The organism is Rubrivirga sp. S365 (genome assembly GCF_032248475.1).
Taxonomy (GTDB): domain Bacteria; phylum Bacteroidota; class Rhodothermia; order Rhodothermales; family Rubricoccaceae; genus Rubrivirga; species Rubrivirga litoralis.
In genome coordinates this window covers 908,904-965,115 of sequence record NZ_JAVTTN010000001.1, presented here as the reverse complement: position 1 = coordinate 965,115, position 56,212 = coordinate 908,904, and the positions used below count along the sequence as shown (strand labels likewise).

Annotated in this window: 50 protein-coding genes and 1 tRNA gene (2 of these 51 only partly in view); 27 read left to right on the top strand and 24 right to left on the bottom strand. The window is 74.3% G+C overall.

What is annotated here, in order from left to right:
- Both mnmG and RQM47_RS04230 read left to right on the top strand, forming a co-directional pair.
- Positions 1-1,646, top strand: partial view of a tRNA uridine-5-carboxymethylaminomethyl(34) synthesis enzyme MnmG gene (gene mnmG, locus RQM47_RS04235; RefSeq protein ID WP_314007532.1) — the 3' portion only. The gene continues 358 nt to the left of window position 1, outside the view; the window shows 1,646 of its 2,004 coding nt (coding positions 359-2,004); the start codon falls outside the window, past its left edge; its stop codon occupies positions 1,644-1,646.
- Between the two features lie 126 nt (positions 1,647-1,772).
- Positions 1,773-2,390, top strand: coding sequence for a 16S rRNA (guanine(527)-N(7))-methyltransferase RsmG (locus RQM47_RS04230; protein ID WP_311661358.1), 618 nt, complete (start codon positions 1,773-1,775; stop codon positions 2,388-2,390).
- Between the two features lie 84 nt (positions 2,391-2,474).
- Here RQM47_RS04230 and RQM47_RS04225 read toward each other — a convergent pair whose 3' ends face one another.
- Together RQM47_RS04225 and RQM47_RS04220 are read right to left on the bottom strand one after the other, a co-directional pair.
- Positions 2,475-3,140: a porin family protein gene (locus RQM47_RS04225; protein WP_311661357.1), complete on the bottom strand. Its 666-nt coding sequence runs from the start codon at positions 3,138-3,140 to the stop codon at positions 2,475-2,477.
- 152 nt (positions 3,141-3,292) lie between these two features.
- Complete coding sequence (locus RQM47_RS04220; RefSeq protein WP_314007529.1) at positions 3,293-3,916, bottom strand: porin family protein; 624 nt, start codon at positions 3,914-3,916, stop codon at positions 3,293-3,295.
- A 201-nt stretch (positions 3,917-4,117) separates the two neighbouring features.
- Between RQM47_RS04220 and RQM47_RS04215 the strand changes: the two genes are divergently transcribed.
- Together RQM47_RS04215 and RQM47_RS04210 are read left to right on the top strand one after the other, a co-directional pair.
- The gene (locus RQM47_RS04215; RefSeq protein WP_314007527.1) at positions 4,118-5,110 is read left to right on the top strand and encodes a YafY family protein; all 993 of its coding nucleotides are present in this window, start codon (positions 4,118-4,120) and stop codon (positions 5,108-5,110) included.
- Positions 5,111-5,163: 53 nt separating this feature from the next.
- Positions 5,164-6,411: a hypothetical protein gene (locus tag RQM47_RS04210; protein ID WP_311661353.1), complete on the top strand. Its 1,248-nt coding sequence runs from the start codon at positions 5,164-5,166 to the stop codon at positions 6,409-6,411.
- Positions 6,412-6,579: 168 nt separating this feature from the next.
- Here RQM47_RS04210 and RQM47_RS04205 read toward each other — a convergent pair whose 3' ends face one another.
- From RQM47_RS04205 to RQM47_RS04195, 3 genes are all read right to left on the bottom strand, one after another.
- Positions 6,580-6,846: a hypothetical protein gene (locus RQM47_RS04205; RefSeq protein WP_311661351.1), complete on the bottom strand. Its 267-nt coding sequence runs from the start codon at positions 6,844-6,846 to the stop codon at positions 6,580-6,582.
- 132 nt (positions 6,847-6,978) lie between these two features.
- The gene (locus RQM47_RS04200; RefSeq protein WP_311661349.1) at positions 6,979-7,455 is read right to left on the bottom strand and encodes an FKBP-type peptidyl-prolyl cis-trans isomerase; all 477 of its coding nucleotides are present in this window, start codon (positions 7,453-7,455) and stop codon (positions 6,979-6,981) included.
- Positions 7,456-7,613: 158 nt separating this feature from the next.
- The gene (locus tag RQM47_RS04195; RefSeq protein ID WP_314007525.1) at positions 7,614-8,324 is read right to left on the bottom strand and encodes an NUDIX hydrolase; all 711 of its coding nucleotides are present in this window, start codon (positions 8,322-8,324) and stop codon (positions 7,614-7,616) included.
- A gap of 218 nt (positions 8,325-8,542) precedes the next feature.
- Between RQM47_RS04195 and RQM47_RS04190 the strand changes: the two genes are divergently transcribed.
- The 3 genes from RQM47_RS04190 (at position 8,543) to RQM47_RS04180 (ending at position 12,599) form a co-directional block, all read left to right on the top strand.
- Positions 8,543-10,036, top strand: coding sequence for a dihydrolipoyl dehydrogenase family protein (locus RQM47_RS04190; RefSeq protein ID WP_314007522.1), 1,494 nt, complete (start codon positions 8,543-8,545; stop codon positions 10,034-10,036).
- Between the two features lie 309 nt (positions 10,037-10,345).
- Positions 10,346-11,620 (top strand): putative DNA modification/repair radical SAM protein, encoded by a 1,275-nt coding sequence (locus RQM47_RS04185; protein WP_311661342.1) that lies wholly within the window; start codon positions 10,346-10,348, stop codon positions 11,618-11,620.
- Between the two features lie 187 nt (positions 11,621-11,807).
- Positions 11,808-12,599 (top strand): TIGR03915 family putative DNA repair protein, encoded by a 792-nt coding sequence (locus RQM47_RS04180; protein ID WP_311661341.1) that lies wholly within the window; start codon positions 11,808-11,810, stop codon positions 12,597-12,599.
- 231 nt (positions 12,600-12,830) lie between these two features.
- Here RQM47_RS04180 and RQM47_RS04175 read toward each other — a convergent pair whose 3' ends face one another.
- Together RQM47_RS04175 and acnA are read right to left on the bottom strand one after the other, a co-directional pair.
- Positions 12,831-13,931 (bottom strand): AI-2E family transporter, encoded by a 1,101-nt coding sequence (locus RQM47_RS04175; protein ID WP_311661340.1) that lies wholly within the window; start codon positions 13,929-13,931, stop codon positions 12,831-12,833.
- A gap of 314 nt (positions 13,932-14,245) precedes the next feature.
- Positions 14,246-16,969 (bottom strand): aconitate hydratase AcnA, encoded by a 2,724-nt coding sequence (acnA, locus tag RQM47_RS04170; RefSeq protein ID WP_314007520.1) that lies wholly within the window; start codon positions 16,967-16,969, stop codon positions 14,246-14,248.
- A 235-nt stretch (positions 16,970-17,204) separates the two neighbouring features.
- Here acnA and RQM47_RS04165 point away from each other — a divergent pair.
- A tRNA-Ala gene (locus RQM47_RS04165) sits at positions 17,205-17,277 on the top strand.
- Between the two features lie 93 nt (positions 17,278-17,370).
- Here the strand turns inward: RQM47_RS04165 and RQM47_RS04160 are convergent.
- The 4 genes from RQM47_RS04160 to RQM47_RS04145 all read right to left on the bottom strand — a co-directional run bounded on the left by RQM47_RS04160 (position 17,371) and on the right by RQM47_RS04145 (position 21,662).
- Positions 17,371-19,284, bottom strand: a complete 1,914-nt coding sequence (locus tag RQM47_RS04160) for a hypothetical protein (RefSeq protein WP_311661338.1) — start codon at positions 19,282-19,284, stop codon at positions 17,371-17,373.
- A 109-nt stretch (positions 19,285-19,393) separates the two neighbouring features.
- Positions 19,394-20,101, bottom strand: coding sequence for a DUF305 domain-containing protein (locus RQM47_RS04155; protein ID WP_311661337.1), 708 nt, complete (start codon positions 20,099-20,101; stop codon positions 19,394-19,396).
- A 358-nt stretch (positions 20,102-20,459) separates the two neighbouring features.
- Positions 20,460-21,074 carry an RNA polymerase sigma factor gene (locus RQM47_RS04150; RefSeq protein ID WP_311661336.1) on the bottom strand — a complete coding sequence of 205 codons (615 nt, stop codon included), beginning with the start codon at positions 21,072-21,074 and terminating at the stop codon, positions 20,460-20,462.
- 114 nt (positions 21,075-21,188) lie between these two features.
- Positions 21,189-21,662 carry a sterol desaturase family protein gene (locus RQM47_RS04145; RefSeq protein WP_311661335.1) on the bottom strand — a complete coding sequence of 158 codons (474 nt, stop codon included), beginning with the start codon at positions 21,660-21,662 and terminating at the stop codon, positions 21,189-21,191.
- A gap of 73 nt (positions 21,663-21,735) precedes the next feature.
- On the opposite strand from RQM47_RS04145, the gene RQM47_RS04140 reads away from it, so the two are divergent.
- The 5 genes from RQM47_RS04140 (at position 21,736) to RQM47_RS04120 (ending at position 26,225) form a co-directional block, all read left to right on the top strand.
- Positions 21,736-22,191, top strand: a complete 456-nt coding sequence (locus RQM47_RS04140; RefSeq protein ID WP_311661333.1) for an MgtC/SapB family protein — start codon at positions 21,736-21,738, stop codon at positions 22,189-22,191.
- Positions 22,184-22,531, top strand: a complete 348-nt coding sequence (locus RQM47_RS04135; protein ID WP_311661331.1) for a peptide chain release factor-like protein — start codon at positions 22,184-22,186, stop codon at positions 22,529-22,531. The genes RQM47_RS04140 and RQM47_RS04135 overlap by 8 nt, the downstream gene beginning before the upstream one ends.
- A gap of 181 nt (positions 22,532-22,712) precedes the next feature.
- On the top strand, positions 22,713-25,127 hold the full coding sequence (locus RQM47_RS04130; protein ID WP_311661329.1) for a T9SS type A sorting domain-containing protein: 2,415 nt from the start codon (positions 22,713-22,715) through the stop codon (positions 25,125-25,127).
- A gap of 161 nt (positions 25,128-25,288) precedes the next feature.
- The gene (locus RQM47_RS04125) at positions 25,289-25,549 is read left to right on the top strand and encodes a Rho termination factor N-terminal domain-containing protein (protein ID WP_311661328.1); all 261 of its coding nucleotides are present in this window, start codon (positions 25,289-25,291) and stop codon (positions 25,547-25,549) included.
- A 4-nt stretch (positions 25,550-25,553) separates the two neighbouring features.
- Positions 25,554-26,225 carry a hypothetical protein gene (locus tag RQM47_RS04120; protein ID WP_314007517.1) on the top strand — a complete coding sequence of 224 codons (672 nt, stop codon included), beginning with the start codon at positions 25,554-25,556 and terminating at the stop codon, positions 26,223-26,225.
- Positions 26,226-26,378: 153 nt separating this feature from the next.
- On the opposite strand, the gene RQM47_RS04115 is transcribed toward RQM47_RS04120, so the two are convergent.
- The 6 genes from RQM47_RS04115 to RQM47_RS04090 all read right to left on the bottom strand — a co-directional run bounded on the left by RQM47_RS04115 (position 26,379) and on the right by RQM47_RS04090 (position 32,737).
- A complete protein-coding gene (locus RQM47_RS04115; RefSeq protein WP_311661324.1) occupies positions 26,379-26,879 on the bottom strand; it encodes a GNAT family N-acetyltransferase in 501 nt (166 codons plus the stop codon).
- Positions 26,880-26,930: 51 nt separating this feature from the next.
- Positions 26,931-27,986 (bottom strand): ion channel, encoded by a 1,056-nt coding sequence (locus RQM47_RS04110; protein ID WP_314007514.1) that lies wholly within the window; start codon positions 27,984-27,986, stop codon positions 26,931-26,933.
- A gap of 150 nt (positions 27,987-28,136) precedes the next feature.
- Positions 28,137-29,684, bottom strand: a complete 1,548-nt coding sequence (locus RQM47_RS04105) for a sigma 54-interacting transcriptional regulator (RefSeq protein ID WP_314007511.1) — start codon at positions 29,682-29,684, stop codon at positions 28,137-28,139.
- 169 nt (positions 29,685-29,853) lie between these two features.
- Positions 29,854-30,513: a hypothetical protein gene (locus tag RQM47_RS04100; RefSeq protein ID WP_314007508.1), complete on the bottom strand. Its 660-nt coding sequence runs from the start codon at positions 30,511-30,513 to the stop codon at positions 29,854-29,856.
- A complete protein-coding gene (locus RQM47_RS04095) occupies positions 30,510-31,619 on the bottom strand; it encodes a hypothetical protein (RefSeq protein WP_314007505.1) in 1,110 nt (369 codons plus the stop codon). The genes RQM47_RS04100 and RQM47_RS04095 overlap by 4 nt, the downstream gene beginning before the upstream one ends.
- Positions 31,616-32,737 carry a S1C family serine protease gene (locus RQM47_RS04090; RefSeq protein WP_311661316.1) on the bottom strand — a complete coding sequence of 374 codons (1,122 nt, stop codon included), beginning with the start codon at positions 32,735-32,737 and terminating at the stop codon, positions 31,616-31,618. The genes RQM47_RS04095 and RQM47_RS04090 overlap by 4 nt, the downstream gene beginning before the upstream one ends.
- A gap of 188 nt (positions 32,738-32,925) precedes the next feature.
- Between RQM47_RS04090 and RQM47_RS04085 the strand changes: the two genes are divergently transcribed.
- From RQM47_RS04085 to RQM47_RS04065, 5 genes are all read left to right on the top strand, one after another.
- Positions 32,926-33,942, top strand: a complete 1,017-nt coding sequence (locus RQM47_RS04085; RefSeq protein ID WP_311661314.1) for a YndJ family transporter — start codon at positions 32,926-32,928, stop codon at positions 33,940-33,942.
- Between the two features lie 96 nt (positions 33,943-34,038).
- Positions 34,039-34,740, top strand: a complete 702-nt coding sequence (locus tag RQM47_RS04080) for a glycosyltransferase family 2 protein (protein WP_311661313.1) — start codon at positions 34,039-34,041, stop codon at positions 34,738-34,740.
- Between the two features lie 217 nt (positions 34,741-34,957).
- A complete protein-coding gene (locus tag RQM47_RS04075; protein ID WP_311661312.1) occupies positions 34,958-35,938 on the top strand; it encodes a branched-chain amino acid transaminase in 981 nt (326 codons plus the stop codon).
- A gap of 127 nt (positions 35,939-36,065) precedes the next feature.
- Complete coding sequence (locus RQM47_RS04070) at positions 36,066-37,814, top strand: hypothetical protein (RefSeq protein WP_314007502.1); 1,749 nt, start codon at positions 36,066-36,068, stop codon at positions 37,812-37,814.
- Positions 37,815-37,934: 120 nt separating this feature from the next.
- Complete coding sequence (locus RQM47_RS04065; protein WP_311661308.1) at positions 37,935-38,393, top strand: hypothetical protein; 459 nt, start codon at positions 37,935-37,937, stop codon at positions 38,391-38,393.
- Positions 38,394-38,450: 57 nt separating this feature from the next.
- Here RQM47_RS04065 and RQM47_RS04060 read toward each other — a convergent pair whose 3' ends face one another.
- The 3 genes from RQM47_RS04060 to RQM47_RS04050 form a co-directional block, all read right to left on the bottom strand.
- A complete protein-coding gene (locus RQM47_RS04060) occupies positions 38,451-38,912 on the bottom strand; it encodes a MarR family winged helix-turn-helix transcriptional regulator (protein WP_311661306.1) in 462 nt (153 codons plus the stop codon).
- A 37-nt stretch (positions 38,913-38,949) separates the two neighbouring features.
- The gene (locus tag RQM47_RS04055) at positions 38,950-40,083 is read right to left on the bottom strand and encodes a sensor histidine kinase (protein WP_311661304.1); all 1,134 of its coding nucleotides are present in this window, start codon (positions 40,081-40,083) and stop codon (positions 38,950-38,952) included.
- 190 nt (positions 40,084-40,273) lie between these two features.
- Positions 40,274-40,972, bottom strand: coding sequence for a response regulator transcription factor (locus tag RQM47_RS04050; protein ID WP_311661302.1), 699 nt, complete (start codon positions 40,970-40,972; stop codon positions 40,274-40,276).
- A gap of 226 nt (positions 40,973-41,198) precedes the next feature.
- On the opposite strand from RQM47_RS04050, the gene RQM47_RS04045 reads away from it, so the two are divergent.
- From RQM47_RS04045 to RQM47_RS04025, 5 genes are read left to right on the top strand one after another with little or no spacing between them, the layout of a single operon-like run.
- The gene (locus RQM47_RS04045; protein WP_314007498.1) at positions 41,199-41,822 is read left to right on the top strand and encodes a hypothetical protein; all 624 of its coding nucleotides are present in this window, start codon (positions 41,199-41,201) and stop codon (positions 41,820-41,822) included.
- 4 nt (positions 41,823-41,826) lie between these two features.
- Positions 41,827-42,288: a LytR C-terminal domain-containing protein gene (locus tag RQM47_RS04040; protein WP_311661298.1), complete on the top strand. Its 462-nt coding sequence runs from the start codon at positions 41,827-41,829 to the stop codon at positions 42,286-42,288.
- Between the two features lie 11 nt (positions 42,289-42,299).
- A complete protein-coding gene (rsfS, locus tag RQM47_RS04035; protein ID WP_314007495.1) occupies positions 42,300-42,830 on the top strand; it encodes a ribosome silencing factor in 531 nt (176 codons plus the stop codon).
- Complete coding sequence (locus RQM47_RS04030; RefSeq protein ID WP_314007492.1) at positions 42,827-43,318, top strand: hypothetical protein; 492 nt, start codon at positions 42,827-42,829, stop codon at positions 43,316-43,318. Before rsfS ends, RQM47_RS04030 begins: the two co-directional genes overlap by 4 nt.
- Positions 43,315-43,707, top strand: coding sequence for a DUF423 domain-containing protein (locus RQM47_RS04025; protein ID WP_314007489.1), 393 nt, complete (start codon positions 43,315-43,317; stop codon positions 43,705-43,707). Before RQM47_RS04030 ends, RQM47_RS04025 begins: the two co-directional genes overlap by 4 nt.
- Positions 43,708-43,780: 73 nt before the next feature.
- Here the strand turns inward: RQM47_RS04025 and RQM47_RS04020 are convergent, their stop codons facing one another.
- The 3 genes from RQM47_RS04020 to sprA form a co-directional block, all read right to left on the bottom strand.
- A complete protein-coding gene (locus tag RQM47_RS04020; RefSeq protein ID WP_311661291.1) occupies positions 43,781-44,140 on the bottom strand; it encodes a hypothetical protein in 360 nt (119 codons plus the stop codon).
- Positions 44,141-44,240: 100 nt separating this feature from the next.
- Complete coding sequence (gene lipB / locus RQM47_RS04015) at positions 44,241-44,990, bottom strand: lipoyl(octanoyl) transferase LipB (RefSeq protein WP_311661290.1); 750 nt, start codon at positions 44,988-44,990, stop codon at positions 44,241-44,243.
- A gap of 158 nt (positions 44,991-45,148) precedes the next feature.
- On the bottom strand, positions 45,149-52,993 hold the full coding sequence (sprA, locus tag RQM47_RS04010) for a cell surface protein SprA (RefSeq protein ID WP_314007486.1): 7,845 nt from the start codon (positions 52,991-52,993) through the stop codon (positions 45,149-45,151).
- A 307-nt stretch (positions 52,994-53,300) separates the two neighbouring features.
- Here sprA and RQM47_RS04005 point away from each other — a divergent pair, with 307 nt between their 5' ends.
- Both RQM47_RS04005 and RQM47_RS04000 read left to right on the top strand, forming a co-directional pair.
- On the top strand, positions 53,301-53,801 hold the full coding sequence (locus RQM47_RS04005) for a nuclear transport factor 2 family protein (protein WP_314007483.1): 501 nt from the start codon (positions 53,301-53,303) through the stop codon (positions 53,799-53,801).
- 11 nt (positions 53,802-53,812) lie between these two features.
- Positions 53,813-54,493: an SDR family NAD(P)-dependent oxidoreductase gene (locus RQM47_RS04000; RefSeq protein ID WP_311661285.1), complete on the top strand. Its 681-nt coding sequence runs from the start codon at positions 53,813-53,815 to the stop codon at positions 54,491-54,493.
- Between the two features lie 110 nt (positions 54,494-54,603).
- Here the strand turns inward: RQM47_RS04000 and RQM47_RS03995 are convergent, their stop codons facing one another.
- Positions 54,604-55,134: a helix-hairpin-helix domain-containing protein gene (locus tag RQM47_RS03995; protein WP_311661284.1), complete on the bottom strand. Its 531-nt coding sequence runs from the start codon at positions 55,132-55,134 to the stop codon at positions 54,604-54,606.
- A 132-nt stretch (positions 55,135-55,266) separates the two neighbouring features.
- Here RQM47_RS03995 and recO point away from each other — a divergent pair, with 132 nt between their 5' ends.
- A complete protein-coding gene (recO, locus tag RQM47_RS03990) occupies positions 55,267-56,097 on the top strand; it encodes a DNA repair protein RecO (RefSeq protein ID WP_311661282.1) in 831 nt (276 codons plus the stop codon).
- A 57-nt stretch (positions 56,098-56,154) separates the two neighbouring features.
- On the top strand, positions 56,155-56,212 hold the start of the coding sequence (locus RQM47_RS03985; RefSeq protein WP_311661281.1) for a YceI family protein. Its footprint extends 614 nt past the window's final position; 58 of the gene's 672 nt are visible here — the first part of the coding sequence; it begins with the start codon at positions 56,155-56,157; its stop codon lies off the right edge, out of view.

Below are 56,212 nucleotides of genomic sequence, written 5' to 3'. Positions count from 1 at the left end.
GCCAGGACATGGTGGTCGACCTCCTGACCACCCCGCTCCCAGGCGCGGGCGGGGCGGCCTCGGCGGGCGAGGCGCAACCCGCCGGGGCGGGGCGGCGCGTGACCGGCGTCGTCACGCAGACGGGGCTCGAGGTCGTGGCCGGCGCCGTGATCCTGACCAGCGGGACGTTCCTGAACGGGACCATCTGGATCGGCGAGCAGACGTTCGGGGGCGGGCGGGCCGGCGCGCGCGCGGCCGTCGGCCTGAGCGCGGCGCTGGAGGGGCTCGGGTTCGAGCTCGGCCGCCTCAAGACGGGCACCCCGCCCCGCATCGACGGGCGGACCGTCGACACGGCCGCGTGCGAGGAGCAGCCGGGCGACGCCGAGCCGCGCCCGTTCTCGCACCTGACGGACGCGCTTCCCACCGAGCAGCGGTCGTGCTGGCTGACCTGGACCTCGCCGGCCGTCCACGACGTGCTCCGCACCGGCTTCGACCGCTCGCCCATGTTCGCCGGGCGCATCGAGGGCCAGGGGCCGCGCTACTGCCCGTCGATCGAGGACAAGATCGACCGCTTCGCGGACAAGGGCCGGCACCAGCTGTTCCTGGAGCCCGAGGGCCGGGACACGCACGAGGTTTACGTCAACGGGTTCTCGACGTCGCTCCCCGAAGACGTCCAGACGGAGGCGCTTCGGCTCGTGCCCGGGCTGGAGCGCGCGCACGTCCTGCGCCCGGGCTACGCCATCGAGTACGACTACGCCCCGCCCTACCAGCTCCGCTACACGCTGGAGACGAAGCGGACGGCCGGCCTCTACTTCGCCGGCCAGATCAACGGGACGACGGGCTACGAGGAGGCGGCGGCGCAGGGGCTCCTCGCCGGCATCAACGCCGCGCGCGCCGTGGGCGGGGCGGAGGGCATCGTCCTCGGCCGCGACCAGGCCTACATCGGCGTGCTCGTCGACGACCTCGTGGCGAAGGGGACCGACGAGCCGTACCGCATGTTCACGAGCCGCGCCGAGCACCGGCTCCTGCTCCGCCAGGACACGGCCGACCGCCGGCTGACGCGGCTGGGCTACGAGCTCGGGCTGGCCTCGGCCGAGCGCGTGCGGCGGCTCGACCAGAAGGAGGACGCGCTCGCCCGGACCCTCGACGCGCTGGGCGCCACGAACGCCTCGCCCGACGCCGTCAACGGCTATCTCGCGCGCGTCGGCACGACGCCCATCGACCGCCCCGCACGGCTGGCGAAGCTCGCCCTCCGCCCCGAGGTCGACCTCGCCGACCTCCTCGCGGCGACCGGCCAGGGCGACCTTGTGGTGCCCGGCCCGGGCCTGGAGCGGACGGCGGAGCTCGCGCACATCGAGCTCCGCTACGCCGGCTACGTCGAGCGCGAGCGGGCGCTGGTCGAGGAGATGCGGGGCCTGGAGCGCTGGCGCGTGCCGCCGGGCTTCGACTACGACGGCGTCCGCGCGATCACGCTCGAAGCCCGCGAAAAGCTGGGCCGCATCCGCCCCGACACGCTGGGCCAGGCGTCGCGCATCTCGGGCGTGAGCCCGGCCGACGTGCAGGCGCTCATGGTGCTCCTCAAGCGCCACCGCGCGCCCGCGGCCGCCCCGCTCGCGAGCGGGGCGGGGGGCGACGGCGCCGAGGCCGCCCCGCCCGTGGAGGCGTGACCGCCCCGCCCTGCCCACAGCGCGCGGGCGGGGCGGTCGATCTCTGCTAGCGGCGTGCTTCCTACGAGGTCTGCCGACAGACCGCCCCGCCCGTAGCGCTCGGGCGGGGTGGGGCGATCTTCCGCCATGCCCGACCCGACCGCCGCCCTCTCCCCCGCCCAGCGCGCCACGCTCGACGCCTACGTCGGCGAGCTCGCGCGCGTCAACCGGCGCGTGAACCTCGTCGCGCGCGGCGCCACGCCGGGCGACCTCGCGCGCCACGTCCGCCACTGCCTCGAGATCGCCGCGCGGCCGTTCCCGGGCGGGGCGGTCGTCGTCGACTGGGGGACCGGCGGCGGCCTCCCCGCCCTCCCGCTCGCGGTCGCGTTCCCCGACGTGCGGTTCGTGGCCGTCGACGCCGTCGGCAAGAAGACCGAGGCCGTGCGGCTGTTCGCGCGGCGGCTCGGGGTGGAGAACGTCGAGGTCTGGAACGGCCGCGCCGAGGCCTATGACGGCCCCGCCCCGCACTACGCCGTGAGCCGGGCCACTGCCCCGCTCGCCGACCTGTGGGCGTGGTTCGACCGCGTGCGCGCGCCGCTCTCCGCCCCGCCCGAGGCGTGGGCGCCGGGCCTCGTGTGCCTCAAAGGCGGCGACCTGACGGCCGAGATCAACGGTCTCCAGGACGCATTCCCCAGCACGTCCGTCGACGTCCAGGAGGTGGAAGGGGCGGGGTGGGACGACAAGGCGCTCGTCCACGTGGTCTGACCGCCCCGCCCGCGCCGCTCCAAAACGAAACACCCCGCCCGCCGAACAGATCGGCGGGCGGGGTGGAGAGTCGAGCGGGAGGCGCTACCGGCCGAACTTGAACGTGCCCGTGACGGAGAACACGCTGTTGCGGAGCGTCGGCGCCAAATCGCTGTCGTTCCGGTTGGCGTTGAGGAGGCTCGGCGTGTAGCGGAGGTCGACGTAGAACGGCCCGGACCCAACCTCAGCTCCGACCGCGAGCCCGAAGTCGAACGTCTCGAACGCGTCCTCGCCGTCCTCGGTGATCAGGTCGTCGAGGTCGAAGTCCACCCCGCCCACGCTGCCGTTCGCGTCGAAAGACTCGCTGACCTTGAACGCGAACGTGGGGCCGACGAGGAGGCCGGCGTCGAGGAACTGGCCCAGCGGCACACCGACGCGCGCCAGGACGGGGACCTCGATGTAGCCCAGGCTGATGCCAGAGTCGAAGTCGACGATGTCGTCCACGAAGTCGTCGCTGGGATCAAACGAGACCCCCTTCCGCGAGTACAGAACCTCGGGGCGGATGGAGAATCGCGGCGAGACGGGGACCTCGGCGAACACGCCGCCGACGAACCCGAGCGACGGCGTCTTGTCGATCCCGACGGCGATGTCGTTGTCGTCGAACCCGACGACGTCGGACACGTTGAGACCGGCGCGGACGCCGTACGTCGTCTGCGCGGCGGTGGGGAGGGCGAGCCCGAGGGCGAGGAGGGAGAGGAGTGCGTAACGCATGGCCAAGAAGAGAGAGTGGGGGACGTGCGGCGGCCTGAGCCGGGGCCACCTGCGGCCCTAGACGCGGCCGGCCGGCGGGAAGTACCGCCGCCCCGCCCCTTTCTCCCGCAGTTCGCAGACCGCAGGCGGGGCGGGGCGGCGCGGCCGCGGGTTTACCGGCCGTAGCGCGAGCGCCCGCCGCCGAAGCGGTAGCCGATCGTGAACGAGACGACCTGGTTGCGGAGCGACGGCGTCACGTCGAGGTCCGGGTCGAAGTCGATGGCGTCGGTGAGCCCGACCGTGTACCGGCCTTCGAGGAACACCGGCCCCGACCCGATGTCGACGCCGACGAGCGCGCCGTAGTCGGTCGCCGCGTCGAGCTCGGTTTCGAGCGTGCCGTCGACGACGATCTCGGAGCGCACGGGGAAGCCCACGTAGCCGCCCACGACCACGCCGGCGTCGAGGAGCGGGCTGAGCGGGACGCCCAGGCGCAGCATCGCTGGAATCTCGATGTAGTCGAGCCGGGTGTCTTCGGTAAAGCCTAGGTCGTTGTCGAAGCGGTCGCCCTTCTGCGAGTAGAGGGCCTCGGCCTGCACGGCGAGCGACGGCGAAACAGCGTATCGGGCCGTGAGGCCGCCCACGAACCCGAGGCGCGGGTCCGAGTCGACGGCGTCGTCGCCGGAGAAGAACGAGGTGTTGAGGCCGGCCTTGGCGCCGAACGACGCCTGCGCGCTGGCCGGGAGCGCAAGAAAGAAAACGAGCGGGAGGAGGAGCAGGCGCCCCGAGAGCGTGGTCATGGGTCGGACGGTGGGTGGGGGGACATGAGCCGAGCGGGCACCGAGCAAGACGCCGGCCACCCCGCCCGGGCATCGCCTCCACCGCCTTTTCCTGCGCGCTGGGGAGAACGGGGGCGGGGCGGGCGCGTTGACATTTCTGTGTCACCCGTCCACGCGCGGGGACGCCCGTGCCCGCCCCGCCCGTCACCCCGCCCCGCCCGGATGGCCCGCTCTGACCGATCGCTGAACAAGACCGAGCGCCTGTTCGCGCTCGTCCTCCTCCTCCAGAACCGGCCGAACCTGTCGAGCCGCGACCTCGCCGAGCACTTCGGCGTGAGCCGCCGCACGATCTTCCGCGACTTGAGGACGCTCGGCGAGAGCGGCGTCCCGCTGACGTACGCCGAGGACGGCGGCTACGAGATCCTGGAGGGCTACCAGCTCCCGCCGCTCATGCTCTCGGCCCGCGAGGCCGCCACGCTCCTCGTCGGGACCGCCTTCACGACGCTCCAGCCCGACGCCTCGCTCCGCGCCGACGCCGACGCGGTCGCCATGAAGATCCGGTCGGTCCTCCCCGAGCCCGTCCGCGAGTACATCGAGCAGCTCCAGGAGCGGACCGTGCTCGCCCCGTTCAACGAGACGCAGGACCGGGGCGGGGCGGCCGACGAGGAGCAGGGCCTGTGGTTCGAGCTCTCGGAAGCCACCGCCCGCCAGCGCAAGGTGAAGATGACGTACTACGTGGCCAGCCGCGACGAGGAGACCGTCCGCGAGGTGGACCCGCTCGGGCTCGTCTACTACTCGGACCACTGGAACCTCATCGGCTACGACCACCTCCGCGACGACATCCGCAACTTCCGGCTGGACCAGATCCGCAAGCTCCGCACGCGGTTCGACCGCTTCGAGCCGCCGGCCGGGTTCGACCTCAAGGAGCACCTCCGCGAGCGGGGCACGAGCCCGGACAACCAGCGGATCACGGTCCGCTTCCGGGACCGGGCGTGGCGGTGGGCGCGCCGCCAGGTGCCGGCCGATGTCGAGCAGGAGCTCCCGGACGGCGAGTGGACGCGCGTGACGTTCGAGTTCGAGAACCTGTCGTACGTGGCCAAGTGGCTCCTCCGCTACGGGACCGACGCCGAGGCCGTCGAGCCGGCCGCGCTCCGCGCCGAGGTCGCCGAGCAGGCCCGGGCCGTCGCCGAGATATACGGGGCCGTGCCCGCCTGACCGGCCGCCCCGCCCGCGAACACGCCGCCCGACTCACCCGCCCTCGCTGCCCCGTGCCCGACCGCCCCGCCCTCGCCCCTTCCCCCCCGCCCGCGCCTCGGGCGGGGCGGGGCGGCTCCAGACGCCCGGCCGCCGGGGCGGGGCGGGACTACGTCATCGGCGTGATGACGATGGACGTCGAGGGCAAGGACTCGGCCCCGTTCCGGCGGCTCGTGGAGGCCGCCACGCGGGCGCTCGACCGCGACATCTCCCAGGCGCTCGGCGTGCGCGTGGACCTGCTCGCCTTCGAGGGGCCGCACCTGACGCCGGCGGCCGGGGCCTACGCCCCGCTCGACTTTCTCCAGATCGGGATGACCGAGAAGCTGGAACGAGGCGTCCACTTCCTGCTCATCGTGACCGAGGTGGACCTGGCGGCCTCGACGCTCTCGTACACGCTCGCGCTGCCCAGCCAGCTCACGAACGTGGGCGTGGTCTCGACCAAGCGGCTCGCGCCGTCGTTCTGGGGCGACGACCCCGACGAGGGCCTCGCCGAGCGGCGCCTGACGTCGCTCCTGCTCCACACGTTCGGGCACCTCCTCAACCTGAACCACGCGCCCTCGCCGACGAACGTGATGTACGACTTCGCGGGCGTCGACGACCTGGACGGGATGGACTCGTTCACCGAGAGCCAGCGCGCGCACATGCGCCGGGCGCTCCCGCGCGAGGCCCACGAGCGGACGAGCACGCACCGCGTCCGGTTCACGCTCGAAACGCTGGTCCGCGACTGGCGCTCGATCGCGGCGGCCGTGGCGCGGGCCAACCCGTTCCGGCTCGTGACCCGGCTGCCGACCATGATCACGGCCGCGCTCTCGGTGCTCATCCTCCTGTTTTTTACGCCCGACATGTGGGACGTGGCGAGCACGGTCGAGCTCTACCAGCTCGTCGCGTTCTCGGTGGTCGCCGTGGCCGGCTCGACGATCGTGCTGTACCGGGCGTTCGCGTTCGGCGGCGTGCTCGGGCGGGGCCGGCGGCTGGCCGAGTCGACCGTCGTCACGAGCGCGGCGACGGCGCTGTGCCTGGCGCTCACGATGGCCCTCCTGTTCGCCATCTTCGCTGGATCAACCTACCTGGGCGTCGTGACGGTCTTCCCGCGCAAGCTCATGGAGACGTGGCCGACCGTGGACCCGGCCGTGCGCCCCATCGACCACGTCAAGCTGAGCCTGTTCGTGGCCGCGCTCGGCGTGCTCGCCGGCTCGCTCGGCGGCCGGGCCGACAGCGCCGACCTCGTCCGCGGCGTCCTCTTCGTCGATGAGGAGACGTAGAGGGAACGCTGAACGGCGAACGCTGAAGGCCGGGCCGGGGCGTCCTGCACCACCCCGCCCGTGCAGGTGCCCGTCCCGCTCAGGTACTGCGGGCGGGGCGGACACAAAAACGCCCCGGCTCGCGTCGAGCCGGGGCATTGCGGTCGGGGGCGGGGGCGGGGCGGTCCGCTAGAGGACTTCGAAGTCGACACGGTTGCCGACGGCCGTCGACACCACGTTCGTCACGTTGACGGTGGCATCGCCGGTGCCCTTTGTCGTCTTGTGGTAGATCATGCCCTCGAAGGTGCCCTCGTTGATGTCGGTCGAGATGGCAGCGTCGTCGTCCGCGAAAAACACGCCGCGGTACTCTTTGCCTCGGAAGGTGTCGACGGGGAACACATACCCCTGGCCGTCTACGCCGGCCAGCTTTGCGTCTTGGAGCTCGTACAGTGCCACGTTGGTCCTCAATATTCAGGTGAAACAAAGAGCCGGAGCGCCGCGGGCGGGGGTCCGAGACGCTTCGACAATCTGGGTATGTATCGGCTGTGGCCGCCCAGGTTTCCCCCTATCCCGTGAAGACTATCGGCCCTACCGATTCTCGCACACCGAGGGCGGGGCGGTGTCTCCGATCGTGACGTCGAACTGGAGCGTCGAGCACGACGGGATCTCGACGCCGAGCGGACCCGAATCCCGACGCCGTGCGCCGTAGCCCAGCGTCGGCGGGATCGTCACGCGAACCGACTCGCCCACGCGCCGGCCGACGACGGCCTGCTGAAAACCGGGGACGGTCCCGCTGATGCTGAGGGGCGCCCGCTCGTTCCGGTCGAACGCCTCGCCGGTCGCGTCGAGCCGGCCCTCGTAGGTGAGGTAGACGCAGTCGGTCGCCGTGATCCGGGCGCCCAGCCGCGTGCCCTCCGGCGTCGTGTCGACGATGTCGAGCTCGCCGCCGGCGTCGCACGAGACCGGGTCCGACGAGTCGCAGCCGGTGAGCGCCGGCGCCACGGGCAGGGCCAGCACGAGGAGGAGCCCGGCCGAGGCAAGCGAGGGGAAGGCGAGGCGGCGCATAGGTCGAGGCAAGAGCGGGGGCCGCCGAAGCTAGAGGCCGCCCCGCCCCGCCCGGGCGGGGCGACCCGTTTTCACCCTGCCCTCGCGTCGGCGGGGCGGGGCGGCGGGCGAGCGTCGTGAGGCCCGCCCCGCCCTCAGAACGGGCGGGGCGGGCGGTCCTACACGCCGAGGGCGGTCGGGTCGAGGCCGGCGTGGTGGGCGCGGAGCGTCTCGAACCCGACGCGCTCGGCGGCCTCGGCCCACGGCACCCAGGCGACGGCCTCGATGCCCTCGCGCGTTTCGGGCTCGAACCGCTCCGCCGTCGTCGTCATGGCGAACCAGCGCGTCGTCTTGACGGCGTAGACCTCGCGCTTGGGCCAGACGTAGCCGTGGACCGTCTCGCCCAGGTCGGCCGTCACCGTGAGCTTCTTTTTCTTCACTCCCACCTCTTCGGACACCTCGCGGTGCGCCGCCTCGCGGACCGTCTCGCCGTCGTCGAGCTTGCCCTTGGGGAGGTCCCACGCGCCGCGGCGGAAGATGAGCAGCAGCTCCACCCCGCCCGCTCCCCCCGCCCCGCCCTCGGCCCGGCGGACGACGTAGCCGCCGCCGGCGGCGACCGGCGCCGGCCGCCAGTAGTCGCCGTCGGGGTCCACGTTGAGGACGGCCGCGCGGGGCACGTGAGCGACGGCGGGCGGGGTGGCCTGCGCGCCCGGCCCCAGTTTCGCGGGGTCGAGCACGAGGACGCGGCCGGTGTGGCCGTCCGGCGAGGTCGCCGCGGCCTCGGCGGCGTCGAGCGTCGCGTAGAGCCGGTACGGCTCGCCGGGCGAGCGCCAGCCCTCGGGCGGGACGGGGTCGTGCGAGCGGTCGAACGTGGGCAGGAACAGGAGCACAGAAGGCTCGCGCCGCTGGCTGCGCCGACCGAACGGTTCGCAGGAACGGGGGACGAGGAAAAGGGGACGGGCAGAGGACGCGCCGGGCGGGGTGGGGCTCGGGGCGGCCGCGCCGTGCTACGGGCCGGACGCACTCCTCAGTTCCTCCCGCCTCCCCGCCGCGTGGTAAGACCGCCCCGCGCGCGGCACGTCCACTGGCCCCTCTCCCACCCCGCCCCATGTCCGACTCCTACGACGTAGACCTCCTCGTGCTCGGCGCCGGCGCCGCCGGCCTCACCGCCGCCGGCACGGGCGCCAACTTTGGCGCCCAGACCATGCTGGTCGAGCGCGCCCGCCTGGGCGGCGACTGTACCTGGATCGGGTGCGTCCCGTCGAAGACGCTGCTCCACGCGGCCGACCTCCGCGCGAACGCCCAGGCCTACCTCGACCGCTTCGGCGGGGGCGGGGAGGCGCCGGCCGTCGACTTTGCCGCCGTCATGGGCGACCTCCACGCGACGCGCCAGGAGGTCTACGACGACGCCGACGACCCGGCGATCTACGAGGGCTTCGGCGTCGAAGTGGTCAAGGGCGACGGCCGGTTTACTGGGCCGCACGCGATCCGCATCGACCTGGAGGGCGGGGGCACGCGCGACGTCACGTTCCGCCTGGCCGTCATCTGCACGGGCGGACGGGCCGCCCCGCCCCCCATCCCCGGGCTCGACGAGACGCCGTACCTGACGAACGAGACGCTGTTCGAGATCACGGAGCAGCCCGAGCACCTCGTCGTCATCGGCGCCGGCTCGATCGGGTGCGAGATGGGCCAGGCGTTCCGCCGCCTGGGCTCGCGCGTGACGGTCATCGACCGCGGCGACCACCTGCTCGGCAAGGACGACCCCGACCACGCGGCCATCCTCCAGGGCGTGCTCGAAGACGAGGGCGTCGAGTTCGTGCTCGGCGCCGACGTCGACCGCGTCGAGACGCCGACCGGCGGGGGCGGGGTGGTCGTCCACGTCACGCAGGGCGGCGAGAGCCGGGCCGTCGAGGGCGACCGGCTGCTCGTCGCGACGGGCCGCCAGCCCAACGTCGAGGGCGTCGGCCTGGAGGCGGCCGGCATCTCGTACACCAAAAAGGGCATCACGGTCGACGACCGCTGCCGCACGAACCTCGACCACGTCTGGGCCGCCGGCGACTGCACCGGCGAGTACGCGCTGACGCACATGAGCGACCACATGGCTAAGCAGGCGGTCACGAACGCCGTCCTCAAGGTGCCGGCTGCCATCGACCGCGACGGGATCACGTGGACCACGTTCACGTCGCCCGAGGTGGCGCAGGTCGGAAAGACCGAGGCCGAGCTGGAGGAGGCTGGCACCTCGTTCGTCACCTACCGCTTCCCCTACTCCAAGGTCGACCGCGCGGTGACGGAGCACGCCGAGCAGGGCCACATCAAGATCCACGCGACCAAGTGGCTCGGGACGATCCTCGGGGCGAGCGTGGTCGGCGCCCGCGCCGGCGAGCTCATCTCGATCTACGGCGTGTCCATGAAGGCCGGCGTGTCGGTCCGCGAGATCGCCGACACCATCTTCCCCTACCCCACCTACGGGCTCGGCGCGCGCCGCGCGGCGGACCAGTACTACATCCAGAAGCAGTACCCGCTGGCCATTAAGGCGGTCAAGAAGGTGTTCGGGTACTCCGGCGCCACCCCGCCCGCCCCGGACCCCGACCGCGTGGTGTGAGCGGGGCGGGGTGGTGAGCGACCGGGCGGGGCGGTCTGGGCATCCGTAAGGACACGGCTCGCCGTGTCCGGGGCGGTGGGACTCGGCCGCCCCGCCCAGACGCGCTGGACCACCGGGCGGGGTGGACCCGGTGACGACGGCGCGAACGCCCCGCCCGCGACATACGGTGAGGGCGGGGTGGCCGCCCCGCCCCAAAGCCCCGGCGCGTAAGCCCACGGGCGGGGTGAGCCGCCGCGACACGCCCCTGTCACCGCCCCGCCCGAGCTTGGGGCTCCGCCCCACGCAGCCGCCCCGCCCGGGACGAAGCCCATGCGCCGACAGGTCATCGAGAAGCTCGAAATCCTCGCCGACGCGGCCAAGTACGACGCCTCGTGCGCGTCGTCCGGCGGCAAGCGCGAGAACACGAAGACGGGGATCGGCAACTCGACCGGCGCCGGCATCTGCCACTCGTACACCGAGGACGGCCGGTGCGTGTCGCTCCTCAAGGTCCTGTTCTCGAACGTCTGCATCTACGACTGCGCTTACTGCGTCTCGCGCCGGTCGAACGAGGAGGTCGAGCGCGTGGCGTTCACCGTCAAGGAGGTCGTCGAGCTCACGATGGGGTTCTACAAGCGGAACTACATCGAGGGCCTGTTCCTCTCGTCGGGCATCTTCAAGGATGCCGATACGACGACGGAAAAGCTGGTCGCCGTGGCCCGGTCGCTCCGCCACGACCACGGGTTCAACGGCTACATCCACCTCAAGGTCATCCCCGGCGCCTCGCCGGAGCTGCTGACCGAGGCCGGGCGGCTGGCCGACCGCCTGAGCGTGAACGTCGAGATCCCGAGCGAGGACGGTCTCAAGTCGGTCGCGCCCGAAAAGGACTACGCCCAGGTCTTCGGGCCGATGGCAACCGTGCGCGACGGGATCGACCAGGCCAAGGAGGAGCGCCGGAAGAGCCGCCGCGCGCCGCGCTTCGCTGCCGGCGGCCAGTCGACGCAGCTCGTCGTCGGGGCCACGCCCGAGACCGACCGCCAGGTGCTCACGCTCGTCGACGGCCTCTACTCCGAGCAGAAGCTGCGCCGCGTGTACTACTCCGGCTTCGTCCCGCTCGGCGGCGACGAGCGCGTGCCGGACCCCGAGACGTACCGCGCCCCGCTCCACCGCGAGCACCGGCTCTACCAGGCCGACTGGCTCCTGCGCAAGTACGGGTTCGAACTCGACGAGGTCGCCCCGCCCGGGTCCGCGAACCTGGACTCCGACGTCGACCCGAAGACGGCCTACGCCTTGCGCTTTCCCGACCTGTTCCCGGTCGACGTCAACGCGGCGCCGGTCGAGTGGCTCCAGCGCGTGCCCGGGCTCGGGCTGAAGTCGGCACACCGAATCATGGCGGCCCGCCGGCACTCGACGGTCCGGTGGCAGGACCTCCGGGCGATGGGCGTCGTCCTCAAGCGCGCCCAGCACTTCCTGGTCACGCCCGACCACAAGCCGCACCTGATCGGCCAGGACCCGACCGCCGTGCGCCGGCGGATCGTCGGGGCCAAAGCGGCCGATGCCCCGCAGCTCTCGCTTTTCGCGCCCGCCCCGCCCCAGGCGGCGGCGTAGGGGTTGGGGGAATGCCTCCCGCCCCGCCCATCGCTGCTGGGGCGGGGCGGGCGCCTTCCGAGACATAACCTCGCCCGTCTCAGACACGGCGAGCCGCGCCCCTACGAAAGCCTCGGGCGGGGCGGACGGGCACCACCCCGCCCACGGCCGCCCCTTCATCGTTCGCCGTTCAGCGTTCAGCGTTCGTATGACCGTCCACCCCGCCCTCACGTTCGAGACCGACGGCACGTTCGGCGGGCTGCTGAGCGCGTACGCCGAGGCGTACCGGCGCGGCGCGCTGCCGGCCGAGGTGCGCCTGGCGGGCGAGCCGGCGAGCGGGGCGCTGTTCGGCGAGACCGTCCGCGTCGACGCCGACACTGCGCTGGCCGAGCGCGTCGAGCGGGGAGTGAAGCGGATCAAGCCCGGGCTCGTCGGCCGCCTCCACCGGGCCTTTCTGAGCGAGCGGCCCGGGATGGAGGTCGCCGTCCTGCGCCTGATCGACGCCGCGCGCGAGCGGGGCGCGGGCGCGGCCGCGGACTGGACGTTCGATCCGGCCCGCGAGGTGTCCCGGTGGTCGGGCCGCGTCGGGCGCGAGGCGCACCGGATGGAGGCGTTCGTCCGCTTCGAGCGCGTCGAGGTGGAGGGCGCCGAGCGGTTCGTGGCGCACGCGCGGCCCGAGTACCACGTGCTCCCCCTCCTCACGGCCCACTTCGCTGGGCGCTACCCCACGCTCGCGTGGCGGATTGTCGACGTGCGGCGCGGGCTCGCCCTCGTCCACACGCCCGAGCCGGACCGTGCGCCCGCCGCCCCGCCCACCCGGATCGTCCCCGCCAGCGCGCTCCCCGAGGGCGGGGCGGCGCCCGAGGAGGAGTCCTACCAGGCGATGTGGAAGGCGTACTTCCGCGCCGTCACGATCCCGGAGCGCCGCAACCTCAAACTCCACCTCCGCCACGTGCCCCGGCGCTACTGGCCGTACCTGACGGAAAAGCAGGCTGAGTGACGGGTCATGGGCGACGAGTGATGAGCAGGAGCGCCAGCACGGGCGGGGTGGCAGTCTGGGACGCGCGAGCCACTCCGCCCGCAGAGCTGGGTATCCGGCGCTCGATCGCGGGGGCGGGGCGGCCGCTTGCAGAACCGCCCCGCCCCGCCAGAGCGGCACGGGCGGGGCGGAAGGCATTCCCCCGTTCCTCTTTCCCCGTTCCCAGTTCCCACCTGCCCCGCCGTGTCAGCGCTACGCCGGCGCTTCGAGGGCCGCCCCGCCCACGGTCTCGGGCGGGCGCTCGCTGAGCGGCGGCGGGTTCATGGGGTCGGCCGCCTCGCCCTCAACGAACGGGCCGATGTAGAGCTCCTCCAGGAGCACCTTGCCCACGCCCAGGATCGGGACGACGAGGAACAGGCCGAGAAAGCCTGCGAACGCGGCGAGCACGATCTGCCCGGCCACGACCACGGCCGGCGCAACGGACACCATGTCGCCCTGGATCTTGGGCGTGATAAAGCTGCCCTCGATCTGCTGCGCGACGACGGCCAGCCCGAGCGTCCACAGCCCGGTCGTCGTCCCCTGCGAAAAGGCGACGGCGACGGCCGGCGTCCACCCGATAAACGGGCCGAAGTTGGGGATCACCGTGAGCACGCCGGCAAAGGCCGCCAGCGCGAGCGCGCCCGGCAGGCCGATGGTCATCAGCCCGATGACCGCGATCGTGCCGAGGGCGGCGACCGAGATGCCGACGCCCTTGAGCCACCCCAGCAGCGCCTCGCCCATGCGCTTCAGCACGCGGCGGACGAACGGCTGGTGGTGCCGGTCGGCCAGGCGAACCACGCCCCTCGTGTACTGGCCCGGTGAGGCGGCCGTGTAGATGGCGACGAGGAGGACGACGAGCACTCCGGCGAGGCCTCCGGCCAGCGTCGAGAACACGCCGAGGAGCCGCGTGCCTAGCCGCCCCGCCGCGTCGGGAAGCTGGAGCGCGCCCTCGGGGAGCCCGAGCCGCGTCCGGGCCTGCTCAATGACCTCGGGGGCCTGCTCCACGAGCACGCGGACCTCGCCCGCCACGCGCGGCCCGCCAAAGTAGACGGCCGCCCCGAGCAGGGCGAGCAGCGCCACCACGACGAGCCCCAGCATGAGCCCGCGCGGCGCGTTCGTCTTCTCCGACAGCCACTGGCTCGCGTGGTAGAACAGGACGCCCACGGCGACCCCGAGAAACACGAGCAGGACGGCCTGCCGCGTGATCCACAGAACCGTGAGCACGACGGCCGTCGTCGTGACGAGGGCGACGACGTAGCGGGCGCGGCGGCGGAATTCCGGCGGGGTGTCGAGCGGGGCGGGGGCCGGCGTCATGCAGAGCGGGGCAGGAGAAGAGGGCGGTCGTACCGGCGACTGCAAATTCCGGTCCACCACCCCGCCCGCGTCGGACCGAGACGGGCGGGGCGGTCAGCGGGCGGGGCGGTGGACTCGTACCCGCCGGGTCGACCGTCGCGGTTCATGCCCGGTCCGCTCCCCCCGCCTGAGCGCCCCTCGCTCCGCTCCCAGGCGGGGAAGCGGGGGGAGCGAACGGGCACGGACCGACCGGACTTCGCATCAACGGCACCGCCCCGCCCCCACATGTCGCGGGGGCGGGGCGGTTCGGACTCTGGAGGCCGAGGGCGGGGCGGCTACGCCGGCTGGAGCTCCGTGCTGAGAAAGTCGCGGAGCACGTAGTTGAGGATCCCGCCGTGGCGGTAGTACTCGACCTCGACCGGCGTGTTGAGCGCCACGTCGACGTCGAACGTGACCTCGGCCCCGTCGTCCTTGGTCGCCGTGATCGTGAGCACGTCGCCCGGCGTGAGGTCGTCGGAGACGGGGACGTCGAACGTCTCGGTCCCGTCGAGCCCGAACGTTTCGAGCCCGTCGTCGCCCTGGAACGTGAGCGGGAGCACGCCCATGCCGATGAGGTTGGAGCGGTGGATGCGCTCGAACGACTTCGCCACGACGGCCTTAACGCCGAGGAGCAGCGTGCCCTTGGCGGCCCAGTCGCGCGACGAGCCCATGCCGTAGTCGTCGCCGGCGAACGCGACGAGCGGCGTGCCCTCCTCGCGGTACCGCATCGCCACGTCGTACACGTAGCCGTCCTCGCCGTCCGGGAGGTGGCGGCTCCACCCGCCCTCGGTGCCCGGCGCGAGCTGGTTGCGCAGGCGGATGTTGGCGAACGTCCCGCGCGTCATGACGCGGTCGTTGCCGCGACGGCTCCCGAACGAGTTGAAGTCCTTGGGCTCGACGCCGTGGTCCTGGAGGTACTGCCCGGCCGGCTCGCCCTTGGGGATGGCCCCAGCCGGCGAGATGTGGTCGGTCGTGGTCGAGTCACCCACCTTGACGAGCGCCCGGGCACCCGTGATCGGCTGGATGGCCGGGACCTCCTGCGTGACGTCGAAAAAGAACGGGGGCTCCTGGATGTACGTCGAGTCGTCCTGCCAGTCGTACGCGGCGCCCTCGGACGTGGCGATCGCGTTCCAGCGCGGGTTCGACTCCTCGATCCCCTCATAGAGCTCCTTGAACTGGTCCGGCGTGACGGCCTGGGAGATGGCGTCGGTGATCTCCTTCTGCGACGGCCAGAGGTCGCGGAGGTAGACGTCGTTCCCGTCGCGGTCCTGGCCGATCACGTCGTTCTGGAGGTCGATGTCGACCGTCCCGGCGAGCGCGTAGGCCACGACGAGGGGCGGGGAGGCCAGGTAGTTGGCCTTGACGAGCGAGTGGATGCGGCCCTCGAAGTTCCGGTTGCCTGAGAGCACGCCCGACACCACGAGGTCGCCGTCCGTGATGGCCTTGGCGACGGGCTCGGGCAGCGGGCCGGAGTTGCCGATGCACGTCGTGCAGCCGTAGCCGACGAGGTTATAGCCCAGCTGGTCGAGCGAGTCCTGGAGCCCGGCCTTTTCGAGGTAGGCCGTGACGACGCGGCTGCCCGGCGCGAGGCTGGTCTTGACGTACGGCTTCACCTCCATGCCCCGCTCGACGGCCTTCTGGGCGAGGAGCCCGGCGGCCAGCATGACGCTCGGGTTCGACGTGTTGGTGCAGCTCGTGATGGCCGCGATGACGACGTCGCCGTGCTTCAGGTCGAGCTCGTTGCCTTCCTGGTCCGCGTAGCGGCCCGTGTTGTCCAGGGCGTCCTCGCTGTAGCCGAACCCCTGCGGGCTGGCCGGCCGCGTCAGGCTCTCGCGGAACTCGCGCTGCACGTCGCCCAGCACGATCCGGTCCTGCGGACGCTTCGGGCCGGACATCGACGGCTGGACTTCGGCGAGGTCGAGTTCCAGCGTCGCCTCGAACTCGGGCTCCGCCAGGTCATCGGTACGGAAGAGGCCCTGGGCCTTCGTGTACTTCTCGACGAGGTCGATCGTGTCCGCGTCGCGGTTCGTGCGGCGGAGGTAGTCGACGGTCTCGGCGTCGATGGGGAAAAAGCCCATCGTGGCCCCGTACTCGGGCGCCATGTTGGCGATCGTCGCGCGGTCGGGCAGGCTCATGCTGGAGAGCCCCGGCCCGTAGAACTCGACGAACTTGCCGACGACGCCGTGCGCGCGGAGCATCTGCGTGACGGTCAGCGTGAGGTCGGTCGCCGTGACGCCCTCGCGGAGCTTGCCGGAGAGCCGGAAGCCGACCACCTTCGGCATGAGCATGTAGATCGGCTGGCCGAGCATGGCGGCCTCGGCCTCAATCCCGCCGACGCCCCACCCGAGCACGCCGAGGCCATTGATCATCGTCGTGTGGCTGTCGGTCCCGACGAGCGAGTCGGGGTAAGCCACCTTGACGCCGTCGTCGCCCTCGGTCGTCCAAACGCCCTTGGCGATGTACTCGAGGTTGACCTGGTGGCAGATCCCGCGCTCCGGCGGCACGACGCTAAAGTTGTCGAACGCCTTGGACCCCCAGCGCAGGAACTCGTAGCGCTCCTGGTTCCGCTGGAACTCGATGTCGGCGTTGATCTGGAACGCCTCGGGCAGCGCGAACGAGTCGACTTGGACCGAGTGGTCGATGACGAGGTCGACCGGCACGCGCGGGTTGATGGCCTCGGGGTCGCCCCCGTTGCGGGCCATCGCGGAGCGCAGCGCCGCGAGGTCGACGACGGCGGGGACGCCCGTAAAGTCCTGGAGCAGCACGCGGGCCGGCGAGAACGGGATCTCGACCTCGGCCGGCGCCGACGGCTCGTAGCGCGCCAGGTTCTCGACGTCCTCCCGCGTCACGGGTCCCTCGCCGGCGTTGCGGAGGGCGTTCTCGAGGAGCACCTTGATCGAGAACGGGAGCCGGTCGAGGTCGACCCCGAACTCGTCGGCGGCGCGGTCGAGGCGGTAGTAGTGGACGGGGCCGCCGGTCGTGTCGAGGGTGTCGCGGGCGCCGAGGGGGTCTGCTGCCATGTCAGGGAGGGTCCGGTGTGTCGTGGGGCGTCCTCCTGCTAACGCACGAGCGGCGGCGCGGTGCCGCGCCTCCGGGCGAGGCGGGAGTTTCTACACGTCCTCACGGCCGCCCCGCTCGCACGGCGGGCGGCGGGGGCGGGGCGGTCTCGTTTCACGGTCTCTCCGGGCGGGGCGGTTGACCTCGGGCGGGGCGGGGCGGTATCCTGGAGGTCCGCCCCGCTCGCGTGGGGCGTCTGGGGCTATAGCTCAGTTGGTAGAGCGCTGCAATCGCACTGCAGAGGTCAGGAGTTCGAATCTCCTTAGCTCCACCCTCCACCACCCCGCCCGAGTCCCGGGCGGGGTGGTCTCGTTTCAGCCGCCCCGCCCGCCTCCAACGCGCCGCGGGCGGGGCGGTCGGCGCATCAGCTCGCCGCCAGGACGCGGACGGCGGCCGCCAGCATCTCCACCTTCTCGGCGTCGCGGGCGGGGCGGGCCGCGTCGAGGTCGTCGGCCAGCGCCACGAGCGCCGAGCGGCGGGCCTCCCCGTCCTGGCCCTCGGCCGAGGCGAGCGCCTCGCGGACCGAGGCGACGTCCGACGCCTCCAACCCGCCCGAGCGGTCGAGCTGGTCGACGTAGGCCCGTGCGAGCGCGAACGACGGCGGCCAGATGTAGGTCGGCTGGCCCTGCGCGTTGAGGTAGTCCAGGCGGACCGTGTCGGCGGCGTCGATCTCGTTCTGCGTCAGGTGCTCGCTCGGCACGAGCTCGAACACGTCGAGCCCGCGCGCGATCTCGGACGAGACGATGTCCCCGTTGTACCAGTACACCGACCAGCTCCCACCCATCTCCATCTGGTCGGCCGAGATCGGCCCGCGGTCGTGGTAGGCGATCTCAATCGGGTTCTCCGAATCCGTCCAGTCGAAGACCGAGATGCCGCCCTGGTACCACGACTGCACCATCACGTCGCGGCCCGGGATCGGGATGAGCGAGCCGTTGTGGGCCACGCAGTTCTCCTCGGCCGTCTGCTCGGCCGGCAGCTTGTAGTAGCTCTGGAAGTCGAGCGCGCGGTCCTCGATCTCGAAGATGGCGTTGGCGCCCCACTCCATCGGGTCGCCGGCGCGGCACTTAGGCTGGCCGCCGCCGCCCCACTCGTCGGTAAAGACGACCTTCGAGCCGTCGTTGTTGAACGTGGCCGAGTGCCAGTACGAGAAGTTCGAGTCGGCGGCCGCGTCGAGCCGCCGCGGGTTGACGGGGTCCGTGATGTCGAGGAGCAAGCCGTACCCCTCGCACGCCCCGCCCGCGAGCCCGATGGCCGGGTAGAGCGTGATGTCGTGGCACTGCGTCGGGCCAGGGCGCGGACCGTCGTCCTCCTCGTCGTCGCCGAAGCGGGCCGCAATCATGGCGTCGATCTGCTGGCGGACGGCCGCGGTGTCGGCCGCCGTCGGCGCGCCCTCCCCGCCCCGCCCCGCCACGGCGGCGGTCAGCATCTGGGCCGTCATCTGGGCCGGGAGGACCATCGGGGTCCCCTGGATCTCGACGACGAACTCGCCCCGCGCGCGGGCTTCCGCAATCTCAGCGAGGTCGGCCTGCGACGGACCGTGCGCCTCGGGCTCGACGAGGCCCTCGAAGATGCGCGGGCTGCTCACGATGGCCGCCTGCTCGGGCGCGTCGAGCGGGACCTTGATGACCTCGATCCGAAATAGCGCCGACTCCGGGTCCTCACCGGGCGCCGCCGAGACGCACCCCGGCAGCTCGTCCTCAGGCCGCACCGGCGCCGAGCCGGACACGTAGACGTAGACGTTCTCGTCGTCGGCCGGGTCTTTCAGGACCGAGTGCGTGTGCGAGCCCCGGCACGTCTGGACGTTCGAGACGTACTCCGGCGCGCGGATGTCGGAGATGTCGAAGATGCGGATGCCGCGCAGGCGGTTCGTGCTCACGCTCTCGTCGACGCCCTCGACCCCGCAGTCGAGCCGGCCCTCCAGCCCCTCGCCTGAGACGAACAGGAGGTCGCCGTAGACCGAGACGTCGCTCTGCGACGCCGGGCACACGTACTCGGTGACGAGCTCGGGCGCCGACGGGTCCGACAGGTCCCAGACGATGACGCCGTTGTAGTTGCCCTGGATGGCGTAGTCGCCCTTGAACGCGAGGTCCGAGTTGGTCATGCCGACGAACGCCTCGGGCGGGGCGGTCGAGGACAGCTTGCGGAGGCCGGAGATGGCCTCTTCGGCGTCGAACAGGCCGGCCCCGAGCCCGACGCGCGGGTCGGCGGTCGTCTGGGCGCCGGCCGCGAGCGGGGCGGCGAGCGCGAGGAGGAGGACGGAGAGGGCGAGGCGTCGCATGGCGGGGTGGGGTGGGCGGGTGGGGAGTGACGAGGTACGAAAAACGAGCACGAGGCGGAGGGGGCGTTGGAGCCGGGCGGGGCGGTCGCGAGAGCGGGCTCGGCGCCCGTTACTCGTCGCCGACCATCGCGTCGAGCATCTGCTGCATCCGGGCGATCTCGGTCCGCTGGTCGACCTGGACGTCGGAGGCCAGCTTGAACGTGGCTCCGTCCTGGGCCGCGCCGTCGGCCGCGAACAGCTCGTCGACCATGACGACCGCCCCGCCGTGGTGCTGGATCATGTAGGCCAGGAACAGGCGGTCAAAGTCGGCGCCGCGGGCTGCGTCGAGCTCGGCGAGTTGGGCCGGCGAGAGCATCCCGGGCATCGAGGCGTGGTCCATCGCCATGCCGGCGCCGTGGCCCTCGTGCCCGCCGTGGTCCATGTCCGTGCCGTGGTCCATGCCGTGCGCCATCGGCGCCGTCCCATCGGGGCGCACCTCGGGGGCCGACTGGCCGCGGTCGGTGAGCCACCGCTGCATCGAGCGGATCTCGTCGCGCTGCGCGTTGTCGATGCGCGCGGCGAGGCGGCGGACGGCTGGGCTGGCCCCGTGGGTCGCCGCCATGTCGGCCATGACGAGCGCCTGCGCGTGGTGCCCGATCATGCCGGTCATGTAGCGGACGTCGGCGTCGGTGTAGCGCGCGAGCGCGCTGTCCTGGCGCGCCCAGTAGAGCGCCTCCAGCTCGGCCGTCGAGGGCGGGGTGGTCTGGGCGGCCGCCCCGCCCGCGCCGAGCGCGAGGACGAGGGCGAGCAGACGGAACGGTGGGGGTCGGCGCGTCACAGATGCGGCCCGTCGGGGCAGGGTGTGCATGGGCAAGGTAGCGGACGCGCGGGGCGAGGCGCCTCCACAGACGCCGCCCCGCCCGCGGCCGCCGTCGGGGCGACCGGCTGCCGCCCATGCGGGCGGGGCGGCGTTGCATGCAACGCCGTCGGGCCGCGGCGCCCAGGGCGGGGCGGTGCCGGTCTTGACCGCCCCGCCCGCCCGACCACCACCCCGCCCTTTGGGTCCTAGCCCCTCCTGGCTGCGCCGTCCCCTCGGGGTGTCCAGGAGGGGGACCGCCGCCGCCTCGGGACGGCGACGTGCCCGCCTCGACCACCCCGCCCGAAAACCTGACCCACTGATCCACCGCCTCCCCCGGCTATTCCAGTTCGTCGCGGCGCGCGCGGAGCGCCTTGTTGAGGAGCGCGCGGGCGCGGAAGATGTGCGCCTTGACGGTGCCCAGCGGGAGGTCCAGCTCGTCCGCAATCTCGTCGTACGTCTTTTCCTCCTGGTGCCGGAGCACGATGACGCGGTGGTACTTCGGCGGGAGCGCCTCGATGGCCTCGCGGAGGATCGCGTTGCGCTGGTCCGTCACGACGGCCCGGTCGGGGCGGTAGGTCGTGTCCGGGAGCTCCATCTGGAGTTGGCCGTCGCGCGTCTGGACCGGCTTGTCGATCGAGAACGTGGGCAGCTTTTTGCGCCGGATGTGGTCGATCGTGTGGTTCGTCGTGATCCGGTAGAGCCACGTCGAGAAGGCGTACGTCGGCGAGTAGCTGTCGAGCGATCCGAACGCCTTGACGAACGCCTCCTGCACCAGGTCGTCGACGACGGCGCTCTCGCGGACCATCTTCGAGACGTGGTGGGTCAGCGGCCCCCGGTACTTCGTGACCAGCCGCTCGTACGCCCGCTGGTCGCCGCCGAGCGCCTGCGCGACCGTCGCGCGGTCCTCCTCGCTCGACGCCGAGGGCGCGGACGGAGACGGGGCAGGCGGCATGGCGGGCGTCGTAACTCGGGGCGGGGCGGCAAACTACCCCGCCCCGCCCGCTCCCGCCGCCCGTAGGTGCGGGGAGGCGCGGGCGGGGCGGCGGGCTGCGCCGACGCCCCGCGGTCAGGCGCGGTCCCGCTTCCGCTCGAACCGGCGGCCCATCCACGGCGGGAACAGGAAGAGCCCGTACGGCTCCTGCCCCTCCTTCGAGAGCGACTGGTGGTGCCGCCCGTGCGCCCGCTTCACCGACTGCGCCGCCGGGTTCTTCGTCTTCACCGGCCCCAGCCGCCCGTGCGCGTAGAGGTCGTGGAGCACGAAGTAGAGCGCGCCGTAGACGGCGATCCCGACGCCCAGCGGGAACGCTCCGCTCGCGAGCGGGGCGCCCCGCCCCGCCCACATCAGCCCGAGCGAGACGGCCGCGAAGCTGACCGAGAACAGGTCGTTCCACTCGAACCCGTCGCCGTGGCCGTGGGCCGGGTCGTGGTGCGTCCGGTGGAGCCGCCACAGGGCGCCGTGGAAGAGCCAGCGGTGGAGGACGTACGCGGACACCTCCATCACGGCGAACGCGGCGGCGGCCAGGAGCAGGAAGCGGAGCACGGCGGGCGGGGGACCGGGGCGGGGCGGACGAACGTAGGACCACCCCGCCCCGCCCCGCCTCCTGCGATCCCCGATGCTCGACGCCGCCCTCGCTGACCTCCGCACGCTCGCCGACGCCGTGCTGGCGCTCGCGCTGGGCGGGGTGGTCGGGTGGGAGCGCGAGCGGAAGGGGAAGGGCGCCGGCCTGCGGACGATGATGCTCGTGGCGCTCTCGTCGTTCCTGTTCGTCGAAGTCAGCGTGGCCGCGGGCGCCGCCGCCGGCGGGGGCGTCCGCGTCGACCCGGTGCGGGCCGTCCAGGCGATCGCGGCCGGCCTCGGGTTCCTGGGCGCCGGCATCGTGTTCCGCGACCGCGAGCGCGACCGGACGCGCGGGCTCACGACGGCCGCCTCGCTCCTCGTCGTGGCGCCCATCGGGATCGCCGTCGCGCTCGACCGCTACGTGCTCGCCGTCGGCGCCACGGTCCTCACCGTCCTCGTGCTCGGCGCCGCCGAGCGCCTCGAACGCCGCGTGGAGCTCCGCCGTGGCTAAAGTCCCCATCCCCGACACCAACGACGACCTCCTCGCCGAGTGCGACGTCGAGACGATGAGCGCCGGGACCAAGGGCGGCCAGCGGGCGAACAAGGTCGAAACGGGCGTCCGCCTGACGCACCGGCCGACCGGCGTCCGCGTGCAGAGCCGGTCGTCACGGAGCCAGTTCCGCAACAAGGCCCTCGCCGTGGCCACGCTCCGCGAGCGGCTGGAGGAGATGAACCGGCCCGTCAAGGTCCGCCGGCCGACCAAGCCGACGCGCGGCTCGAAGCGGCGCCGGATCGAGGCCAAAAAGCGCCGGTCCGAGAAAAAGGCCAACCGGCAAAAGCCCGACTGGTGACCGACTGTCCCTGCGCGTCCGCGCCCGCGCCTCCTGCAACAACGAAGCGTGGGGGAAAATGCCAAGCCGGTCTTTAGCCGTCCCCCTCACCCAACGATCACGTCTCCCGAGGAACCCCCTCCACCCCGCCCTCTACGATGGCGGTAGCGTCTCGCCTGCTTTTCATCCCACTCCGCTCTACATGCCTTTTGCAACCCCCCGCTGGATCCCGCTCGCGGTAGCCCTTCTCGCCGGTCCGGCCAGCGCCCAAGTCCCGACGACCGTGTTCACGGTCAACTCCGCCGCGGACGACGCCAACGCCCGCGACCGGACGCCCGGCGACGGCGTGTGCCTGGACACCTTTACCGAGTCCAACCCGTCCGCCGAGCCCCGCTGCACGCTCCGGGCGGCCGTGGACGAGGCCAACGCGACGCCCGGCCCCGTCGTCATCAACCTGCCGGGGCAGCTCGCGGGCGGCGTCTCGGGCACCTACACGCTCTCGCGCGTGGCCCCCAACGTCGCCGCGGAGACGTACGAGGACGGCAACGCCTACGGCGACCTCGACCTGGGCGCCGGGGCCGCCGCGTTCTCGTCGCTCACGATCCGCGGCACCGGGACGCCCGGCCCGCAGGTCACGGTGAGCCCGAACGACCGTGTGTTCCACCTGCTCTCGAACGAGGTCCGCATCGAGCGCGTCACGATCACCGGCGGCACGGCGCAGCCCGGCGCCAACGGTGTTTCGAGCCCCGGCCCCGGCCAGTCCGTGGACGGCGCGGACGGGGCCGACGGCGGGTGCGTGCTCGTCGCGGCGGGCGTGACGGCCCTGCTCGACCAGGTCTCGGTCAACAACTGCGCCACGTCGAGCGGCGGCAACGGGACGGCGCCTTCGGCTGGGATCGCCCAGACGCGCGGCGGCAACGCCGGGCGGGGTGGCGACGGCGGCGGCATCGCCAACTACGGCGCCCTCACCCTGCGCCGGAGCTTCGTGGCGCAGAACGAGACGGGCGACGCCGGCTCGCCGGGCTTCGGCACGGCCCCGTCGAGCGGCGCCCCGGCCGATGGCGGCAACGGCGGCTCCGGCGGCTCCGGCGCCGGCGTCTACAACGAGGGGACGCTGAGCGTCGAGCGGTCGACGATCGCGAACAACGTGGCCGGCGACCCCTCGGCCGGCGCCGCCGGCACGAACGGCGGCCAGGCCGGTGCCGAAGGCGAGGGCGGGGCGGGCGGCGGCGTCGCGAGCGTCAACGGCGGGGAGACCACGCTGACCAACACGATCGTCGCGTCGAACACGGCCGGCAGCGACACCCGCAACGACGGGACCACGACGGCGGCCACAAAGCAGCCGGGGTCCGACCTCTACGACGGGTCCGTGGCTGACGACGACGCCGGGCCGGGGCCGAACCCGTTTACGACCGGCCTGCTCGTGGACCGCGGCTTCAACCTGATCGGGACCAACAGCTCGGTCGAGGCCGGCTTCCCCGACGTCCAGCCGGGCGCGGCCGTGGACCAGAACGGGAGCCGCATCGGGAGCGGGCAGGCCAGTGACGCGACTCGGATCAACCCGGTCGTCATCGGCGCCAACCGGGGCGCGGGCTACGCCGTCACGGCGTACGAGCTGGGCGCCGCGAGCCCGGCCATCGACGCCGCCGACCCGGCCATCGGGGCCGACGCGCCGGCCCTCGACGGCCGCGGCTTCCTCCGCCCGGGCATCCGCAGCGGGGACGAGCGGGCCGACATCGGCGCCTTCGAGTTCGCCTCGCGGCCGGTCTCGGGCGACCTCGTCATCAGCGAGGTCGACGCCGTCACGCCGCCGCTTGGCGAGGGCGACGCCGCGGAGTTCGTCGAGATCCAGAACGTCAGCGACGTTCCGGCTCAGCTGGCCGACTACGCCCTCGTCTTTTTCAACGGAGCCGACAACCTGGCCTACGCTCAGTTCAACCTCCAGGGCGTGCTCGCGCCCGGTGAGGTCTACGTGGTGTCGGACCCCGGCGTCGCGGCAGCCAACCAGGCCGTCCTCGGCGGCGCCCCCAACGACGTCGTCGACGGGAGCGGGGCGGTCGCCCTCTACCTCGGCAAGGCGAGCGACTACCCGAACGGGGCCGCGGCCGGCCAGAACGCGTCGACGCGCGCTGACGTCCTGATCTACGACAACGCCGTCACCGCGAGCCGCCGCGCCGCGCCGTCCGGGAGCCTAGCGAGCGCCTTCGGCGTGCCCGAGGACCAGGTAGCGTCGGGCGACACCGAGGAGGCCTCGATCCAGCGGACCGGGAACGGCTCCTACGCGGCCGCCCCGCCCACGCCGGGCAGCGCCAGCGCGGGCGGCGGCGTGGCCGGCGAGGGCGGTCCCGACGAGGCGGTCGACCTGGCCGTCACGTCGGCGCCGAACCCGACGTCGGGCCGCGCGCTCATCGCGTTCGGCGCCGCCGAGGCCGGAGACGCCCAGGTGGCGGTCTACGACGTGCTGGGCCGCCGCGTGGCCGTCCTCGCGTCCGGCCCCGTCGAGCGCGGCCGCCACGAGGTCGCGTTCGACGCCTCGGGCGTTCCCTCCGGCGTCTACGTCGTGCGCGCCACGGTCGGCGATGAGACCCAGACAGTCCGGATCACGGTCGCCCGCTAAGACCGCCGGATCTGAGCTCCCTGCGCGGGGGCGGGCCTCCGGGTCCGCCCCCGCGCGCCGTTTGGGAACCCCGCTCGGAACGGGCGGGGCGGCCGCTCGGAACGGGCGGGGCGGCCGCTCGTCTGTCTACGCCCCGCCCGTCACCGCCCCGCCCCACCGTCATGGCCGACCACGGCAGCCGCATCAAAAACGACGACGCGTACGAAGCGCTCCGCGACAAGGGCTACTCCACGCACAAAGCGGCGGCGATCGCGAACGCCCAGGCCAACCCCGACATGCACCCGTCGGAGAAAGGCGGCCACGCCAAGGCCTACGAGGAGTGGACGAAGGACGAGCTGCACGACCGCGCCAAAGAGCTCGGCGTCGAGGGCCGGAGCCGCATGACGAAGGCCGAGCTGATCGGCGCCCTCCGCACCGGGTAGCCGCGTGACGCCCCGCCCCGCCCCCGCTCTGCCGGTCCACGTCGGGTTCGTCGCGCTCCTCCTGCTCGCCGGGTGCGCGGGCGTCCGCCCCGCCCCGCCCGAGTCGACCGGCGCGGGCCTCGTCCCGGTCCTTCGCGTCGAGGCCGGGCGGGCGGACACGCTCGACGCCGCCCCGCTCGGGGCGGGCGGGGCGGCCGCGTTCGGCGCGCACCCCGACGTCCAGGTCGCGCCGGCCGACGGGACGCGCGTGGTCGTGCGGCCGCGGGCGGGGTGGGCCGGCGTCGCCCTCGTCCCGTTCCGCGCGGGCGGGGCGGACGGCGTCGTCGCGGTCGTGGGCGGGGCGCCGGGCCTCCGCCTGCGCTTCGTCGGCGTGGACGCCGGCGACCCCAGCCTCGTCGAGTTCGCGCTCGACCAGGACGGCGGCGGGGCGCCCGATCTGGACGAGGAAGAGGGCGTCGTCGCGCTCGTCGGCGACCGCCCGTTCGGCGACAACGCGATCGACGCGTTTCAGGACCGCGTCGTCCTCGACCTCGACGCGGCGGGGGCGGCGCGGCAGACGGTCCGCCTCGCGGCGCGGGCGGACGGGCGCGTGTCGAACTGGGTCGCCATCGAGGTCGCGGACGGCCGGTTTGTGCGCGAGGTGCGGGCGCGCGTCGTCGGGCCGCCCCGCCCCTAGCCCCGGAGGGTGCGAGGTACCGGGTACGGAATCCGCTGCCGGCTCTGGGGAACGATGCGCCTCCCCGCCCCGCCCCCAGGCCTCTATCGTTCCTAAAAAGCACTCCAGGGCCGTACCTCGTACTGAGTACCCCGTACCTCCCCGGAGGGGGCTCTAGCCGTCAGCGAACTGGGCGAGGGCGGCGCCCGAGAGGCGCATCCCGGTCCACTCCGTCTGGGCCTCGGCGCCCAGGCCCTCGTAGAAGTCGATGGCTAGGCGGTTCCAGTTGAGGACCACCCAATCCATCCGGTCGGCCCCGCGCGCGACGGCCTCGGCGGCGACGGCCCGGAACAGGGCCAGCCCGATCCCCTTGCCGCGGTGCTCGGAGCGGACGAACAGGTCTTCGAGGTAGACGCCCCAGTTGGCGCGCCACGTAGAGTAGGCGGGGTAGAACAGGGCGAGCCCGGCGGCCTCGTCGCCGTCGAAGGCGAGGAGCGCCGAGAGGGCCGGCGCGGCGTCGGGCGCGAGCGCGGCGCGGACGGCCTCGGGCGTCGTGGCCACGTCGCCCGGCCCGGCCTTTTCGTAGGCGGCGAGGTCGAGGATCAGGCGGCAGACGAGGTCGGCGTCGTCGGGCGTGGCGGGGCGGAGTGTGCCCGCGAACGGAGAGGTCGGCATGGGTCGGGTTAGGTGGCCGCCCCGCCCGTGCAGGCGGGCGGGGCGGGGCGGCTACGGGAGGTAGCGGGCGACGGTCGGCGGCCAGTCGGGGCTCTGGACCCGCTCGAGCACGGCGCGCGTGACGGCCTCGCGGAGGTCGCTCCCCTGCGGGGCGGCGAGCGCCCACCGCTCGTATTCGAACCCGGTCGTCTCGACGCGGAGCCCGCGGTCGGTCTCCGACGTCGCCACCTTCAGGCGCGGGACGGAGTCGACGAACAGGTCGAGCGAGTCGGCCTCGACGGCGTCCAGGCCGGCCGCGAGCGACGGGTACGGCCGCGCGGTCACGCGGCTCTCGGCGAGCACCGCCTCGGCCGCCGAGCCCGCGACGACGCCGACGCGCTCGCCGCGGAGGTCGTCGGGGAACGACGCGCCGCCGCCCGAGCCGCTCCCGATCCCGAGCGCCGAGACGAGGGCGGCCGTGAGCGCCGACGTCACGGCGAGCGAGACGATCATCCAGACCAGCGCGAGCGCGCGGCCGCCCGTCGTCTGCGGGACGGTGTCGCCGTAGCCGATCGTCGTCATCGTCACGCCGGCCCACCAGAACCCGTCCCAGATGCCAGCCTTCTCCTCGCGGATCTCGTTCTCGTCCTCGTGCCGCTCGATGCCCCACATGGCGAGCCCGATGAGGAACAGGAGGACGACGAGGCCGAGCGCGATCTTGAAGAAGGTGGGCGAGAAGAACCGCTTTGCCACCTCGGCGATGCCGCTCCCGGTCTCGCGCGCCATGCCGAGGCGGGCCGAGTAGAACGGGGCCGTAAAGTCGACGCGGTCCTCGTCCTCGGCCGTCATCGTCGCCACGGCGAGGTCGGCCGCCCCGCCCGCGACCGCGGCCACGGGGTCGTCCGCGCGGACGAACTGGACGCTCCGCCCCAGCTGCGTGCCCACCTCGCGCGCGAGGTGGACGCCCAGGCCGTCCCACGTGCTGTCGGTGCCGGCCTCGACGAACGGGGGCGCCGGCGCCACGGCGACCCGGAGGTCCCCGCCGGACGGGGCGGGCGGGGCGGTCTGCGCCGAGGCGGCCGGCGCGGAGGCGAGGAGCAGGACGAGGGCGAGCAGAAGACGGATCACGAGGCGGAGCGGGGGGAGCCGCCCAACCTACCCCGCCCCGCCCACGGCGTGCGCCGAAGGCCACGCCGGCTCACGCCGATCCTACTTCGTCCACCCCACCCCGCCCGCACATGGAGTCTGCGCGTGGAGAACGGGCGGGGCGGGGCGGGATCAGTTGAAGCGCCGGTACTCGTCGTCGTCGTCGTCGAAGTCGTCGTCGTCGTACGAGCCCAGCCCGGAGAGCACGGAGCCCATCATGTCGGCGTAGCTGGCGCCGTCGTCGGCCACCTCCTTGCCGACGAGCGAGTGCTGGTGGAGCATCTCGAGCGCGAGCTCCATCACCGACGCCTTCTCGGCCGGGCTCGACGGCTGCGTGTGGGCGTCGACCAGCTTGCCCAGCCCGTCGACGCGGTCGAGCGCCTTGGCGTAGTCGGCGAACGGGAGGTCGCCGTCGAGGTCGACGGCGTTCCCCTTCGAGAACCACCCGAGCACCTCGCTGTAGGCGGCGCGGCCGCCGCTCTCGCCGCTCCCCTTCTCGGCCGGGTCGGGGAGGTACGTCTTCATGATGGCCGCGACGGCCCGGCCGACGAGCGCGCGGGCCACCTCCTGGGCGCCCTCCTGCTCGCCCTCGTAGACCAGCTCGACCTTGCCCGTCACGGCCGGCTCGACGGACTCCAGGTCCGACGCCCGCGCCGTCGTCTCGGCCTCGCCGTTGAGGAGCGCCCGGCGCTCGGCGGCCGAGACCAGGTCTTCGAGGGCCGCCCGCGTAAGCCGCGCGCTCACGCCCGACTTCTGGTCGACGTACTCGGACGCGCGGGCCTCGAACGCCACCTGCTCGATGATCTCGCGGAACACGTGGGGGATGTGGACGGCCGGCGTCTCCGGCGCGCCGTCGCCGCCGGCCCGGTCGTCCCACGCCTCCTGCCGCGTGATCTCGACGCCGATCCCCAGCTCGCGCGGGTAGTGCGTGAGGATCTGCGAGTCGATCCGGTCCTTGAGCGGGGTGATGATCGAGCCGCGGTTCGTGTAGTCCTCCGGGTTCGCCGTGAACACCATGAGCACGTCGATCGGGATGCGGACGTTGAACCCGCGGATCTGGATGTCCTGCTCCTCCATGATGTTGAGGAGGCCGACCTGGATGCGCGGCTGGAGGTCCGGGAGCTCGTTGATCGCGAAGATGCCGCGGTGCGTGCGCGGGATGATCCCGAAGTGGATGACCTCCTCGTCGGCGTACGTCAGCTTGCGCGTGGCGGCCTTGATGGGGTCGATGTCGCCGATGAGGTCGGCGATCGACGTGTCGGGCGTCGCGAGCTTCTCGCCGTAGCGGGCGCTCCGGTGGAGCCACGTGACCGGCGTCTCGTCGCCCCGCTCGGCAACGAGGTCGCGGGCGTACTTCGAGACCGGCGCGAGCGGGTCGTCGTGGATCTCGGACCCCTCGACTTCCGGCACCCACTCGTCGAGGAGCGACGGGAGCATCCGCACGATCCGGCTCTTGGCCTGGCCGCGGAGCCCGAGCAGGATAAAGTCGTGGCGGCCGAGGAGCGCGTTCTGGACCTGCGGGATGACCGTCCGGTCGAACCCAAGGATGCCGGGAAACACGTCGTCGCCCGCCTTCAGGCGCTGCACGAGGTTCGCCCGGACCTCGTCCTTGACCGAGCGAGGGTGGTAGCCGCTCTCTTTGAGGGCGCCGAGCGTGGAGATGTCGGGGGCGTCGGTCATCGAATGCGTGGTGTTGGATCGTTGGGGTCCTGCACGCCGGGCACCGCGCGCCGTTCCTCCCCGCCCCGCCCTCACGTCGGGCGGGGTGGGCGGGGCGGAGCAGCCTGGGGCGGGGCGGCCTGCCGGCCCCCGACAACGGCGCCCGCCGCGCCAGGCGTGCCCGGGCGGCCTACGGCGCGGCGAAGGCGTCGGCGCCCGCCACGCCCGGCGTCCGGTCCATCCAGAGCCACCCCGCCCGGCCGTCCGGCGCCGCCACGCGCGCCCACCACTGCTGCTCGGGGGTGGTCGCCTGGCGGAGCGCGGCGCCCGGGTTGCCGCCGGCGTCCGAGAACCCGATGCGGCCGCCGTGCCACACGCGGAAGCTCCCCTCGCCCTCGTAGTCCAGCACGAGGACCGTATCGCCCAGGGCGAGCGGGGCGGCCTCGCCTTGCGGCACGAGCAGGTCCGTCGGCCGCGTCGCCACGGACGCCCCGACGCGCGTGAGGAGCGCGAACCCGCCCGACGCGTCGAGCCTCGTCCCGGCGGGGACCATGAAGGCGGCGCTCGTCGAGTCGCCGCCCCGCCCGTAGACCGTCGTCTCGGCCGAGGTGGTCCAGGTCCCGTAGGTGCAGCCCTCGAACGGACACGCGCCGTCGACGCGGAGCGGGGGGGCGGGCCGCTCGGCGAGCTCGCGGGTCTGCGTCGTGATGGCCAACGTGTCGGGCGCCGCGTCGAGCGGGGCGGCAGCGGGCGCGTCGGCCACCCCGCCCGCGCCGTCGGCGGGCGGGGCGGGGTCGGCGCACGCGGCGAGCGCGAGCGCGGCCAGGGCGAGCCGGGCGGGGCGGCTCATGGCGAGGCCGGGGGCCGGGTGGCGTCGGGCTGCGGCGTCCACCGGTACAGCACGATGCGGCTGGCCGGCGCCTGGAGCAGACCGGGCGGGCGGGCCATGAGCACCGCGAGCTCGACGGCTCCGCCGGTCTCCCTCACCGCGAGGTCGAGCGGGTACACCTCCTCCGACCGCTCCGGCCCCACGAGCACGCGCTCGAGCCGCCCCGCCCGGTCATACACGTCGACGCGGAGGTGGTCGCCGCGGAGGTTGAGCACGAACAGGCGGTCGCCGAGCGGGGCGGCGCTCGACGTCAGGAGCGGCGGCTCGTCCACGTCGCCGCGGACGTACTGGGCCGAGCGCGTAAGCTGCGGCGAGGCGAACCCGACGAGCGCGAGCGTGTCGAGCGGGGCGGCGGGCGCGGCGCTGGGCGCGAGCACGTCGACGACCGGGCGGTAGCCGGAGAGCGCGGCGAGCCGCCCGCCCCACGCGCGCAGAAACCCGATGGACCGCCACGGTGGGCCGGTGAGCGCGTGCCGAGCCACGACCGCCCCGCCCTCGTCCAGCACCTCGACGGCGCCCGGCGGCGCCTCCTCGTCCGAGCCGCCGCCGGTGCGCACGGCCACGAGCGAGTCGGTCACGAGCGCCGCCGTCGCCCCGGGCGGGGCGGGCACGTCGCGGACGACGCCGCGGCCGGGGACGGCCCACCGGAGCTGGTCGGCGCCGCGCGCCAGCACCACGACTGTGTCGCCGCGCACGCCGGCGAGGTACGGGTAGTCGCCGCCCAGGTCGACGCGGCCGGCGTCGGCGCCGTCCGCGCCGAGCAGGCGGGCCGCCCCGCCCTGCGTCTCGACCACGGCCACGCCGCGGCCGTACCACCCGAGCGACGTGGGCAGGTCGAGCGCCGGGCTCGCCTCCCACACCACGTCGAGCGTGTCGACGGGCGCCGCGGCGGCGAGCGCGACCGAGGCCGAGTCGGCGGCCGAGACCGAGCGGTCGAGCTCGCGCTGGCTCGACGGGAGGCACCCGGCCAGGGCCACCGCCCCGCCCGCGACCAGCAGCAGGAGGCCGAGCCGGGCGGGGCGGAACGGGGCGGGGCGGGCGCTGGCGGGGCGGGGCGGGCGGGTCACTCGGCGCGGCCCAGCCGGAGCGAGACGTCGAGCGGGCGCCCGTCACGCACGACGCCGAGGCGGACCACGTCGCCGGCGCGGAGGTCGACGAGGCGCTGGCGGATGTCCTCGTTCGAGGCGATCGGCTCGCCGCCGACCGAGCGGACGACGTCGTACGGGCGGAGGCCGGCGGCCTCGGCCGGGCTCCCCGGCTCCACGCTCCGCACGATGAGCCCGCGGACGTCGTCGAGCCCGAGCGCCCGGGCGATCTGCGGGGTGACCGCGTTCACGCTCAACCCGGTGTAGAACGAGCGGTCGACGGAGCCCGACGTACGGAGCTCGGCGACGACCTGGCGGATGCGCCACGACGGCACGGCGAACCCGATCCCGACCGACCCGCCCGAGCGTGAGAAGATGAACGTGTTCATCCCGATCACGTGGCCCAGCGCGTTCACGAGCGGCCCGCCCGAGTTGCCCGAGTTGATGGCCGCGTCGGTCTGCACGAGGTCGCGGAACGTCCGCCCGTCCTGGGCCGGGAAGTCGCGGCCGATCGCGCTGACAACGCCCACGGTGACCGTGGGCTCGGCGGCCTCGAACAGGCCGAACGGGTTGCCCAGCGCCACGACCCACTCGCCCACGATGGCGTCGCCGGCCTCCTCGTACGAGAGGTACGGGAGCGCCGCGGGCGGGTCCACCTTGAGGAGCGCGATGTCCGTCTGCGGGTCGCTCCCGACGAGCTCGGCCGGGAGCTGGCTCCCGTCGGGGAAGGCGACCGTGATCTTGGTCGCGTTCCCCGCCACGTGGTCGTTGGTGACGATGTAGCCGTCGGGCGAGACGATAAACCCGGACCCGACGCCCTGCACCTGCTGCTGGTACACGCGGTCGGGCACGCGGCGCCCGAAGAAGCCCGCGAACGGGTCCCGCACGCGGACGTTCTGGACCTCGATCACGTTGACCGACACGACGGCCGGGCTGGCGGCCTCGACCGCGCGCGTGATGGCCGTCCGCCGGCTCGACAGGATCTCGCCGTCGGCCGGCGGGGCCTCGACGGCGAGCGGGGGCGGGGCGGCCTGCTGGGAGTGCGCCGTCTGCTCGCACCCGGCGAGCAGGGCGACGAGGAGCAGGGAGAGCGTGCGCATGGGGGGCGGGGTGGGCAATCGGCAACCTACGGGGCGCCCGCCGGCCGGTTTCTCGGGCGGGGCGGGCTCACGAACGCTTGGAACGGGCGGGGCCGCGTGCGCCGCCCCGCTCTGCCGCCCCGCCCGGCGCCGCCCCGCCCGACCGCCGACGCGGCGATCTTGGCCGCCCCGTCCCCCGCCCCGCCCGCGTGCCCGCCCTCTCCCGCCGCTTGTCCCGGAGCGCCCTCGTCGGCTTGGTCGCGTGGAGTGCGCTCCTGTTCGTGCCGCTGGCGGGCGGGGCGGCGCACGAACTCGGCGCGCACCTCGTGCTGCTGGCGCCGCTCGTGCTCGTGCCGCTCTACCTCGACGCCGCGCTGCCGGCCTCGTTCGAGCGGCGCACGGACCCCGCCCTCGCGGCGGCCTCGTGGCTGATCCTCCCCGGCGCCCTCGCCGCTGCGGGCTCGTTCCTCGTCCCCGTTGGAATGTGGGCCGGGGCGCTCGTGGTGCCGTGGGGGCTGGCGACCGCCGCCGTCGCCGTGTGGGCGCTGCGCGGGGCGTGGCGGCGCCACCAGGCCGGCACGCTCGACGCGGCCGAGGTCGTGCTCGCCGCCGGCTTCGCGTCGCTCCCGGGCGGGGCGGTCTGGCTCGGGTTCGCGCGGGCCGGCATCGACCCCGGGCCGTACGGGCCGCTCGTCGTGCTGCTCACGGCGGCCCACTTCCACTACGGCGCGTTCGCGGCGGCGGTCTGGAGCGGGCTCCTCGGCCGCGCGCTCCCGGCGGGCAGCCGGCTCCGCCCCGCCTGGGCCGCGACGGCGGCCGGCTTGGTCGTCGGGTTCTGGCTCGTCGCGTTCGGGATCGCCGCGTCGGGCGGACCGGCGGGCGGACCGGCGCTCGAAACGGTCGGCGTCGCGCTCCTGACGGCGTCGGCGATGGGGACCGGCGCGCTGGGGGTCGCCCTCGGGCCGACGCTCGCGGACCGCTGGGCGGGGCTTATGGTGGCCGTCTCGGGCGGGGCGCTGGCGCTCGCGATGGGGCTCGCCGTGTGGTTCCACCTCGGCCCGCGCCTCGGGATCGCGTCGCCGGACGTGCTGTGGATGCTGCCGCGCCACGGGTGGCTCAACGCGGTCGGGTTCGGGCTGTGGGGGGCGCTCGGGTGGCGGCGGCTCCGGCCTCGCCCCGCCCGCGCCGCCGCGCCGGCCGCCCCGCCCGTCGCGCGGGCCGCGTAAGGCGACCGCCCCGCCCGGCCTCCAGGGGCGGGGCGGTCGCCCCCCGTTCTCCCTCCCCCCGCTCCTCTGGACGACCTCCTCGCCCGCACCGTCGTCGTGATCCCGGCCCGTGACGAGGCCGCCTCAGTCGGCGCCGTCGTGGCGGCGCTGCCGCCGGTCCGCGAGGTGGTCGTGGTCGACAACGGATCGCGCGACGGAACGGCGGCCGTCGCCCGGGCCGCCGGCGCGACCATCGTGGCGGAGCCGCGCGCGGGGTACGGGCGCGCCTGCCTCGCCGGCCTCGCCCACGTCGCCTCTAGCGCACGGGCGGGGCGGGCGCCCGATGTCGTCGCCTTTGTCGACGCCGATTTGTCGGACCGGCCCGAGGAGCTGCGCGACGTGCTGGCGCCGATCGCGGCGGGCGAGGCCGACCTCGTGATCGGGAGCCGCCGGCTTGGGCAGCGCGCCGGCCGCGTCGAGCGGGGCGCGTTGCTCCCGCAGGCCCGGTGGGGCAACGCGCTCGCGTGCTTCCTTATCCGGGCGCGGTGGGGCGTCCGCTTTACGGACCTCGGCCCGTTCCGCGCCGTCCGCTACCCCGCCCTCGTCGGGCTCGGCATGGCCGACGAGACGTTCGGGTGGACCGTCGAGATGCAGGTCCGCGCCGTCCGCGCCGGCCTCCGGTGCGCCGAGGTGCCGGTGGGCTACCGCCGCCGCGTGGGCCGCTCGAAGATCACGGGGACCGTGAACGGGACGGTCCGGGCCGGCGCCAAGATCTTGTGGACCGTCGGCCGCCACGCGCTGGCGCGGCGCCCTCCGTGACCGCTCTGTGACCACCCCGCCCCGCCCGCCGCGGGCGGGCCGGAACGGCGGGGCGGGGCGGGCCGTCCTCCGGTGCGAAGAGGGCGACTGAATTCCGATGGAAGCGCTTCCGAAAGCGGCCTCCCCTATCTTCCCCCTGCCAAACGGCTCCGCAGGCTCGGGACACCCACCCCGCCCCCGCAGGCCGTCCGGCCCTTCCCCACCCTCCCCCCCGCCCATGTCGACGCCCCGCATCTGGTTCAACGGCGAGCTCGTCGCCCACGACGACGCCACCATCCACGTCCTCTCCCACGTCGTCCATTACGGGTCGTCCGTGTTCGAGGGGATCCGGGCGTACGACACCGACCGCGGCCCGGCCGTCTTCCGGCTCCGCGAGCACATGCGCCGGCTCGTCGACTCGGCCAAGATCCACCGGATGGACCTGGGCTACAGCGTCGACGAGCTGTGCGAGGCCGTCGTCGGGACGGTGGCCGACAGCGGGCTCGACGCGTGCTACATCCGCCCGGTCGCGTTCCGCGGGCACGGGAAGATGGGCGTGAACCCGCTCGGCGCCCCGGTCGAGGTCGTCGTCGCGGTGTGGGAGTGGGGCCAGTACCTCGGCGACGAGGCCGTCGAGCAGGGCGTCGACGTGCAGGTGTCGTCGTGGAACCGCCCTGCCCCGAACACGCTGCCGGCGATGGCGAAGGCCGGCGGCAACTACCTCGGCGGGAGCCTGATCAAGATGGAGGCCGTGCTCAACGGCTACTCCGAGGGCATCGCGCTGAGCGTGGACGGCTACCTCTCCGAAGGGTCGGGCGAGAACCTGTTCCTCGTCCGCGACAACGTGATCATGACGGCGCCGTCGACCATGTCGATCCTGCCCGGCATCACGCGCGACTCGGTCATGCAGATCGCCCGCGAGCGCGGCTACACGGTCGAGGAGAAGATCCTCCCCCGCGAGGCGCTCTACCTCGCCGACGAGATGTTCTTCACGGGCACGGCCGCCGAGGTCACGCCCATCCGCTCGGTCGACCACTACCAGGTCGGCGAGGGCCGGCGCGGGCCGGTCACGGAGGAGCTCCAGACGGCCTACTTCGAGGCGCTCCGCGACACGGCCAACCCGCGCGGCTGGCTCACGTTCGCCCGCGAGGCGCCGGGCGGGGCGGCCGGCGACGGCGCGGCGACGAGCGGCACGCCGACCGTCGGAGAGACGGCCTAACCCTCGTCTCCTGCAACGTTGGGCGCCCCGGCACAGCTGGGGCGCCCTTTTTCTTGGCCTGTTCCCCGCCTTATTCCGGGCGGGGCGGACTGACCTTTTGCCGCCCCGCCCACTCGTCTCCTCGCCTGTGTCTCTCCGCCCCGCCCTCTCGTCGGCCCTCCTCGGGCTCGCCCTCCTCGCCGGCTCCGCCTCGGCCCAGCCGATGCAGACGGCCGCCCCGCCCGCGCACGGGGCGCTCGCGCCGGCGCCTGGGGAGGCGGCGCGCGTCGCGTTCGACGTCCGCGCCCGGACGGAGAGCGGGGTCGACGGGTGCACCGGCGTCGTCGACCCCAGCGCGCCCGACGCCGTCGTGGACTGGGGCGGCGGCGACCTCCGCGTGTGGGCGCGGGCCGCGTTCGACGCGACGCTGCTCGTGGCCCAGCCGGACGGGTCGTGGACGTGCAACGACGACGCCGAGGGCCTCATGCCGGCCGTCACCGTGGGCGGGGCGGCCGCCGGGCGCTACGCGGTCTGGGTCGGCTCGTACGCGTCCGACCCGGACGAGCCTGCCGTGGCCCTCTACGCCGGCGCGGCCCCAGCGCTGGCCCTCGACGCCGCCGCCCCGCCCGCGGCGGGCGATGTCGACGCGGCCGCTGGGTTCGAGGCCGACCGCGGCTCCATCGAGATCGCCGTCCAGGCGGGCGGGGCGGACTGGGTCGGCTCCCTCGGCCCCGAATGCCGGGGGTTCGTCGACGCCGCGCGGCCGACGGCGCGCGTGCGGTACACGGCGGCCGAGGCCGCCCCGCTCGTGGTCGCGGCCTCGGACCCGGACGACGATGTCCTCGCGGTCCTCGTCCAGACCCCTGACGGGACGGTCCTGTGCAGCGACGGCGGCTACTCCCTGGCGCTGCCCGTCGTCGTGGACGACGCCGCCGCGGGCGACTACGCGGTCTGGCTGGGGACGACGAACGGGGACCCGGAGCCCGTCGACGCGCGGCTCGTCCTGTCCGAGACGGTCCCCCAGCGCGTCCTCGACGAGCGGGCGCGGAACTTGCCGTACTCGGAGGGGACGTACACCGTGCTCGACCTGGACGCCCGCCCCGCCCCGCTCGTGCTGGGCGCCGAGCCCGTCGAGGCCGCTTACCTGATCCAGCCCACGAGCCCCAACCCCGTCAGCGGCCGCGCCTGCACGGGCTACCTCGACGTCGCGCCGACGACGGCGCTTCGTTTCGATGTCGAGGGGCCGGTCACCGTAGCGGCGACGGCCGCCAGCGACGCGGACCTCGCCCTCACCGTGCGGACGCCGGGCGGGACGTGGCTGTGCAGCGACGACTCCCAAGGGCTCGACCCCGCCGTCCAGTTCGACGAGACGGAGCCCGGAGACTACCTCACCTGGGTGGGGACGTTCGGTCCGGCCACGGCGCCCGTCGCGGTCGCGGTCGCGGCGACGCCCGGCGCGCTCGCCGTCGAAGACGACCCGGCGAGCGCCGTCGAGTCGACCCCGCAGTCGCCGGGCTCCTACGCGGGCGACGCGATCCGGCCGGGCGGGGCGGCCGTCGTGGTGAGCGCGCTCGAGACCGAGGCCGCGGTCCTCGCCGGCGGCCCGGTCTCCAACCCGGTCGACGGCGACGTGTGCCGCGGCTTCCTCAGCGAACGGCCGGCGGCCGAGGTCCAGGGCTCCGGCCCGCTCACGATCTCGGCCACGGCCGGCACCGACCTCACGCTCGTCGTTCGGACGGCCGACGGGGCGTGGACGTGCAGCGACGACGCCGACGGGACCGACCCGAGCGTCACGGTCGACGCCGCGGGCGGGGCGGCGTCGGTCTGGGTCGGGACGTTCTCGCGCCTGCCGGCGCCCACGCCCGCCCGGCTCCGCGTGGAGCGGGGCGGCGAGTAGGGCGAGCACGGGCGGGGCGGCGCGCGTGACCCTTTCGTGAGCCCTGCGCGGCGGGGCACCAGGAGCATCGGCCTGGCGTTTCCTCGGCTCCCTTTCCTCCGGGCTCCCCACACCACGGCCATGCGCGTTTCGCTCCTCCTTGCCTTTGCCGGCCTCCTCTTCGCGGCCCTCCCCGCCCAGGCGCAGCCCAACTCCAAGGCGGCCCCGAAGGCGGGGACGCTCACGGCCGCAGCCGAACCGGCCTCGATGTCCATCCAAGCCGGCGGCCCCGACCGCAACGGGGTCCCCGGCAGCGGGTGCTCCGGGTTCATCACGAACGACGCGCCGACGGCCGTCGTCCAGGCCGAGGGCGGCGGGCCGCTCGCGATCTACGCGACCTCGGACATCGACACGACGATCCTGATCGCGGACCCCGCCGGCCGCTGGCACTGCAGCGACGACGCCAACGGGAGCAACCCGGGCGTGAGCTTCGCCCGCGCCGACGCCGGCCCCTACGCGGTCTGGGTGGGGACGTTCTCGCCCGAGGCCGCCGGCGCCGCCGCCCAGCTCTCCGCCGTCCGCGGCGAGCCCCGCTGGTAGCCGCCGCCCCGCCCCCGACGACGCACGGGCCGCCCCTCACGACGGGGGCGGCCCGTTCTACTGTTGGCCCGCCCGCATCCGCTCCAGGAGCGCCGAGAGCGTAGCCAGGTCGTCGTCCGAGAGGTGCTCCGTGACGGCCTCCATGACGCGGTCGACCGGGCCGTCGAGCGTCGCGAGCGTGTCGAGCCCGTCCGGCGTGATGGCGACCTCGACCACGCGGCGGTCGTGCTCGGCGCGGCGGCGCTCGACGAGCCCGTGCTTTTCGAGCCGGACCAGCAGCCGCGTCACGTCGGGCGTCCGGTCGACGAGGCGGTCGCCGATGTCGGAGCACGCGAGGCGGGCGGGGTGGCTGCCGCGGAGGATGCGGAGCACGTTGTACTGAGCCTCGGTGACGCCGTGCGGCGCGAGCGCTGCGGCGATCTCGCCCGATACCCACGACTCGGTCGCGAACACGTTCAGGACGGCCTCTTGCGCGGGCGACGCGAACTCGTGCTGCTGGATAAGGTCGGCGAGGGTCACGGGGCGGCCGTCGGTGAGGCCGTCGTACCCGGCAGGGTCAGGACCGAGTTCCGCCCCGCCCGACCGCCCCGCCCGCCGTGCCGGCCTCAGCGGCGTCGTCCGAGGCCGCCGAGGGCGGGGCGGCCGCGGGGAGCGCGAACGAGAACGTCGACCCATAGCCGACGCGGCTCTCGACGTCGAGCCGCTGGTCGTGGGCTTCGAGGAGGTGCTTGACGATGGCCAGCCCGAGCCCGGTCCCGCCCTCGGCCCGCGACCGGCTTTTGTCGACCCGGAAAAAGCGGTCGGTCAGGCGCGGGAGCGCGTCGGCCGGGATCCCGATCCCGTCGTCGACCACGGCCACGCGGACCTCGCCGGTCGGGCGGAGCCGGGCCGTGAGCTCGACCGAGCCGCCCCGCTCGTTGTACTTGAGCGCGTTCTCGGCCAGGTTCGCCAGCACCTGCCGCACGCGGTCGCGGTCGCCCACGACCGGCGGGAGGCCGGGGGCGGGGCGGGCCGCGAGCCCGACGCCGCGCGCGGCAGCGGCCGGCTCCAGGCCGTCGACCACGTCGGCTAGGACCGCGGCGAGGTCGAAGGCGGCCCGGTCGAGCACGAGCTGGCCGGTTTCGAGCTTCGAGATGTCGGAGAGGTCGCGCGTCAAGGTTTCGAGGCGGCGCGCGTTCGAGAGCACCTTCTCGACGAACCGCCGCCGCACGCGGTCGTCGTCGAGGGCGCCGTCGAGGAGCGTCTCGGCGAACCCGGCGATCGCGAAGATGGGCGTGCGGAGCTCGTGGCTCACGTCGCCCAGGAACTCGCGGCGATAGCTCTCGACGCGTTCGAGCCGCTTGATCTCCTCCTGGAGAGCCCGCCCCGCCCGCCCGACTTGACGGGTGAGCGCGTCGAGCTCGTCGCGGTCGTCGCGGCGGGTGCCCGGGAGCCGGGCGAGCGCGTCGAACCGCCGCTTGCGGGCGTCGCGGAGCGTCCGCCGCGCCAGGTCGAGGCGCTCGGCCACCTGGCGCGAGACGGCCACGTACGTGGCCACGCCGGCGACAGCTGCCAGCGCGAGCCCTGCGACCGCGCCCGCCCCGCCCGCGCCGAGCGCGAGGGCGCCCGCGACGCCGGCGACCGCGACCGCGCCGGCCACGGCCACGGCGACGCGGAGGGACAGGCGGTGGAAGCGGGGCGGGGCGGGCATCGCGCTCGGGGCGGGGCGGCTCCGCGGGGCGGGGCGGGCGCAGGATACTCCGCCCCGCCCGGCGCCCTGGAGCTCCTTTCGGGTGGGTACTTCGGGTGGGTACGGAGTACCGGGTACGAGGTACGGCCCGATCTGACCTCGGCGCTCGCGTACCCTGTACCGAGTACCCTGTACCCACCTGCACGTTGCTCTAGACGGCCTCGGCCAGCCGGTAGCCCACGCCCTTGACCGTCTCGATGTAGTCGCTCCCGATCTTCTCCCGGATCTTCCGCACGTGGACGTCGACGGTCCGGTCGACCACGACGACGTCCGGCCCCCAGACGGCCGAGAGCAGCTCGTCGCGCTCGAACACGCGGCCGGGGTGGCTCGCCAGGAAGAACAGGAGCTCGAACTCCTTGCGCGGGAGCCGGAACGTCTCGTCGGCGTCTGGGCGCTCGACGACGTACCGCTCGCGGTCGACGACGAGGTCGTGGACGCGGACCTGGCTCGTCGTCGCCCCGTCCTCGCGCTCGACGCGGCGCAGGAGCGCCTTCACGCGGCTCACGAGCCGCTTGGGCGAGACCGGCTTCGGGAGGTAGTCGTCGGCGCCGGCCTGGAGGCCCGCGATCTCGTCGCGCTCGTCGGTCCGCGCCGTCAGCATCAGGATCGGGGTGAGCCGGAGCGCGCCGCGCTCGCGGACCTGGGCCGTCAGCGCGATCCCGTCCATCCGCGGCATCATGATGTCGACGACGAGGAGGTCCGGCCTTTCGGCTTCGGCGAGCGCCAGCGCCTCGACGCCGTCGGCCGCCGTGAGGACGGTGAAGCCCTGGGCCTCGAGCGCGTACTGGATCAGCTCGACGAGGTCGGGCTCGTCGTCGACGACGAGGACCGTGGCGGTCTCGGGGGCCATCGGGGGCGGGGCGGGCGGGGCGGCCGTCAAGCTAGGGCGGGGCGGCCGCGCGGCGTGTTACCGCTCCGTGTCCTGAGCCGACCACGCGGGCGGGGCGGCCCTTCCACCGCCCCGCCCCGCGCACCACCGCCCGGCGTGGGCCGTTGGGGGACCTTCTGGAGCGCCCGGCGTTGGACGACGTCCCGCCCCGCCCCAGGTTATTCTGGCCGTCCCGCCCGCCCTGCCCATGCGCCGCCCCGCCCCGCCCCCGTTCGCGCTCCTGGCCGTCCTCGCGCTCGCCCTCGCGGTCTCCACGCCTGCCGCCGCCCAGCGGACGGCGGACCTCCCCGGCCGGCAGGCGCCCGTGGCGCTCACTGACGCCCCGGGCGGACTCGGCCTCGGAAAGCTGTTCAACGCCGAAACCCTCAAGCTGGGCCACTCCTACGAGCTCTCGTACGGGTCCGGCCCCGCGGGCGGCGTAGGCCTGGGCGTGTTCACGTCGTCGCTCCGCTGGCAGCCGTCGGCCAAGCTGGCGGGGCGCGTCGACGTGGGCGTGGCGCACAGCCCGTTCGGCTCGGCCGGCGTGCAGTCGGCGCTCGGGTTCGACGGGGCGAGCGACGTCCGCGTGTTCCTCCGCAACGCCGAGCTGGCCTACCGGCCGACCGAGAGCATGACGCTCCAGCTCCGGGTGCAGCAGAGCCCGTACGGGGCCTACGGCTCGCCGTACGGCTACGGGCGGGGCTACGGCCAGGGCTACGGGGCCTACGGATACGGCCCCGGCGCCTATGGGCGGGCGTACGGGCGGACCGGGTTCTCGGCCACGTTCGCGCCGTCCGGCGGCGACGCCCTCTTCTTCCGCGACGGCCGGTAGCCCCGTGGCCGACTCGCGGCTAACGGACGGCCTCCTCAACGTGGCGCTCGTCGCGGGCGGGGTGCTCGTCCTCGTGCTCCTCTACGGGTTCGCGAGCCGGACCTTCGTGCCCCGCACGACGCCGACGCGCGAGGTCGCCGAGGACCTCAGCCGGATCAAGGTCGAGGTCCGCAACGGCTCCGTCGTCGACGGGCTCGCGTCGCGGACCACGGCCCACCTCCGCCGCCGCGGGTTCGACGTGGTCGGCCTGGGGAACGCCGACCGCCAGCCCACGTCGACCGTCGTCGTCCGCGCCGGGACCCCGGGCGACGCGCGCCACGTGGCGCAGGCGCTCGGGCTCAGCCCCGAGGCCGTCGTCACCGGCGGCCCCGCCAACGACTACGCCCTCGACGTGACCGTCACGCTGGGCGCCGACTACCCCGCGCTCGCCCCCTTCGACCGCCCCGCCCCGCCCGCCTCCGACTAGCCCCCGACCGTATGCCCTCCGCCTCGCCCCAGCCTCAGAGCCCGCCCCGCACCGGACCGACGCCGGGCCGCGTGCTCGCCCAACTCGCGCTCGACGCCGCCCTCGACAAGCGGGCGCTCGACGTGGCCGTCATGGACCTCCGGGGGATCTCCGGCGAGGTCGACTACTTCGTGCTCGCGACCGGCGAGTCGGACCTCCAGATCAAGGCCATCGTGGACGGCGTGGTGGACCGGCTGCGGACCGAGGCCGGCGAGCGGCCGGTCTCGCGCGAGGGGCAGCCGGGGACGAGCCGGTGGATCGTGCTCGACTACTTCGACCTGGCCGTCCACGTGTTCGACCCCGAGCTCCGGGCGCACTACGACCTGGAGCGGCTCTGGGGCGACGCCCCAACCCAGACCGTCACTGACGAGCACCCGACGGCCGCGCTCCTCGAAGAGGGCACGCCGCCGCCGAACGCCGCCGCGCCCTCGGGCGAGGCGGACGAGCGCGCGACAGGCGAGGGCGGGGCGGACGCGGGCGGGGCGGACCCGGAGGGCGCATGACGGCGCGCGCGCTCCTCCTCGGCGGTGCCCTACTCCTGACCGCCTGCGGCGGCTCGGGCGAGGCCGCCGCGCCCGACCGCTACGGGTACCGCGTGGGCGGGGCGGTCGGCGGCCGCACGACCGTCACGCTCGCCCCGCCCGACACCACCGTCCGCACGCTCGCCTTCCCCGCCGTCGTCGACTCCGTCGGCGTGCGCGCGGCGGGCCGCCCCGCCCCGGGCGATGGCGTGGCGGTCGAGGCCGTCGTTCTGGGCGCGTTCCCCGACGCGTGCTCGGCGCTCTCGGACGTTCGTCAGGAGCGGGCGGGCCACTACGTGACGGCGACGCTCGCCATGCGGCAGCCGCTCGAAACGGTCTGCGCGGCGGTCGTCCGGCCGTTCCGGTTCTACCTCCCGCTCGACGGCGCCTTCGCGGCCGGCAGCTACACGCTGAAGGTCAACGACACCGTCGTTCCGTTCCAGGTCCTCCCCGCCCTCCCCGAGCAGTGAGCAGGCATCTCCCTACGGGGGCGGGGCGGCTCGTCGCCGCCGCGGCCGTCGTCGGCGGCCTAATGGTGGCGGCCGGCGCGTTCGGGGCGCACGCGCTCGCCGACGCGGTCCCCCCCGCCCGCCTCGACGTCTGGCGGACGGGCGCGGCCTACGGGCAGGTCCACGCGCTCGCGGCCGTGCTCGCGGCGCTCGTCGCCGGGCAGACCGGCGCGCGCGCGGCGCTGCGGGCGGGGTGGCTGTTCCTCGGCGGCGTGGCGCTGTTCTCGGGGAGCCTTGTAGCGCTCGTGCTCCTCGACCTCCCCGCCCTCGGGGCCGTGACGCCGCTCGGCGGCGTGGCCTTCCTCGTCGGGTGGGGTACGCTGGCCTGGGCGGGGCTTAAAGAACGCTGAACGACGAAGGGGGAAGGACGGAGTCCGCCAGCTCCGAATTTGCCTTCATCGCTCAGCGTTCAGATTTCAGCGTTCACCCTGTTTCCTCGTCGAAGAGGATCATGAAGCTGGGCGCCAGATTCTTGTCGCGGGCGAGCGCCATGAGCACCTCGGCCGCCTCCTCGGGCGTCCCGTACGTCCCGTGCTCCTCGCCGTCGACGGCGAGCGCGTAGTCGACCTCGCCGTCCTCGTCGGCGTCCAGCTCCTCCCACTCGACGGCCTCCTCGATGAGAAAGGTGTCGCGGTCGGGGTCGTAGGAGGCCAGGTACCGCTCGCGGACGCTCTCCTTGTCGATCAGGCTCACGTTCCCGAGCGCCCCGTACTCCTCGTCGTAGAAGAGGGACTCGGTGAGGAGTTGGAGGGCGAACTGCTCGACGTTGAACGGGGCGGCCATGGCGTGTGCGCGGGGAGGAGGGAGACAAGAGGGGGTCCGCCGTCCGGGCGGGGCGGGTGCAACGTACGCCGCCCCGCCCCGGGTTGCGCCTGCGGGAGAATTACACGCCCGCCGGCGCGGCGCGCTCGGTGTCCACCCCGCCCGCCTCCTCCAGGTCGAGCCCCAGGCGGTCCGCGAGGTGGGTCAGGAGGCGGTCCGTCACGGCCGCGGGATCGGCGAGCCGGGCGCCCTCGGCGGCCAGCGAGGTCACGGCCCGGTCGGCGATCCCACACGGGACGACAAGGTCGAACAGGGCGAGGTCCGTCGTCACGTTGAGGGCCAGGCCGTGCATGGTCACCCAGCGGCTGCACCGGACGCCCATCGCGCACACCTTCCGCTCCGGCCGGTCGTCGGGGCCGACCCACACGCCCGTCCGCCCCGCCACGCGGCCGGCGGCTACGCCGCCGTCGGCGCACGTGCGGATGACGGCCTCCTCGAGCTCGCGGAGGTAGCGGTGGAGGTCGCGGAGCGGGGCGCCCTCGGGCGTCTCCAGCCGGTCGAGGTCGAGGACCGGGTACACCACGACCTGCCCCGGCCCGTGGACCGTCACGTCGCCGCCCCGGTCCACGCGCACGACCTCGACGCCCCGCCGCGCGAGCTCGGCTTCGGGCGTGACCACGTTGGCCGCGTCGCCGCTCTTGCCCAGCGTGATGACGGGGTCGTGCTCGACCACGAGGACGGTGTGCGGCGGGGACTCGGGCGGGGCGGCCCGCTTCGCTGCGATGAGGCCGTCTTGGAGCTCCTGCTGGAGCGCCCACACGTCCCGGTACGGCGCGCGGCCCAGACGAACGACGTGGGCGGGGTGGGACATGGCGGGAAGGCGGAAGGCGGGAGAACGCCCACCCCGCCCACGCGGGGTCAAGGCGGCGAGGCGAGGGCGGGGCGGGAGCGCCGTTGCATGCGACGGCGGGCCGGGGCGGGCCGGCGTGTCGTGGCCGCATCTCGTACCCGATACCCCGCACCCCTGCCCTAGTTCGAGAACAGGACGCGCAGGTTGACGCCGCCGTTGAAGCGCGTGTTACCGCCGCCGCCGAGCGTCTGGTCCAGGCGCTCGTAGGTCGCGAAGACGTCGGCCGTGACCCGGTCCGAGACCGTGTAGCTGACGCGGGGCGAGAGCAGGAGCCGCTTCGTGAACCGCGGCTCCGGGTCGCGGAACGGGTCGCCGTCCCCCTCCGGCTCCGCGTTGCCCCCCAGCGCCTCCGCCACGACGCGGCCGAGGTCCTCGCGGAGCGGGTACTGCATAAAGTGGTCGTCGGCGAACGACGCCGTCAGCGTCACGCGCACGTTGTTGTTCAGCCGGCCGAGCCCGAGCAGGTTCAGGCCCGTCTTCGCGTACCCGACCTCGAGCCGGACATCGCGGGCCGACTTCTCGTTCACGTCCGCCGCCGCCGTCGCCAGCTGGTAGACGGTGCTCTGGTTCCACTTCACACTCGTCTGCACGCCGCCCTTCCACCCGACCGTGACGCCGAGGAGCGGCTGGAACCGCTGGTTGACCGAGAGCGAGACCGGCTCGTCGAACCCGTCCTCCGCGAACGTCGCCGCCCCGGCCAGGCGCACGCCGTCGAGCTCCGGGAGCCGGGGCCGCTCGGGGTCGGCGTAGAACGTGCCCACGCCGACCTGGCTCGTCGACGAGTACCCGTGCTGGAGCGAGACGCTCTCCGCGAGCGACCGGAGCACCGGGAGCCGTTCGAGGCCCGAGTACGTGACGGTCCAGTTGGGGAGCGGGACCGGGTAGAACCCGCCCGGCCCGAACCGCCCCGCCCCGCGCCCGAACTCGGCGCCGAAGTCCTCGGCCAGGCCCGTCGGCGAGAGCACCTCGGACCCGATCGTCTGGCCCCGCTCCGCCCCGCCCGCCGCCTCGCGGTCGGCGAGGTAGCGGTCGGCCTGGCGCCGGACGAACCCGCGGTACGACGCCCCGAACGAGAGCACCGTCGCCTCGCCGGCCCCCCGGAACTGCGGGAGGCCCTCGCTGAGCCCGCCGAGGAGGTTCGGGCTAAAGCTCCGGTCCCTCGTCGACGACCACCCGACGCGCCACGTGAGGCCCACGTTGAGGCCGCGGAACGGCGACAGCTGCGTCCGCGCGTCGAGGTCGTGCTGCGTCCCCGACTGGTCGCCGAAGCGGTTGACGCGGTCGTCGAACACGCGGCGGTCGAGGCCGAGCTCGCGGTCGAGTCCCAGGCGGTAGCCGATGGGCGGGGCGGCCCCCGAGAGCGCCGAGAACAGGCTGTACCCCTGCCCCTCGAGCCCGCCCGTCGCCGACGTCAGCGAGCCCCGGTACGTCAGCGTGACGTCGTCGATGCCGGTCAGCCCCAGGAACGCGCCGCGCGCGAGCCGGACCGGGAGCGCCCCTCGCCCGGCGCTGTCGGCCGCCGCCCCGCCCTCGGCGCTCCGGGCCTCGGCGCCCGAGGCCGCCCCGCCCCGCCCCGCCGCCGCCTCCAGGCGGCGGTAGAACGGGAACAGGCGCCAAAAATCGCGCGGGACGATCCGGAGGCTGGACTGGATCTGGCCGCGCGTGCCCGCCGAGGCCACCTCGAGGTCCGGCGCCGACGCGATCGGCTGGTCGGCCCACGAGTAGTTCGCCGAGTAGCTGAGGGCCTGCGGCTGGAGCCACGACAGCCACTTGACGCGCCGCGTGCTCACGCGCAGCGTCGTCGTCAGCGTCTGGTCGTAGCGCCGCGTGCGGAGCCCCGGCCCGCTCCCGAACAGGTTCCCCAGCGCCTCCCCCACGGGCAGCACGTCGATCGCCGCCCCGCCCAGGACCTCGACGCCCGCCGGGAACGCCCCGTCCTCCAGGAGCCCGGCCGCCGCGAGGTCCGCCAGCACGGCGGGGTCGTCGCGGACGTCGCCGCCGGCGAGGTCCAGCGGGTCGAACTCGTAGACCCGCTGGAACGGGCCGCTCGGGTCGCGGACGAGGTAGCGGAGCGTCTCGCGCTGCCCCGCCCGCCCCAGGTCCTGGTCCGTGTTCGAGGCGTAGCTCAGCTGGAGGAACGAGAACGGGTTGTAGCGGACGTCGATCTGGCGCCCGTGGTCGAACAGCTGCGTCCGCCGCGTAAAGGCCCGGAACGACTGGACCTCGTCGGGCTCGCCCAGAAACTGCTCGCGGAGGCGCGGCTCGGTCGCCGACGTCCGCCGGGCGACGTCGGCTGAGAGGCTGAGCGACTGGGGCAGCAGGTTCAGCTGGAGCCCGCCCAGGACGCTCCCCAACACAGGCACGCCGCGCGCGAACCCGAACGGCCGGACGGGGAACGGCTCCGGGACCGTCAGCCGGTAGGCTAGGTTGCCCGTCCACGTGTCCTGGGCGCTCCGCGCGCTCGACGGGTTCCGCCCGTCCTGCGCCGAGAGCGTGTAGCTCGCCGTCAGGCCGTCGACCGTGTAGCGGAGCCACGGCGAGCGGCTCCCGGTCTTCGTCGCCTGCACGCGGACGTTCCGCGAGCTCGTCGCCGTCTGCGCGCGCCGCACGACCTCGTCGGCCGTCAGCTCGCGCCGCCCCGCCCCCCCGCCCTGCTCCGCGACGGCGTCGGCGAGGTCGTCCAGGCGGACGTCGCCGTTGTCGGGGTCGAACCGCGGGGTCGACGTGTTCTCCGTCGCCGAGACGCTGACGGGGATCGACCACCCGAACCGCTCGGGGAGCAGCTTGTGCGCCGCGAACGTCGACGTGAGCGTGAACGCCCGCTGCGCCGCGAACGACCGCCCGCCGAGCGCCCCGCCCAGGTCGCCGAACCCGTCGTCGACGAAGCTCAGCCGGGCGTTCACCGTCGCCACGTCGGCCAGCGCCACGTTCGCGAGCAGGAACCCGCTCCCGCCGCCCTCCTCGTCGTAGCCCGACACGCGGAGCTCGTTGTACCACACCTCGACGTCGAGCGGGGCGGCCGCCCCGCCCGGCGCGTTCCGCACGCCGAGCACGACCGTGCGGACGTCCTGGAGCGACGGCTCGCCGCGGACCGTGAGCCGCGCGCCGGGCGCCACGCCGTCCTCCGTCGCCGCCCGCGTAAACCGCGCCCCGGGCGGGGTGGCGCTGAGGTCGCGCGCGCGCTTGAGCGCGTTGAGCTCGCGGAGCACGAGGTTGACCGGGTTGAGGTCGACGCGCGCGCCGCCGACGGGCACCTGCGTCTGCCACAGGCTGTCCGAGCGGGCGCAGTTCGACGGCGCCGCCGGCGGGCACGGCGCGAGCGCCGCCAGCCGCGCGGGGTCGAACGGGTACGCCGGCTGCTCGATCTCGTAGTAGTTCTCGGCCTCGTCGTCGCCGATGCGGAGGAACACGCGGACCGAGTCGCGGCGGTCGAACCCGTCGCCGTGGACGGCCATCCGCAGGTTCCGGTACTTCGTGAGGTCGAGCGGCCGCGTCGCGTACGACCGCACGATCGCCGCCCGGCGCCCCTCGCCCAGCCCCTCGGCCCGGAACACGAGCGCCTTCTCGCGCTGCGTCTGCGCCGCCCCGCCCGAGACCGACGGCGTCGTGTTGAGGACGGTCCCGCGCGGGACGGCGTAGGTCGAGGGGTTCTCCTCGTTGTTGACCGAGGCCACGAACAGGCTGGGTTCGGGGCCGAGCGTCGACGTCGAGTCGCCGGCCCCGACGCGGCCCACCTGCCCCGACTTGAGCCACTGGCTCCCCGCCAGCTCGAACGACGCGAACCGGATCGTGGCCGGCCTGTCGTGGCCCGTCGTCCACAGGCGGACGGCCTCGATCCGCGAAAAGTCCGACGTGTCGGCCAGCCCCACGACGGTCCGGTCCGGGGTGCGGACCGGGATGCGGAGGAGGTACCACGTCTGGCGCCCGGCCACGCGGTTGTCGACCTGGATGGCTTCGCGGAAAAAGGGGCTCGCGCGGAGGCCGGCGTCGTCGAGCGGGATCTCGTAGCGGTGGTACTGGTCGGCCGTGTTGGTCCGGCCGTTCTCGTCGATGTCCTCGTTGTCGGGCCTCGCCGTCAGGCCACGGCCGCCCTCGATGATCCGGCTCCGCGCGATCGGCGAGTTGAGCTCGGTCGCCGGGTAGTAGGCCCCGTACCGCTCCTGGACCGACGCCCCGCCCGGGAAGAGCGGGCCGTCGAAGTACTCGTCGTCGTCGAAGTTGTGGAAGTCGTCGCCCGAGGGGTCCGCGAGCGCCCGCGCGCGCACCGCCCCGCCCGCGGGGAGCCGCGCGAGGAACGGCGCGAACTGAGACTCCTCGCTGAACGCGTAGGGCGTGCCCCCGCTCGCCGTGAGGGCGGGGCGGGTCGGGAGCCCGTCGATGCCCACGTCCTCGGTCTGCCCCGTCCCGTCGAAAAAGTCGACGACCCCGTTCGCCTGCTGCGACGGCCGGCGGCTAAAGGCGTCGAACGGCGCGGCGTCGACCGACGGGTTGTTGCCCAGGCCGTCCTCGCTGTTGAAGACCCCGTTCGGGAGGACGTCCTCGTTCACCTGGCCCAGGTCGAGGTACATCCGCGCGCCCGGCGCGACCGGCTCGCGCCCGTCCCGGCCGCCGAGCGGGGCGAACAGCATCTCGACGAACTCGACGTTGTTCCGGCCGCCAAAGTCCGAGAACGCGCCCTCGATCGGGCGCACGAACCCGCCCCAGACGTCGCGGCGCCGCGGGCCGAGCGTGGCGTCGAGCTCGTCGCTGTAGTTGTGGGGGCCGCGCCGCGTCGGGTCGAAGTAGACGTCGAGCAGGCCGAGCGGGAGCACGTCCTCGCGCGTCGGCGTCCCCGGGATCTCGTACAGGTCGACCCGCGAGATCGGCGACGCCGCCGGCGTGAGCAGGCCCCGCTCCTCGTACCCCTCGTAGTCCCCCTCGGCGAGCGAGTACCACGTGAACAGGCCGCGCCAGTTGTTTTTGAGGTCGGGGGAGGTCACGCCCGCCCCGCCCGCCGGCCGGAGCGTCGTGCCCGGCGGGCCGGCCGACTCGGGCGCCGCCGCGAGGGACCACCCCGTCGTCTGCTGCGGGGCCGTGTACGCCGTCTCGCTCCCCTCGAAGTCGTCGATGTAGCTGACGCCGGCAAGCTCGTCGTCGGCAAAGTCGAGGCCCGCGTCGCGGAGCGCGCCCCGAGCCTCGCTGAACGTCCGCGTCTGGGGGTGGCCCGGCGTCAGGCGGGCGTACTCGCCGCGGAGCTCGACGGCCGACGGCGCCCGCGTCTGGATGAGCGGGAGCGCGTCGACGGCACGCGTGAGCCACCGGGGCGCGGCGAGGTACGAGCCGTCGACGCCGACGACCGTGTTGTCGAGGGCCTCGGCGCCCACCTGGAACTTGCCCACGCCGACCGGCGGCCGCTCCGAGAGCTGCATCCACGTGGCTCCGAGGAGCGCGTTCTCCGAGATCCGGTAGTCGGCCCGGAGCCCGAGGAGCGTCTTCGACGTCACGGCGAACAGGTCCTGCTGCTCGGCCGTGACCTCGATCTGCTGGCCGCTCTGGAGGTAGAGCGGGTTGACGATCTCGACGGTCCCGCTCGTGGTGTTCACGCGGTAGTCGGTGCCCTCGGCGAGCTCCCGGCCGTCCGACGTCACGCGGACGGTGCCCTCGACGATCTGGAACCCGAGCGGGAACACCGACTGCGTCGCGCTCCGGTACTCGCCAGCGATCCGGTAGCGCGCGAGCCCCTGGATCTGGCGCTGCGCGTTGACCCGCTTCACGTCGTAGAGGTCGCGGGCGCCGGGCCGGGCGCCGAGGACCGGGGCGTAGAGGTCGAGCGCGGCGGCCTCATCGAGGCCCTCGAACGCCACCGTCAGCCGGTCGCCCCGGGTCACGGTCTGCCCGGTGCGGATGAGAGCCTCGGCGTAGTCGCCGAACGGCTGGCGCGTGGGGAAGATGACGCGGCCGGCCCCGGGGTCGATCGTGTAGCCGACGCGGAAGTCGAACGTGTTGTCGGCGCGCGACTGGCCCTGCTCGCCGAGCCGGTCGAGCCCGAACGCCGCGAGCAGCGTGCGCCCCCCGAGCGAGAGGCCGCTGGGGATCTCGTTCGGCGTCCCGCCGGGGGGCTCGAACGTGAGGGCGAGGTCGAACGTGGACGCGCTCAGGCTCCGCCCGCCGACGCGGTAGACGTTGCGGAGCGTGAGGTCCCAGAGGGGGTCCTCGGGGACCGGCGTCGGCGCGCGGAGGAGCTTGAGGATGGTGCGCGGCCCGGTCTGCGCCGAGCTCTGGGCGGGCTGGAGGTAGTCGCCGACGCTGACGAGGCGGCCGTCGGCCGTCCGGTACTGGTAGGCCACGGCCAGCACCTCGTCCTCGGTCAGCGCCGTCGTCAGCGAGAGCCATCCGAGTTGGCCGTCGACGGTGTAGTCGACGCCGTCGCGGAGGAGCCGGAACACGTTGTTGAAGAGGGCGCTCTGGGGGATCGAGGCGCCTGGCCCCAGGATGTTGTCGGCGCCGGTCGAGGAGCCGTCCTCGCGGACCGGGGCGAGGATGGCCTCGGTGTACTGGTCGAGGGCGGGGTCGGGGAGCGGGGCGGCGGCGTTCTCGTACTGGCCCGTGGCCGCGTCGAACGCGCCGAGGTAGGCCTCCCCGCCCGCGAGCACGGCGGCGGGCTCGCCGAGGTCGGCGAGGGCGACGGCCCACGTCGTCTCCTGGTCCTCGCGGATCAGCGTCCGCAGCGACGGCTCGTGCTTCCACACCTGGACGCCGACGAGCTCGCGGAAGCCGGCCTGGCCGGGGGCGCCCGGCGGGAGCGTCGGCTGGCTGGGGTCCTGGTGGCCGGCGTCCCACCAGTTGTGGAAGGCGTAGCCGAGGAAAAAGTGCGTGTCGTCCTCGTAGTCGTAGGGCGCGAGCGCGAACGTCCGCACGTCCGCCCCGCCCGTGATCGTCTGCTGGACGGTCTGGGCGTCCTTCTGGCTCGCCACGGCGGTGACTGCGAGCGGGCCGAACTGGAAGTCGGTGCGGAGCCCGAACAGGCGCTGGCCGCCCTGGATGAGCGTGGCCGGCGTCTGGAGGAACACGTTGCCGGCCTCGAACCGCTGGAGGATGTCGTCCTCGTAGCCCTCGTAGACGAGCGAGACCTGGTTCTCGAACTCGAACTGGCTGTTCGTGTCGTAGTTGACGTTGACGGTCAGCTTGTCGCCGACCATGCCGGCGATGTTGAGCGTGAGGTCCTGGCCGAAGTCGGGGTCGACACCGGGCGGCTTCAGCCGCCGGGCGGCCTGGATGTCGCTCTGGTCGTAGCGGACGCCGAGGTTGAGGTCCGACGTCCCGTTCACGGTCAGCGACACCTCGTTCTTCCCGAACAGGGTGCGGAACGCGCTCTCCTCCCCGCCCGGGATCTCGACGGCGAACCCGAGCCCGTTCCGGCGTGTCTGGCGCTGGGAGCGCTGCGCGGCCAGCGACCGGAACGTCTCGCCGACGGCCTCCTGCCGCCGGGCCATGAGGAACTCGCCGAGGCCGACGTCGGCCGGCGCCCGGACGTCGGCGTCGCCGACCGTCTCGCGGACGCGGTAGCGGTAGGCGGCCGAGTCCAGCGTGACCTCGCGGCGCCAGTACGTCCCCAGCCGGCCGCGGACGCCGGGCCGCCGCCGGGCCGCGAGGGCGGCCCCGAGGCCGGGCGCCCGCGGGGCGCGGAAGTAGGCCTCGGCCCGCTCCGTGGAGTCGGCCGCCCCGCCCACGAGCGCGGAGTCGCCGGCGGCGGGCGGGGCGGCACGGAGCGGGACCGCCGCGGGCGGGGCGGGGGCGGGCGGGGTGGTGCGGACCGTGTCGCTGTCGGCCGGGGCCAGCCACCCCGCCCCGCGCGGCGCGCCGGGGCCGGCCTCGACCGTGCCCGCGTGCGCGGCGAGCACGAGGAGGACGCCGACGGACGCCGCGCCGAGGAGGGCGAGGCGCCGGCGGGGCGTGGGGGGAGTCCGCGGGGTGAGCGCGCGCAAGACGTCGGTCGGGCTGCTAGGAGCGCCTGCGCTCGGGGGGCGGCCCAGACGGGGCCGTCGGCGGGAGCAGGCGGGGCGTAGCGAACTCGGCGATAGGGCGCGGGCGGGGTCGGCAGGCGGACGAGGCCCCGGGCGGGGCGGGGTGGCGGCCGCCTCCAGAAGCGTGCCGTCTTACGCGGGGAAGCTACAGGGACGGGCGCGGACGGACAAGGGAGCTTCTCCGTGCCCAACGGGCGACGCGGCCCGCGGCGGCGGTGGCTCGGCGGGCGCCCGTCCGTGCGTAGTTTTTGTCCCCCCACCGCTCCATATGTCCCGGTTCCGACTCGCCCTCCTCTGCGCCGCGCTCGGCGCGACCGGCTGCGGCGACCTGGGCGGGGCGGCCACCCCGCCCGCTGTGACCGCCCCGCCCGCGGCGGCCGACACGGCGGCGGTGGGCGCCGGCGTCCGCGCGGCGCTCGCGGCCCAGGTCGAGGCGTGGAACCAGGGCTCGGTGCGCGGCTTCATGGAGGGCTACGCCCAGACCGACACGCTCACGTTCCTCTCGGGCGGGGCGGTCCGCCGCGGCTGGGACGAGGCGCTCGCCGGGTACCAGCGCGGCTACCCCGACGCCGAGGCCATGGGCCAGCTCGTGTTCTCGGACCTGACCGTCCACGCCCTCGCCGCCGACCGCGCGCTCGCGTGGGGCCGCTGGCGCCTCCAGCGCGCGGGCGACGCCCCGGGCGCGGGGCCGGGCGGCCTGTTCACGCTCGTCCTCGCCCAGACGCCCGACGGCTGGCGCGTCGTCCACGACCACACGTCGTCCGAGTAGACCCCCACGTTATGCCCGTTGCCCCCGACCTCACCGACCGCGTCGTCGTCGTTACCGGCGCCGCCGGCCGCCTCGGCCGCGTCGTCGTCGACCAACTCGAGGACGCCGGCGCGCGCGTGGCCTCGCTCGACCAGGACCCGAGCGGGGCGGCCGGCGCCCTCGTCCTCAAGGCCGACGTGACCGACGAGCACTCGGTGGCCGAGGCGTTCGGCACCGTCGCCGAGCGGATGGGCACGCCGGACGCCGTCGTCCACACGGTCGGGATGTGGGACGGGCGGCCGTTCGCCGAGACGACGCTGGCCGAGTGGCGGGCGGTCCTCGACGTGAACCTCACGAGCGTGTTCATCGTGTTCCGCGAGGCCGTCCGGCGGATGGCGGCGGCCGGCGTGCCGGGCCACCTCGTCGGCGTGGCGTCGGGGCAGGGCGTGGATCGGGGCGCGCCGGAGCAGGCGGCGTACTCGGCGTCGAAGGCCGGCGTGCTCCGCCTGGTCGAGTCCGTCGCCGCCGAGCACCGCGACGCCGAGATCACGGCGACGGCCGTGGCCCCGTCGCTCATCCTGTTCGGCGACGAGCCCGAGGACGCCCGCGGGGTCGACGTGGCCGAGGTGGCCGGCCTGTGCGTGACGCTGTGCGGGACGGCCGGGACGATCCACAACGGGTCCGTCATGCGCGCCTACGGCTCGATGCGGTAGCGCCGCCCCGCCCGCGGGTGTTGCGTGTCCGGTGTTGCGTGGTGCGCGAGGCCGGCAGTCCGCGGTCGTTCCAGGAGGCGCCGCCCCGCCCGCGCGCTACAGTCCGCCCGCTACAGGTGGAGCCAGGGCGCCAGCTTCTCGAACGTCTTGTCCCCGATGCCCTTGACCTCGACGATCTGGTCCGGGCTCCGAAACGGCCCGTTCGTCTCGCGGTAGGCGACGATCCGCCCCGCCAGCGCCGGGCCGATCCCGGGCAGCCGCTGGAGGTCGGCGGCCGAGGCCGTGTTGAGGTTCGTCGGCGCGGGCGGCGGCTTCGACGCCCGGCGTGGGGCGGCGGCGGCGGCCACCTCGGCGGCGGCGACCTGGGCCGCGGGCGCGTCGGCGAGCGAGTTGGCCGGGGCGGTCTCGGCGGGCGGAGCGGCCCCCGTCTGTGCGGGCGGGGCGGCCCCACCCCGCCCGCCGTCCGCGGCGGCAAAGGCGGCGTCGGCCGCCGCGTAGAGATCGGCCGGAACGGGCTCGGACGCTGACCGGAGGCGCCCGGCGACGAGCCCGGCGGCGAGGGCGCCGAGCAGGACGAGGGCGGCGGTCGCCTCGGGGCCGGTGAGGCCGACGCGAGTCTGGAGACGGTAGAGCCAGCGCACGGGCGGGGCGGCGGGTGGGCTCCGCTAGACGCGCGCCGGCCGGCGACGTAACCCCGCCCCGCCCGCGCTCCTCAGCAATCCGTGAGCGGGCGGGGCGGGGCACAAGCGGGGCGGGGCGGGCGTACCCCGCCCATGATCGTCCGCACCGACGCCGTCGTCCTCCACGCCTTCGACTACGGCGAGACGAGCCGGATCGTCCGGCTCCTCACGCGCCAGCACGGCGTCATCGGCGTCATCGCGCGCGGGGCGCGGCGGCCGACGAGCCAGTTCGGGTCGGCGCTCCAGCCCATGTCGTACGTCCAGGCCGTCTACTACTACCGGCCGCAGCGGGGTCTCCAGACGCTGAAGGAGGCCGCGCCCATTGTTCGGTGGCGCCGACTTGGGACCGACCTCGACCGGGTCACGCTGGGGCTCCGCGTGGTCGAGATCGCGCGCGCGCTGCTCGGCGAGGGCGAGGCCCACCCGCTCGCCGTCAACCTGGTCACGCAGACGCTCGACTTTATAGACGAGTCGGACGACCGGCCGGCGAATGCGCTCCCATGGTTCCAGCTCCGGCTGGCCGCCCTCCTCGGGTTCTCGCCCGACGTCCAGCGCGAGGACGTGCTGGCGCTGGGCGACGACGGCGGGCGCCTCCTGCTCCAGAGCGGGACCGTCCTGGCCGCCGGCGCCGATGCCGCCGAGCGCGGGCGGGCGTCGTCAGGCGTCCGCGCCAGCCGCCCCGCCCTCCGCGCGTTCGCCGTGTTCGCGCGGACCGACCTCCCGACGGCCGGCCGCATGCGGCTCGACGAGCCCACGCGGCGCGAGGTCGAGTCGCTCGCCGACGCCTACCTCCGCACGCACACCGAGGCCACGTACCCCGAGCGGGTCCGCCAGGTGAGCGACCAGATCGACGCCGCGCTCGCGGCCGCCCGCGGCGGGGCGGACTCATCGGGCGGGGCGGCGGGGCGGGGCGGAACCGGATGACGGGGGTGGGGTTCTCCGCTCTAACTCTTGTTGCAACGACGACCACCCCGCCCGACCATGACGCGCTCCTTCCTGATCCCCCTGGCCGCGGCCGGTCTCGTCCTCGCCGGCTGCG

Excerpts from the sequence above, each read along its gene's own strand:
- RQM47_RS04230 (WP_311661358.1), top strand. The coding sequence starts at position 1,773 with ATGCCCGACCCGACCGCCGCCCTCTCCCCCGCCCAGCGCGCCACGCTC.
- RQM47_RS04225 (WP_311661357.1), bottom strand. The coding sequence starts at position 3,140 with ATGCGTTACGCACTCCTCTCCCTCCTCGCCCTCGGGCTCGCCCTCCCC.
- RQM47_RS04220 (WP_314007529.1), bottom strand. The coding sequence starts at position 3,916 with ATGACCACGCTCTCGGGGCGCCTGCTCCTCCTCCCGCTCGTTTTCTTT.
- RQM47_RS04215 (WP_314007527.1), top strand. The coding sequence starts at position 4,118 with ATGGCCCGCTCTGACCGATCGCTGAACAAGACCGAGCGCCTGTTCGCG.
- RQM47_RS04200 (WP_311661349.1), bottom strand. The coding sequence starts at position 7,455 with ATGCGCCGCCTCGCCTTCCCCTCGCTTGCCTCGGCCGGGCTCCTCCTC.
- RQM47_RS04190 (WP_314007522.1), top strand. The coding sequence starts at position 8,543 with ATGTCCGACTCCTACGACGTAGACCTCCTCGTGCTCGGCGCCGGCGCC.
- RQM47_RS04185 (WP_311661342.1), top strand. The coding sequence starts at position 10,346 with ATGCGCCGACAGGTCATCGAGAAGCTCGAAATCCTCGCCGACGCGGCC.
- RQM47_RS04180 (WP_311661341.1), top strand. The coding sequence starts at position 11,808 with ATGACCGTCCACCCCGCCCTCACGTTCGAGACCGACGGCACGTTCGGC.
- RQM47_RS04175 (WP_311661340.1), bottom strand. The coding sequence starts at position 13,931 with ATGACGCCGGCCCCCGCCCCGCTCGACACCCCGCCGGAATTCCGCCGC.
- acnA (WP_314007520.1), bottom strand. The coding sequence starts at position 16,969 with ATGGCAGCAGACCCCCTCGGCGCCCGCGACACCCTCGACACGACCGGC.
- RQM47_RS04160 (WP_311661338.1), bottom strand. The coding sequence starts at position 19,284 with ATGCGACGCCTCGCCCTCTCCGTCCTCCTCCTCGCGCTCGCCGCCCCG.
- RQM47_RS04150 (WP_311661336.1), bottom strand. The coding sequence starts at position 21,074 with ATGCCGCCTGCCCCGTCTCCGTCCGCGCCCTCGGCGTCGAGCGAGGAG.
- RQM47_RS04140 (WP_311661333.1), top strand. The coding sequence starts at position 21,736 with ATGCTCGACGCCGCCCTCGCTGACCTCCGCACGCTCGCCGACGCCGTG.
- RQM47_RS04130 (WP_311661329.1), top strand. The coding sequence starts at position 22,713 with ATGCCTTTTGCAACCCCCCGCTGGATCCCGCTCGCGGTAGCCCTTCTC.
- RQM47_RS04125 (WP_311661328.1), top strand. The coding sequence starts at position 25,289 with ATGGCCGACCACGGCAGCCGCATCAAAAACGACGACGCGTACGAAGCG.
- RQM47_RS04115 (WP_311661324.1), bottom strand. The coding sequence starts at position 26,879 with ATGCCGACCTCTCCGTTCGCGGGCACACTCCGCCCCGCCACGCCCGAC.
- RQM47_RS04105 (WP_314007511.1), bottom strand. The coding sequence starts at position 29,684 with ATGACCGACGCCCCCGACATCTCCACGCTCGGCGCCCTCAAAGAGAGC.
- RQM47_RS04100 (WP_314007508.1), bottom strand. The coding sequence starts at position 30,513 with ATGAGCCGCCCCGCCCGGCTCGCCCTGGCCGCGCTCGCGCTCGCCGCG.
- RQM47_RS04090 (WP_311661316.1), bottom strand. The coding sequence starts at position 32,737 with ATGCGCACGCTCTCCCTGCTCCTCGTCGCCCTGCTCGCCGGGTGCGAG.
- RQM47_RS04075 (WP_311661312.1), top strand. The coding sequence starts at position 34,958 with ATGTCGACGCCCCGCATCTGGTTCAACGGCGAGCTCGTCGCCCACGAC.
- RQM47_RS04065 (WP_311661308.1), top strand. The coding sequence starts at position 37,935 with ATGCGCGTTTCGCTCCTCCTTGCCTTTGCCGGCCTCCTCTTCGCGGCC.
- RQM47_RS04055 (WP_311661304.1), bottom strand. The coding sequence starts at position 40,083 with ATGCCCGCCCCGCCCCGCTTCCACCGCCTGTCCCTCCGCGTCGCCGTG.
- RQM47_RS04050 (WP_311661302.1), bottom strand. The coding sequence starts at position 40,972 with ATGGCCCCCGAGACCGCCACGGTCCTCGTCGTCGACGACGAGCCCGAC.
- RQM47_RS04045 (WP_314007498.1), top strand. The coding sequence starts at position 41,199 with ATGCGCCGCCCCGCCCCGCCCCCGTTCGCGCTCCTGGCCGTCCTCGCG.
- rsfS (WP_314007495.1), top strand. The coding sequence starts at position 42,300 with ATGCCCTCCGCCTCGCCCCAGCCTCAGAGCCCGCCCCGCACCGGACCG.
- RQM47_RS04030 (WP_314007492.1), top strand. The coding sequence starts at position 42,827 with ATGACGGCGCGCGCGCTCCTCCTCGGCGGTGCCCTACTCCTGACCGCC.
- RQM47_RS04020 (WP_311661291.1), bottom strand. The coding sequence starts at position 44,140 with ATGGCCGCCCCGTTCAACGTCGAGCAGTTCGCCCTCCAACTCCTCACC.
- lipB (WP_311661290.1), bottom strand. The coding sequence starts at position 44,990 with ATGTCCCACCCCGCCCACGTCGTTCGTCTGGGCCGCGCGCCGTACCGG.
- RQM47_RS04005 (WP_314007483.1), top strand. The coding sequence starts at position 53,301 with ATGTCCCGGTTCCGACTCGCCCTCCTCTGCGCCGCGCTCGGCGCGACC.
- RQM47_RS04000 (WP_311661285.1), top strand. The coding sequence starts at position 53,813 with ATGCCCGTTGCCCCCGACCTCACCGACCGCGTCGTCGTCGTTACCGGC.
- recO (WP_311661282.1), top strand. The coding sequence starts at position 55,267 with ATGATCGTCCGCACCGACGCCGTCGTCCTCCACGCCTTCGACTACGGC.